We start from the raw sequence: 55843 nt of genomic DNA, 5'->3' as shown, positions 1-55843 counted from the left end.
GAATAGATCGCTCTCCTTATAAAAGAAGTTTCTTATTTAGTCCCTCATATCAATGATAGTATACGTGATATAGGGCTATAGAAACCGAAGTACTCGGTTTCACTTTTACTATTGTATCAGCGCCTTTATGTAATTGACAAGGATTAAGTGATAGCTTATTGATATAACGGGAATTTATAAGACTTTCCAATTTGTATTTTTGTAGCAGATGTACTTTTGTTTAATTGTTTAAAGTCGTCAATGACTTTTTCTATGGAAGGAATTTTTTTCTTGTTAATTTGTTCTGTAATAGAAAGAACTGTCTCACCAGTTTTTACTTCAATTGTTTTATAAGATACATCCGTTTCTTTTTCTGTTTTGTTCGCTTTATTTTGTTGACTGTCTGTGTTTTCTTTTTTAATTGTTTGAGCAGCAGTTGTTTTTTTATATGAACTTAACATCGGTAAAGTACCGATTTTTATATCGTAATAAAATATATAACCGAGAACAAGCACGAATAGGAATATACCTAATCTCTTCATATTCTTCACTCCTTTGCTAGGAATATATGCTTGTCCAAAAAAAAAATGCCTATTTAGGCATTTTTTTTCGTTCTTATTTTTCTTTCGGTTTTGGAACTTCTTTAATTGTTAAGTACAGAACAATTAAAACAACTGCGATATAGATGAATGTTGATCCAGGTACGACAATCTTGCATGCATCCATAATCATAAAGAAGATTGTTGGAATTGTGTAGCTGTATGCAGTTAGTGTCCAAACTTGTTTATAGGATAGTTTACGTTGACCGCTCATAGCAGAACCGATGAACGCAAGTAAAGTCACGCCTACAAAAGTTATGAATAATTGGAATAGGTACACTAAGAATCCAATAACAAATAATAAAATTGGATAAATATTATCGAATAAAGAAATAAATTCTTGTAGATCTTTTTTCTCAAGAGATGCACCTAACAAATCGTTATAAGAATACGTTTGTGTTTGACCATTTCCCATAGAGACTACTTTATCTTTTAAAACAAATAAACCTGTTTTATTTTGATATTTTTCTAGGTCTGTTGAATTTGGATCAAATACGAAAAGTGTATTTCCTTCTTCTTTTTCAATAGGTTGATCAATATCAGCTTTTAGTTCGCCATTTTCGATTTTAAAATCAGGTAAATCTTTATCGATGACTTGATTTACCATGCCAACACCATCCTGGATAAAACTACCGTACAAAAAAGTTCTTGGAATAGTAGTAATTAAGCAAAGTAGCATAATATACAAAATGGTTTTACCGATTTTTTGAAAACGGAATAGCGCCATATCTTTAGGCGAGTATATGCTTTTTACGAATTGGGTAAATATGGACATAGATTCACTTCCTTTATGTATGTATAAAATCATTGTAACGTAGGAATCTAGAGAATCTCAAGATATATTATATTTACATATAGTGGAGATAACTAAATTTCTTCTATTAACTTTCTTCTTTTAAATAAGAAAAATACAATTGACACTTTTCTTTTCTATATGGTAAATTTATCTTACATTTCTTAAAGAGCATATCCGATAGGAATTCCTTTATTTGATATGTTGTTACATACATAATTTTGGACCCTTAGCTCAGCTGGTTAGAGCAGACGGCTCATAACCGTCCGGTCGTAGGTTCGAGTCCTACAGGGTCCATATCCATTTCGCATGTTTATTATGTTAGCAGGAAGCTTCCTTGTAGAAGGAAGCTTTTTTTACGGAATATATGAGCATTTTAATTGAAAAGAAGTGGGAATTTTGCTACTTTAATGATAGCAAGACAATGTGATTTATTTGTTTGCACCCTATGGCAATTAGGGTAGAATGAAGTTGTATGTCACTTAAGTGGCAATACATAAACTGGGAGGAATATAACAATGGCAAAACACGAATTACCAAATTTACCTTATGCGTATGATGCTTTAGAGCCTCACTTTGACAAAGAAACAATGAACATCCATCATACAAAACATCACAACACGTACATTACAAACTTAAACGCTGCTTTAGAAGGTCATGCAGAATTAGCTGACAAAAGCGTAGAAGAATTAGTTGCAAACTTAAACGAAGTACCAGAAGCAATCCGTACAGCAGTACGTAACAATGGTGGCGGACATGCTAACCATACATTCTTCTGGACAATCCTATCTCCAAACGGCGGAGGACAACCTGTAGGTGAACTTGCAACTGCAATTGAAGCAAAATTCGGTAGCTTCGATGCATTCAAAGAAGAATTCGCAAAAGCTGGCGCAACTCGCTTCGGTTCTGGTTGGGCTTGGTTAGTAGTAAACAATGGTGAGTTAGAAGTAACAAGCACTCCAAACCAAGATTCTCCTTTAACTGAAGGTAAAACTCCAGTTATCGGTTTAGATGTTTGGGAGCATGCTTACTACTTAAACTACCAAAACCGTCGTCCAGACTACATCGGCGCATTCTGGAACGTTGTAGATTGGAACGCTGCTGAAAAACGTTACCAAGAAGCAAAATAATCGTAATAATATAGAAAAAGCTAGGGGAGAGCTCCTAGCTTTTTTCTATGCTTTCCTTTTACATAATTGGGCTTGTCTTTGGAAGACTAGAACATGAAGTAAAGGAGAGTTGTGTATGAAATGGAAACATATAATTGGTGACGTTGAAGTGAATCGGGATTTAGTGTTATTGCTCCTTATAGGAGGTTTATACACGCTCGCAATTTCTTTATCGAATACGTTTGTAAATATTTATTTATGGAAACAAACACAAAATTATGTGAATCTTGGCTTGTATAATTTAGCCAGCGTGGTATTACAGCCTCTCACATTTCTTGTAGGGGGAAAATTAGCGAAACGTATCGATCGTTCGATTTTATTACGAATAGGAGTAGGGACGCTCGCAATTTTTTTTATTGTTGTCTTAGTAGCAGGGAAAAGTGCTTCTCAGTATATTTTATTAATGGGGGCTCTTTTAGGAGTAGGATACGGTTTTTACTGGTTGGCTTTTAACTTATTGACATTTGAAATTACAGAACCAGAAACAAGAGATTTCTTTAATGGGTTTCTTGGACTTCTTACATCCTTCTCTGGAATGATTGGACCAATAGCAGCAGGATACACAATTTCACGTATGGAGAAATGGAGTGGCTATACTGTTATATTCTTTCTTTCATTAGTTCTATTTGCAATTGCTGTCGTCTTAAGCTTCTTTTTATCTAAAAGAGAATGTGAAGGGCGTTATGAAATCGTGCAAGTATTGAAAGAACGACGGATTGATAAAAATTGGGGAAAGATTACACGAGCTCATTTTTTTCAAGGATTGAGAGAAGGAACATTTATTTTTGTCATTTCAGTATATGTTTATTTAGCAACTAATAGTGAGTTTGCATTAGGGAAATACAGTTTAGTGAACTCTGCTGTATCCTTTGTATGTTATTACTTAGTTGCTCGTATGTTAAAGAAGGAGTGGCGAAAAAAAGCAATTTTACTTGGAGGCATTATTTTATATGCTGTCGTCTTTTTAGTTATTTTCAATGTTACATACACGAAATTACTTATTTATGCGGCATGTATTGCAATTGCATATCCTATTTTACTTGTTCCGTACGGATCAATGACATATGACGTAATTGGTAGAGCGAAAAATGCGAGAGAATGGCGTGTGGAATATGTCGTTGTTCGGGAGCTGTGGTTAAACGCCGGAAGAATCTGTTCCATTTTAAGTTTTTTATGTGCTGTACTATTCTTTCCACCTGAAAAAAGTTTACCTTACTTATTATGTATTTTAGGTGCTGGACATTTTCTTATTTATTTTGCAGTTAAAAATGTCAAATATGATGAGGGAAATGCGAGTAAAGCAAGTGTTGTAACGCAAGGGAACGCGCAAAACCAAACTGAACCAGAAGGTTAACTTCTCGTTTGTTTTATGCTAGAATAGAAAAAGATGTAAGACAGCAGTGAGGACACCTGTATGAAGGTGTCCCTTTCACATTACATAGCTGTTGGTAGAGGGGGTTTGTATGAGCAAGAAGCAGAAGCAAAATAAGAAAAAGACCCACGTTCCTTTTCGGTTAAACGTGCTGTTTTTCTGCGTGTTTTTAATGTTCTCCGCTGTTATTGTAAGGCTCGGATATGTACAAATTGTTCGCGGTGAAGAATATAAGAATGAAGTGGAGAAGAAAGAAAACTCAACGATAAGTAATCCTGTACCGCGTGGGAAAATATTTGACCGTTATGGGCGACCTGTAGTAGATAATGCAGCCATTCGTACTATTACATTTACAAAAATGAAAGGATCAACTGCAGAAGATCGCTTAGAAACAGCGAAAAAGCTAGCAGATTTGATTGAAGTACCGACAGATAAATTAACGGATCGCGATAAAAAAGATTATTGGCTTGCTATGCATAAAGAGGAAGCTAAAGAAAAAATTACGAATAAAGATCGTCAAGAGTTTAAAGATAAAAAAATTGATGATAAAGAATTAGACGAGCGCCAGCGAAGTCGTGTAACAGAAGAAGAGATTAATCAATTATCCGCAAAAGATCTAGAAATACTAGCGATTAAGAGTAAGATGGATGGCGGATATGCAATGACACCTCAAGTTCTTAAGAAAAATGCAACAGATGAAGAATATGCGATTATTAGTGAAAATTTAGCGCAATTACCGGGAGTAGATACAAGTGTTGATTGGGAACGAAAATATGCATATGATGGTGATTTGTTCCGAAGTGTACTTGGTGGTGTAACAACTTCTGACGAAGGTTTACCGAGAGAAAGACTAGATTACTATCTTGTTCGTGATTATAACCGAAATGACCGAGTAGGGAAAAGTTATCTTGAACAACAGTATGAAGATAGTCTGCACGGTACGAAAGCAGAAGTTAGAAATGTTACAGATAAAAACGGTAATATTTTAGAAACGATTAATGTATCAAAAGGACAAAGCGGTAATGACTTGAACTTAACAATTGATATGGAATTACAAAAGCGCGTGGAAGATATTCTTGCGAAGAATTTAATGAGGTTTAAAGGAAGCGAACCTCTTTTAGATCGCGCATTCGTTGTAATGATGAACCCAAAAAATGGTGAAGTTTTATCTATGGCGGGGAAACAATTAGTTAACGAAGATGGCCAAACGAAAGTAAATGACTTTGCATTAGGTACCATGACAAGTTCTTATCCGATGGGATCAACTGTAAAAGGTGCAACAGTACTTACTGGATATCAAACTGGTGCGATTCAACCAGGGGCAGTACAATTGGATGAACCAATTAAATTAAAAGGTACACCTACGAAGTCGTCTTGGAAAACGATGGGATACATTAATGACCTGACAGCTTTAAAAATGTCTTCTAACGTTTATATGTTTAAAACAGCGATGAATATCGCCGGTGTTCAGTATGTGAGAGGTGGTACGTTAGATATACCTCAAAAAGCATTTGATACGATGCGTTATTATTTCGGACAGTTTGGACTTGGTGTAAAAACAGGAATTGATTTACCGAATGAATCTGCTGGTCAGATGGGTAGAAGTAGTCAACCAGGTTTCTTACTAGATTTATCAATTGGACAGTATGATACGTATACACCACTTCAATTAGCGCAATATATTTCGACGATTGCCAATGGCGGATATCGTATGCAACCACAAGTTGTAAAAGAAATTCGTCAACCGGCAGTGAAACCGGATGAAGTTGGGAAAGTTGTTCAATCTATGGAACCGAAAGTATTAAATCGTGTTGATATGCCAGAATCGCAAATTAAACGTGTTCAAGAAGGATTTAGACAAGTTTATAATGATTCAGGTGGTACAGCTACAAAATACTTTACAGGTGCAAAATATAAAGCGGCAGGGAAGACAGGTACCGCGCAAACTGTGTATGGCGGAGATAAAGAGATTGGTAGAAAGGCAAACGGTGAACGTGTGGAAACATATAACTTAACATTAGTAGGTTATGCGCCACTTGAAGATCCAGAAGTAGCATTCTCTGTTGTCGTTCCGTGGGTACATGATGATAAGACTGGTATTAATGGATATATTGGTCGTGAAATTATGGACGCTTACTTTGATTTGAAAAACAAAGAAGTAAATGGTGAAGCTCCAAAAGATGATAAAGACAATAAAAATAAAGAGCAAGATGATGAATAAAAAAGTTGTAAAAAAGCACACTATCTGAAAAGATAGTGTGCTTTTTTTTATGGTTTATGCATATCGTGTAATAAATGTGGACAAGTATACAACATTGAAAAAAACGCGGCCGTATAAATGATACTTGTATATGGTGGGATAGGGGATAAATATTTTATAGGGAAATCATCAGAGGAAATGAATAGCTACTACTGAATTAAAATTGTACCGTATGTTGATTTATGTGGAACTTTACAAAACTTTTACAAACAATTAAAACCGAATTAATAGTTTAGCAGTATTCTTATATCTGTAATCCTGTTATTTCCGGTTACTTCTAGGAGGAAGAACACGTGAAATGGATGCGTACACCGATTAAAGTTTTCGTATTATCAATATGGTTCCTCTGTTTTGAAATGTCTACTGCATTTGCTTTAAATGATACGGGAGAAGTGAGAGTTGATGGATCCTCAACGGTTTTTCCTATTATAGAAGCAGTAGCGGAGGAATATACAAAGGTGCATCCAGACGTGAAAATTTCCATCAGTATTTCTGGAACTGGGGGAGGATTTAATCGTTTCAGTAAAGGAGAAGTAGATATAAATAATGCTTCGAGAGTAATGAAACAAGTCGAGAAAAATGAAATGAAGAAAAACTCTATTCAGTTCACACCTTTTGAGGTTGCTAACGACGGTCTTACGATTGTTGTGAATCGCCATAATACATGGGTAGACGATATGTCAGTAGACGAGTTACGACTACTTTGGAGTGAAGATGGAAGAGAGAAGCGATGGTCACAAATTCATTCAACATGGCCACGTGAACAAGTGAAGTTTTATGCACCAGGCGTAGACTCTGGTACGTATGATTATTTTCAAAATGTCATCTTACAAAATCATCGCATTGTAAAAAAAGTCTCTTTGTCTGAAGATGATCAAGTTATTATGCAAGGGGTAATGAATGATAAACATGCCATTGCTTTTGTAGGATATGCTTATTATATGGCTAATCGAGATAAGGTGAAAGCAATAAAAGTAAATGGTGTATTTCCGACGAAAGAGACCATTCAATCAGGTAAGTATAAGCCGTTATCTAGGCCACTACTTACTTATGTGAATAATGCATCTATCCGAAATAAAATGAATGTAGCAAACTATGTTGAGTTTATGATTCAGCATGTTGGTAACCTCGCTGAAGAGGTCGGGTATGTAAAATTAAGAAAAGAAAAATACAATGAACAGCTGCGTATGTTAACAGAAATAAAAAGGTAATGTCAGGGTGGAAAGGGGTTTTCATCTTTGGCTCATAATGACAAAAGTCAAATTACATTTTCTGTACAACATTTGATTGAAAGAAATACAAAACAAAGAAAAAAAACGCAGCGAATCAATCGAATAGTGCCTTTATTACTAAAAATAATTGCTAGCGTTTCTATTGTGACGACACTTGGCATTGTTTTTACGCTCTCTAATGAAACAATCATGTTTTTTCAAAAAATATCATTATACTCCTTTTTGACGGAGAAAGAATGGTTACCATTTTTTGAAGACCCTAAATTCGGTATATTACCACTTATATGTGGAACGTTCCTTGTAACAGCAATTGCTATGTTTGTAGCAATTCCTATCGGTTTAGCGTGTGCCGTATTTTTAAGCGAATATGCTTCAAATAGTGCACGGAAAATATTAAAGCCGATGTTAGAGCTATTAGCAGGTATCCCGACAATTGTATATGGTTTTTTTGCATTAACAGTTGTTACACCGCTTTTACAAAGGATTATACCAGATTTACAGTTTTTTAATGCGATTAGTCCAGGAATCGTTATCGGATTTATGATGATGCCTACAATTGCATCTCTATCTGAAGATGCGATGAGAGCTGTGGCGAAAGGGACGAAAGAAGCTTCATTAGCACTCGGAGCGACGCGGTTTGAAATGGTAAAACAAGTGGTGTTTCCGTCCGCTTTTACAGGGATTATGGCAGCAATTATATTAGCAGCTTCTCGTGCGATTGGTGAAACGATGATTGTTGTAATTGCAGCAGGATCCACACCAAATGTATCGCTTGATCCGACACATTCTATTCAAACGTTAACAGCCTATATTGTGCAAGTAAGTTTAGGTGATGCTCCGCATGGAACGATTACGTATTACAGCATGTATGCTGTAGGCGCAACGTTATTTTTGTTTACCTTTATTATGAACATCATTTCGCAGTCAATTATGCGCCGTTTTAGGAGGATGACATAATATGCGAATGTTGAATCATAAAAAAATACAAAAAAATATGGCATCACGCTTTTTAAAAGATCGAATTTACAAATTGTTATTTTATATAGCAATTTTATTTTCAATCGTAATTTTGTTTTTGTTACTGTTTCAAATTGTTGAAAAAGGTATAAGTTATCTTTCAATAGATTTCTTTACAAATTTCGCTTCACGTAATCCGAAAGAAGCTGGTATTGCTGCAGCTTTGTCAGGGACAATATTATTTATGAGTATTGTTATACCTGTTTCTTTTATATTTGGAGTTGGAACAGCACTTTATTTAGAGCAATATGCGAAGGAATCTCTATTTAAAAAAATAATAGAGATTAATAATCAAACGTTAGCAGGAGTACCATCTGTTGTATTTGGATTGCTTGGTTTAACTATTTTTGTATATGCTCTTCATTTAGGAGAGAGTATAGTTGCAGCAGCATTGACGATGAGTCTACTCGTTTTACCAACAGTTGTTGTGGCGAGTCAAGAAGCAATTCGATCAGTACCAAGTGTTTTATTAGAGGGTTCTTACGGATTAGGTGCTACGAAGTGGCAAACGATGTATCAAATTGTATTGCCATATGCTTTCCCAGGGATTATAACGGGCTGTACGTTAGCGATATCAAGAGCAATTGGAGAGGCTGCACCACTATTAGTTATTGGGGCACTTGCGTTTGCAAATTATGTTCCATTTAGTATGTTTGATAGATTTACAGTTCTACCAATTCAAATTTTTAATTGGATGAGTAGGCCACAAGAAGAATTTCAGTATGTAGCAGCAGCTGGGATGATTGTTTTGTTAGGTTTGTTGCTATTTATCAATATATTTGTTTTATGGTTACGAAATCGAAAATAAGTTGGAAGTGGATGAAAGGGGAATTCAAATGGTAGCAACAGTAGTAAATGTACAGGTGAAAAACGAAGAGAAAATCGAGACTGCGCCAAAGAAGGTAGTATTTGATACGAAAAACTTAAATTTATGGTACGGGGAAGACCATGCTTTAAAAGATATTAATTTAAGTATTCATGAGAATGAAGTTACAGCCATTATCGGTCCAAGTGGCTGTGGTAAATCAACTTACTTAAAAACATTAAATCGCATGGTAGAGTTAGTACCGATCGTTCGAACTACAGGTGTAATTGAGTATAGAGAACGCAATATATTTGATAAATCATATCCAGTTGAAGAATTAAGAACGCATGTAGGAATGGTGTTCCAAAAGCCAAATCCATTTCCAAAATCTATTTATGAGAATGTAACATACGGTCCAAAAATCCATGGTATTCGTGACAAAAAGACATTAGATGAAATTGTTGAAAAAAGTTTACGTGGAGCAGCGATTTGGGATGAGTTAAAAGATCGTTTGCACGATAATGCATACGGTTTATCTGGTGGACAGCAACAGCGTCTATGCATCGCACGCTGCTTAGCTATTGAGCCAGACGTTATTTTAATGGATGAGCCAACATCGGCATTAGACCCAATTTCAACATTAAAAGTAGAAGAATTGATTCAAGAGCTAAAGAAAGATTTTAGTATTGTTATCGTAACGCATAATATGCAACAAGCAGCGCGTATTTCAGACAAAACAGCTTTCTTCTTAAGCGGGGAAGTTGTGGAGTATACAGATACAAACAAATTATTTACGACTCCTTCAGATAAGCGTACAGAAGATTATATTACAGGTCGCTTTGGTTGATATCGTTTCAAAGCTAAGAGCAAATGCCCTCTTAACAGAGGGCATTTCTTATTTTATCTTACTGTTAATAAAGAAGTAATACTTCTCCTTATCTTAAGGTTTATTACAAGCGTAAGAGGCTATGTAGGAGATTTACCCCGCTATTTGCGGGCAGTAAGACCCCCACCTTAAAATTTAGCGAATGCAAAGAAGTTAGGGAGGGGATCTTGCTGCCTATCAAATCCCGATTGATGAGGGTTGATTAAAGTTTCACTTTTATATAATGGCACATAATATTGAGGGGGAAGAAAAATGGTAAGAGAACAGTTTCAAGGTGATTTAAAAGCGTTACAGCAAAAGGTGATTGAGCTTGGAGAATTAGCAAATGCGGCTTTATTGATTGCTATGGAAGGTCTGCATACAAGGGATGTAGAGAAAGCGTTAGAGGTCATTGATGGTGATTACCGCATGGATAATTTAGAAGAGGAAATAAACGATCTTGCGCTTATGCTCATTACGAAGCAGCAACCTGTAGCAAGTGACTTAAGAAGGATTTTTATTTCAATTAAAACAGCGACAGATTTAGAGCGCATTGCAGATCATGCTGTTAATATTGCAAAGGCTACAATTCGTCTTGGGGAAAAAGAAGTGGCTGTTAGTTTGCACAACCTAGATGAAATGTTTGCGGTTGCAAATGAGATGTTGCATTTAGCGTTAGAAGCATATGAACAAGAAAATTTAACTTTTGCGAAACAAATTGCTGAAATGGATGATTCCGTTGATGAAATATATGGAAAAGCAATTCGTGAGTTTATATCTTCAGTTCCGGAACAACCAGAAGCAATTACGCAAATTACACAATTATCATTTGTCGCGAGATATATTGAGCGTGTAGCAGATCATATTACAAATATTGCTGAAAATGTCTTTTATTTAGTAAAAGGAAAGCATTATTTATTGAATGAGTAGGAAAAAAAGCAGGTGATGAGAAATCACCTGCTTTTTTTAGTCAAAACATGACAAAAAAAGCTCGTTGTTTCCTTTAGTTTATGATGATAAGATGTATCATAATGTAATGGAAAAATTAGTATATATGTTTGTCGTTAATAAGTATTATTTACCAATTTATAGTAAGCGCTTTCTTGTTGTTTGAAATGTACGTTTTTATAGGTTAGAAATTTAATTATATAGTCTTCTAAATGAGGATGTGTTTAACTAATCAAGTTTATGCTGCTAGTTCATGTGGGATAGGGAATATACATATGGTATATGGAGTTACTGAACATTATATAAGTGGAGGCTGAAGTATATGAAGGGGGTTATTTTAGCTGGAGGAAAAGGAAGGCGCCTTAGACCATTAACATGTAATACTCCAAAGCCGATGTTACCATTATTAGAAAAACCAGTTTTAGAATATAATATTGAGTTATTACGCCAGCATGGTATTCGTGAAATTGCAATTACTGTTCAATATATGAGTACGACCATTAAGCAATATTTTGGTGACGGTAGTAAATGGGGAGTTAACTTGTATTATTTTGAAGACTCTCCTCCGCTTGGTACAGCAGGGAGTATTAAACAAGCAGAACAATTTTTAGATGAAACATTTGTTGTGATAAGCGGGGATGCATTAACTGACTTTCAATTATCAGAAGGAATTAGGTTTCATGAACAAAAGAAAAGAATGGTAACAATGTTTGTGAAAGAAGTAGAAAATCCACTCTCATTTGGATTGGTTGTAATGAATAAAGACCAGGAGGTTACACGATATATAGAAAAGCCGGGCTGGAATGAGGTAGTATCTAATGTTGTGAATACAGGCATATATATTATGGAGCCAGAAATCTTTTCTTACATACCGCCTAGGCAATTTTTTGATTTCAGTCATGATGTGTTTCCGTTATTGGCAAACAAAAATGTGTTATTCGCATATTTGTCAGAAGGTTATTGGTTAGATATCGGCACATTTAATCAATATCGACAAGCACAATTTGATTTGTTAACGAAAAAGTTACAAGTACCTATTCCTTATACAGAAGTATTACCGATGGTATGGATGGGAGAAGGGGTGACGATTGGTAAAGGGACGAAAATTCATGGCCCCTCTTTTATTGGAGAAGGAGCAAAGATTGGTACAGGAGCTGTAATTGAGCCATATTCTATTATTGGGAAAAATAGTATCGTTTCAAATTATTCTCATCTTCAAAAAAGTATTGTTTTTGCAAATGCCCACATTGGGAAGTATTGTGAACTATTAGAAACGACAATAGGAGAGCGTACAATAGTTGAAGATGATGTTACACTGTTTCAAAAAAGTGTTGTAGCGGATCACTGTCATATCGGAAGAAGTACGGTAATTAAGCAAAAAGGAAAACTATGGCCTTATAAGGCGATTGATAGTCATTCGATAGTAGGAGCGGCTGGTATTCAAGAGAGTGAAATGAGTGCAGGGTGGTTACAAAAAAGCCGCATTGTAGGAAGAGGGAATGTTGAAATTACTCCCCAGTTTATCGTGAAGATTGCGATGGCGTATGGTTCTCTTTTTAAAAAAGGAGAAAGTATATTAATTGGAAGTCAAGAAAATATAGAAACAACCTCTTATAAAAATTTATTTTTACATGCTATTCATGGTATAGGGATTCATACGATGGAATGTAAAGAAATGAACGAGTCACTTTTTCAATATAGTGTTCACCAGTTGAAGTGTGCAGGTGGTGTTTTCATTCAAGTGGAGAATGAGAATGAGATTGTTATAAAGTTATACGGTCAAGCTGGCATGCCGTTAACGTATAAGCAGCAAAAAGAGATAGAACAAGTATATATGTCCGAATTGTTTTATTACGTGCATGAGAAAGAAATGGGGCGTAATAAGCTCGTTCATGTTTCTATGAATGAGTATATAGAAGTTATATTGGAGCATATTGATATCGAGAAAATACAGATGCAGAAGTTTCATCTTCTTATTAATAAGAGAAATGATACGTTGCAACATTTACTCATGCTCTTTCTGCAAAGACTTGGTTGTACAGTTACATGGATTTATGCAAGCGAACAAAAAGATCATGTGAAAGCTTTGATGAAATCAAGTAAAGCGAATATGGCTCTTATGTTTTCTGAGCAAGGAAATCATTTCGAGTTATACGATAAACATAGTAATATTTACCAAGGTACAGATTTGGAAGAGGTAGATATTCCAGATTTCTTACTCGAATCGACAGGAAATATTTACCCAATGTCTTTGAAGTTAGGAGAATGTTATCTTCTATTTTATACGCAGGATGAAAGAAAGTCGTTTCAAGTAAGGTGGAAGCGAGATATTTTATATCGGATTGGAAAATTATTCGAGCTAATAGCATTGCAAGGAAAAACGTTTCTTAGCATAGTAGAGCAATCACCTCCGCTCTATTTACTTTATGATGAAGTGGTATGTTCATGGAATGAAAAAGGGGAAATTATGAGGAAATTATTGGATGATATAGAAAGGAAGGGAGAAGGTATATTTGAAGGAGTACAGTTCAAATATACTGAAAAAGAGTGGTCTTATATCGTTTCTGACACAAAACAACCAAAATTTTTGGTGTATTCACATGCTAGAAACCCAGTAATAGCAAGGGAAAATATGAAAAATCTTATAGAAAAAATTAGACAATATCAAAAGGTGTAGAATTTTTATTTTAAAAGTGGTATTATAGTATAGTCTGATTTAAGTTATTAGTACTGGAGGGAAATAAGAATGCGTGTGAATATTACTCTAGCATGTACAGAATGCGGAGATCGTAACTATATCTCAAAGAAAAATAAACGTAACAACGCTGAGCGTATCGAGCTTAAAAAGTATTGCAAGCGTGACAAGAAGTCTACGTTACACCGTGAAACAAAGTAAGCAGTAGGAATATTTTCCTACTGTTTCTTTTTTTTATTCGATTCCTATGTTAAAAGTGATACACTATCAGCATAGAGTAAAGTGTCACTGTAAGGGGGAGAATGTGTGAAAGCAGAGAAAGTACGTTTACGTAAACAAATAATAGAACACATGAATTCTTTATCAGAAGAACAGTATACAACTTTATCAGAACAGATTGCATTTTCGTTGTATGCGCAAAAAGAGTGGGTTGAAGCTAAAACAATTGGAATTACTCTTTCAATGGAAAATGAAGTGAATACATATCCTATTATCGAAAAAGCTTGGGAAGAAGGAAAGAAAGTTGTAGTTCCTAAGTGTAATAAAGGAACTAGAACGATGTCCTTCCGGCAAATTAATAATTTTGATCAATTAGAAACGGTGTATATGAATTTACGTGAACCGATTCCTGGGCTTACGGAAGAAGTGAATATGGATGAAATTGATCTTCAAATTGTGCCGGGCGTAGCTTATACAGAACGAGGAGAGCGAATTGGGTACGGCGGTGGCTATTATGATCGTTATCTCGTGCATTATAAAGGGAAAACGCTGTCATTAGCGTATGATTTTCAAATGGTAAAACACATTCCAGTAGAGCCATTTGATAAAAACATAGAAAAAATTATTACAGAAAAAGGAACACTGCTTATAAATAAGCTTGTATAGACAAATAAAAATTGACGAGACTTTTTCTTCTTGATTATAATAAAATATGTGAACGTTTTCTTATTATAATTTTTTATAGTAAGTGAGCATAGAGGGTGATGAAATGGTATCTATTTATGATATTCAGCAATTGCTAAAGAAATTTGGTACGATTATTTATACGGGAGATCGAATTGCAGATTTACAATTAATGCAAGATGAATTGCGTGAATTAAATCAATCACAGCTAATCGATCCACAAGACTATCAAACAGCTTTATTTTTATTGAAGCAAGAAATTCAAAAAGAGCTAAATAAGAATTAGATAAAGGTAGGTAAGCAACATGGAAGAGAAATGGTTAGTTGGTGTTGACCTTGGTGGTACAACGATTAAATTAGCATTTATTAATGTATACGGTGAAATTTTACATAAGTGGGAAATCCCTACGAATACAGGTGAGCAAGGAAAACATATTACACTTGATGTTGCGAAAGCAATTGATAAAAAGCTAGAAGAATTAGGCGAATTGAAGAGCAAATTAATTGGTATTGGTATGGGAGCTCCTGGTCCTGTACATGTGGCGTCTGGAATGATTTATGAAGCGGTTAATTTAGGATGGAAAAACTATCCGCTAAAAGATTTATTAGAAGTAGAAACAGGATTACCTGTTGTTATTGATAATGATGCAAACTTAGCAGCGCTTGGTGAAATGTGGAAAGGTGCTGGTGAAGGTGCAAAAGATTTAATCTGTATGACACTTGGTACGGGCGTTGGTGGTGGTGTAATCGCCAATGGTGAGATTGTACACGGCGTGAGTGGTGCTGCTGGTGAGATTGGACATATTACAGTCGTTACAGAAAATGCTTTCCCATGTAATTGCGGGAAGTCTGGTTGCTTAGAAACAGTAGCATCTGCGACAGGTATTGTACGTGTTGCTATGCAAAAAATACAAGAGACTAATAAAGAGAGCATGTTGCGTTCTATGTTAGCTGAAGAAGGACGTATTACATCAAAAGATGTCTTTGAAGCACTTGGACAAGGTGATGAATTAGCAGGTGAAGTAGTAGAAAAAGTAGCTTCTTATTTAGGATTAGCTGTAGCGAACCTTTCTAGTACATTGAACCCGGAGAAAATTGTTATTGGTGGAGGCGTGTCTAAAGCTGGAGATGCGTTATTAGAACCAATTCAACGCTATTTCGAGCAATACGCTTTCTCACGTGCTGTAAAGAGCACGAAGTTAGCTATTGCAACACTTGGTAATGATGCAGGTGTTATCGGAGGAGCTTGGCTTGTAAAAAAGCACAAATACGAAGCGAAGATGATATAAGTTGTGAAATATGAAAAGAGGAAGGGGGAACCCTTCCTCTTTTTGTGTAAAATCTCGATGAAGAATAAAGTGTAAACGAATTAAGCTGCTGGTGGATACCCGTTATATAGAACAGTCATGATCGTAAACCATCCGAAAACGAGTACAGTTGCAATTGCAAAGCCGCTCGCGAAAAAGTTTTTTTCACGAAGTGTTCTAAGCGTAGCAAATACAGCTAACAGAGTGACAAGTGTAAAAATAATAACAAGGCCCATACAATATCCTCCTCTGTCTACCCATTTCTTATTATGAGTTTTTGGAATATTTACTCTTTTATATTGTACATGTTTTAAAAATGATTGTCGAGATAGCATCCTTTCTTTTCCTCAGAGAAAGAAATGTTGTATCATTAAAAGTAAGTTTAATAACTGGAGGAGATTTTCATATGAAATGGATACAAATGCCGTTAGGCCCATTACAAACAAATGCTTATATTTTAATGAACGATCAAAAAGAGTGCATTATCTTTGACCCTGGTCATGAAGGTGAAAAGCTCGTTACATATTTACAAGAAAAACAATTAAAACCATTGGCTGTTTTATTAACACATGCTCACTTTGATCATATCGGTGCTGTTGATGCCGTAAGAGACGCTTTTCATATTCCTGTGTACGTACATAAAGAAGAAGCAGATTGGTTAGGAGATGCAACTGTAAACGGCTCTCAAATTTTTATGATGAACCGCAGTATTACAGCAAAACCAGCGGATCATATTATTGATGCAGAAGGTACATTAACAATTGGATCATTTAATTTTGAAATTTTTGAGACACCAGGACATTCTCCAGGAAGTATTTCTTATTATACTAAAGAAGCGAATGCTGTATTTTCAGGAGATGTATTGTTCCAAATGAGCATTGGAAGAACAGATTTGCCTGGTGGAAGTTTTGCTGAATTAATTGGAAGTATTGAAGAGAAATTATTTGTATTACCAGATGAAACAGCGGTGTTATGTGGACATGGTCCAGAAACAAGCATTGGCTTTGAAAAAGAAAATAATCCGTTTTTACAATAAGGAGTCATTATGGGAATGGAGCTCATTTTAAGAGAATGGATGGGGAAAGAAAAGGATTATTCAATTTCATATAGTACGTATATGAACCTTGTATTGTATACGGAGGGGCATGGATATTATATGAAAGAACGTGAAAAGATTGGAAGACAAGGGGATTTTTTTACAAGTAGCAATGTATCCTCTGTTTTTGCAAAAACTTTTGCTAAACTTTTTATTCGTCTTGTTGAAAATGGTGAAGTTGCTTCGAATATTTGTGAGGTTGGTGGGGGAACAGGGAAGTTTGCCTATGATGTTTTACAAGAATGGAAGCAATTATCTCCAAACACCTTTATTAATTTAAACTATTCAATGATTGAAGTGAGCCCTTTTCATAGGAAATTACAGCAGGAGCAACTTGGCTCATTTTCTAATGTATCGTACTATACCTCCTATAGTGAAATGGGAGATTCTTTCGAGGGAATTCTTTTTTCGAATGAGTTGTTTGATGCATTTCCTGTTGAAGTAATTGAGAAAAGAAATGGTATATTGTATGAAGTACGTATTACATATACAGAGGAAGGAAACCTTTCAGAAGTATGTAGGCCGTTAAATAAAAGAATTGGTCGCTATTTATTGAAATATAATATTCATATTGCTGAAGGGCAACGTTTTGAAGTACCAATTGTTATGGAGGAGTATATAAAAGAAATTTCGAAATGGTTTCAAAAAGGTATATGTATTACAGTTGATTACGGATACACAAAAGAAGAATGGATGCATCCAGCACACCGCGAAGGAAGTTTGCGAGGATATTATCAGCATAAGCTAATGCGTAACCCACTAGCGCATCCAGGTGAAATGGATCTTACTACTCATGTTCATTGGGACGAGCTAAAGGAGATGTTTAGTATGCAAGGAATGAGTGCAGTATGGCATAAGAAACAATCTGAGTTCTTGTTAGCTGCAGGGATATTAGAACAGCTTACGAGCCATCAAGATACGAATCCTTTTTCTGAAACGCAAAAACAAAATCGAGCAGTTCGTTCTATGATTTTAAATGGAGGAGTAGGGAGTTCGTTTGATGTTGTTATACATACAAAAGATATGCAACATTTACATTTGGATCAGTATGTAACAATATAAAAAACAAGACACAGTATATACTGTGTCTTGTTTTTTAATACGACTTATGTAGTATTATATATTTCCTCTCATGATATATATTTATATTAAAGATATGAGATAAAAAATATAGAATACGTTCTTTTTCTGCGATTATTAGTCCCTAACCTAATAATACACGAACGAGTTGAATGATTGTTTCATTCTCTACTTTGTAATAAATTTCCAATCCTTTTCTTTCACTAGAAACGATTTTAGCGCTTTTTAATTTTGCTAAATGCTGTGAAATTGTAGATTGTGGCATGTTTAAGCCAGTATACATTGTAGAAACGTTGCTTGGACCGCGCTCGATTAATCCTTTTACGATACATAAACGAACAGGATGAGCTAGCACTTTTAATAATTCTGCATTACTTTCATATAGTTCTAATTCTTTTTGAAAGGTTTCTAACATGTTCTTTTCCACCTCCGTGTGAGCTATTATACCATACTATACATACCAAAAATTTAAAGAAAAGAAAATAGTTGTTGCAGAAAAAAAGTCCTAAAGTAAAGAAATTGTAAGAAAAGAGACCCGGATGTAAATAAAATAGGTAAATTAGCATGTTTTTGTAAAATGACATTTTTGGGTGAAAATTTCGATGCGTTTTAAAAATTGAAAGATATAGATATATTTGTAACACAATTTTATCATGATTTTCTTATTCTTTCAAATGAATATACGAAATTTTTAAAATAATATGACAAAGGAATTATAATGATATATATAGAATATAAAACAGGTTAAAAGAAAAGAAGCTGAATGTCATCCGCTTCTTTATGGTGATAATGAAATATTTGATTACGGCTGATAAATCTTAGGATGATCAAGTCATTAGTCATTTATTCTAAAATTCATCTTTTAGCAACGTTAAAAATCTGTGATTCCATATGTTCTCATAAAAATCAATTGTCTCTTTTGCGGACATAAAAGGATTATTCAACGTAGAGGTTGTTTTCTGCCCCATAAAGTTTTCGTATCCTAGTCCGTGGGCAAACTTAATCGTTGCATCCATACAGTACTCTGTTTGGGCGCCACAAAATTCAATGCGATTTACAGATAATTGATCTAAAATTTCTTTTAAGTTTGTTTTATAAAATGAATTTGCATGTGTTTTTCTTACAAAAAAATCTTGTTCTTGAACATCTAGATCGGTATGAATAGCCCAAAGTTCTTTCTCGGGTACTAAATCATCATCACAATGTTGAACAAAAAGGATTGGTTTATTTAATTTTCTATATGAAGAAATTCTTTTATTTACTTTTGTTAGTAAGTTCTGTAAATCAAATAAATGCTCCTCGCTATAACATACGCCATTTTGTAAATCGATAACGATTAAAATATCTGCACAAGTATCCATTATTTTCACCCCTTTTTATTTCTTAATATATCAATTAATCCATTATTTAGAAATAGATGATATACTTTTATTTTTATGGACTATAAGAAAAGAAGAAATTCAAATGAATATAACTAAACCGCATAAAAAGAAGATATGAAAACCTAATCTCATATCTTCTTTTTCTCTATGCATTTACAGGTTCTTCTACATAAGAAAGGGCATTTTCAAAATCGGATATTAAATCGTTAACATTTTCAAGACCGACTGATAACCGAAGTAATGAATTAGAGATTCCTCTTTTATCACGAGCTTCTTGCGACAGTGCTGCATGTGACATTTTTGCTGGATAAGAAAGAATTGACTCTACAGCTCCTAAACTAACTGCAAAAACAGGTAATTTTACTTTTGATAAAAATTTGCGGAGTGCATCTTCTGACTGCAAAGTAAACGATAAGACCGCTCCAGCTGATGTTGCTTGAGATTGTTGAATATCAAATCCGAGATGAGTTTGTAATCCCGGATAATAGACATTTTTTACTTTAGAGTGCTCTTGTAAATAATGTGCGATTTTATTGGCATTTTTAGCTGAATGTTCGAGGCGTACATGCAATGTTTTTAGACCGCGAAGTACGAGAGAACAATCTTGAGGTCCTAAAATAGCACCGAATGCATTTTGTAAAAATCCAAGCTTTTGAGCGAGTTCTGAATCTTTTACTACTGCTAATCCGGCAGTAACATCACTATGACCAGCAATAAATTTTGTAGCACTATGAAGAACGACATCAGCTCCAAGTTCAAGTGGTTTTTGGAATAGTGGTGTCAAAAATGTATTATCAACAAAAGTAAGAGCGCCAATAGATTTTGCGAGTTTAGAAACCTCGCGAATATCTGTCACTTTTAAAAGTGGGTTAGAAGGTGTTTCTACATAAAAGAGCTTTGTATTTGGTTTAATGTTTTGTTTTATTTCTTCTAAATTGGTCATATCAACAAATGTATGTGAAACACCGTAACGGGAGAGTACCTCAGTTATCACTCGGTAAGTGCCTCCGTACACATCTTCTGAAATGAGTACGTGATCACCTTGTGAAAGAAGGAGGAATGCAGTGGAAATCGCTGCAATGCCTGATGCAAAGGCGAATCCTTTTGTTCCGCCTTCTAATAAAGCAATGATATCTTCAAGAGCTTCACGAGTTGGATTTCCTGACCTGCTATAGTCATATTTTCCGAACGTATCTACATCAAACTGGTGAAAAGTTGATGTATTATAAATAGGAACGTTCACAGCGCCTGTTTGCGAGTCGTGTTTATATTGGTTGTGTAGTAAGAGTGTATCTATAGAATAGCTCATATTCTTACACCTTCTTTTACGAGTTTAATGGCTTGCTTTAAGTCTTGAATTAAATCGTTACTATTTTCAATGCCAACTGAGAATCGAAGAAGACGATTGCATACGCCGTTTGCTGTTCTAATTTCTTCAGGAATATCAGCATGTGTTTGCGTTGCTGGATAAGTCATTAAACTTTCTACACCACCAAGACTTTCGGCAAATGTAATTAAGGATAAAGATTGTAAGAATGGATTAATCCAAGCTTCATCTTTAAGGCGGAATGAGATCATGCCACCTCTTCCTGGATAAAATACATCTGTCACCCCGTCCTCATCATTTAAATACGCAACAACTGCTTTCGCATTTTCTTCATGTTGCCTCATGCGAAGCGCTAACGTTTTCATACCGCGAATTAATAACCATGAGTCAAATGGGCTTAAAACTGCACCTGATGCATTATGATAATGAGCGATTTCCTCGCAAAGTTCCTTTCCTTTTGCAACGACAAGCCCGCTTAGTACATCGTTATGTCCCCCTAAATATTTCGTTGCGCTATGAAGTACAATGTCAGCACCTTCTGTTAATGGTTGCTGTATATAAGGTGTGTAGAAAGTGTTGTCTACAATAAGAAGTAGTCCGTTCCTTTTCGCTACAGTTGCGACAGCAGCAATATCAGTAACTTGCATTAATGGATTAGTTGGAGTTTCTATGAAAATAGCCTTCGTTTCAGTTGTGATAGCTTGCTCAATTTGTTTAATAGACTGTGTATTTACGTATCTACATCGAACATTCCACTTTTTTTCATGCTCAGAAAATAATCGATACGTTCCCCCGTATAAATCTTCAGATACAATAAGTTCGTCTCCAGAGCGGAATAGAGAAAGGACGAGGAGAACAGCCGCCATCCCTGAACTACAGGCATAACCTTGTTCGCCATATTCTAAGTCTGCAATCGCCTGTTCTAAAAGACCGCGAGTTGGATTGCCAGTTCGTGAATAGTCAAAGCCAGTAGATTTACCAATTCCTTCGTGACGATAAGCGGTTGAGAAATAAACTGGTGGATTAACCGTTCCAGTTGTAGTTTCACTGCGATTTCCGATTTGTGCTAGTTTTGTTTCGATTGTTGACATGTGAAAATTCCTCCTTTTTAAATTGAAACATTAAGTGAATATAAAATAAAAAAAGCCTTCTAAGAAGAAGGCTTTCGGTTTGAATAGAGTCTTCTTCTCATCTGTCAAATCTTTCACAATTTGCTGGAATTAGCACCTTATTAACAAAATGTTAATGGTTGCTGAGGCGTCACAGGGCCAGTCCCTCTACCTCTCTAGATAAGAATGTTCGTATGAAATTTTTATTATGTTTTTAACTTTACAATAAAATATAACTGAATTGCAACTTTATTTTAAATAATTTTTATTTTTCCGCAAGTGTCATTGACTTTTACTTTTGTGCATGCTAAATTTATTAAAAAATTAACAAACATTGTTAAAAGGGGAACGCATTTCCTTTTAGCTACATAAATAAAATAATAAAGACAACTCTTATTGAGAGCGGTGGAGGGAAAGGCCCTGTGAAACCCGGCAACCTTCAAACGAAATGTTTGAAACGGTGCTAATACCTGCAAAACGAATGTTTTGCATAATAAGAGGAGGAACGATTATGTCCCCCTCTTCAAAGTGAAGAGGGGGTTTTTATATTGATAGAAATGAGGGAGAGTCGTGAAATTACTAGATTTATTATCAAAAGGAATTGTAATAGGTGATGGTGCGGTTGGGACGTTATTGCATTCACATGGTTTGCAAAGTAGCTTTGAAGAATTGAATGTATCTGATCCAGACTTAATTATATCGATTCATAAACAATATGTAGCTGCTGGAGCAGATGTAATTCAAACGAATACGTATGGAGCAAATGAGGCGAAATTACGTATGTATGGTTTAGAAAATCAAGTTACAGAAATTAATAGAGCGGCAGTAAAACTGGCGAAAGCATCTGTGACAGATAAAAATGCAATTTTAGGAACAATTGGTGGTATGAAACATATCGGAGCTGTTACAACGACTGATATGGAAAGAGAGTTTATGTTACTTGAACAGGCAGGGGCTTTACTAGAAGAACAGGTTGATGGATTACTATTAGAAACTTTTTACGATGAATTTGAATTACTTCATGCCGTTAAAGTATTGCGTAAGCAAACGAATATTCCAATTGTTGCGCAATTAGCGTTACATGAAGCAGGTACGACTCAAAATGGAAATGATGTCAATGAAATATTAAAGCAACTTATAGATTACGGTGCAAATGTTGTTGGGTTGAATTGTCAACTAGGGCCGCTTCATATGACGGAAGCTTTCAAAATGATATCGATTCCTCAAAATGGCTATTTATCAGCATACCCAAATGCAGGCCTCCCGAATTATGTGGATGGACGTTACGTATATGAGGGAAGCCCAGCTTATTTTGAAGCGATGACACCGAGATTTATTGAGCAAGGTATTCGGTTATTGGGTGGTTGTTGTGGTACGACTCCAGAACATATTCAAAGTATGAAGCGCGCTGTTGCGAATATTACCCCTGTAATAGAAAAAGACACGATTCAAAGGCCGAAAGTCGTTCATACGCATGAGAAACGTTCGAAGGCTCACGTCACTCTAGCAGAGAAAGCGAAAAAACAAACGACAGTTGTAGTGGAATTAGATCCACCGAAAACGTTAGATACACAGCGTTTTTTTGAAGGAGCAAGAGCGTTAAAAAGAGCGGGAGCAGATGCTATTACTCTAGCAGATAATTCATTAGCATCGCCTCGTGTTTCTAATATGGCGATGGGTGCGTTATTAACGAAGCATGATATCCCAGTATTGACGCATTTAACGTGTAGAGATCATAACGTCATTGGACTACAATCTCATTTGTTAGGTTTATCGGCGTTAGGGATGGAAGAAGTGTTAGCTTTAACTGGTGATCCAGCGCGCGTTGGTGATTTTCCCGGTGCCACTTCTGTATATGATTTATCCTCTATTGAGCTTATTAAAATGATTAAAGAAATGAACGATGGACGTTCAATTTTAGGGAAATCAATTGGACCGGCGACAAGGTTTTCTGTAGGCGGCGCATTTAATCCTCACGTGAGGCACTTAAAAGCAGCGGTTAAGCGAATGGAACGAAAAATAGATGCTGGAGCGGAGTATTTTTTAACTCAGCCAATTTACGATATCAAGTTAATTGAAGAAGTGTATGAAGCGACAAAGCATTTGGAACAACCTATTTTTATTGGAATTATGCCGTTAGTAAGTAAGCGGAATGCAGATTTTCTTCATTTTGAGGTGCCGGGTATTACTCTTCCTGAAGAAATAAGAGAGAGAATGGATGGACATGAAACGAAAGAGGCAGCAATTGAGGAAGGGATCCGCATTTCACAAGAATTGGTCGACGCAGCGATGCAATATTTTAATGGTATTTATCTTATTACACCATTTTTAAAGTATGAAATTACAGAACATCTTGTTAAATATGTAAGAGAAAAGCAAGAAGTGAAAGAAGGTATTAATTGATGAAGTGTATAGAAGAAAAATTAAAAAATAGCATTTTAATATTAGATGGTGCAATGGGGACAATGATTCAGCAAGAGGATTTAACTGCTGAAGATTTCGGAGGAGAAGAGTACGAGGGCTGTAATGAATATTTAGTGGAAACAAGACCAGACGTTATTTTAAAGATTCATAAAGCTTATATTGAAGCTGGAGCGGATATTATTGAAACAAATACATTTGGGGCAACGAATATTGTACTAAGTGATTATGATCTGTCTCATTTAGATGAAGAACTAAATGAAAAGGCAGCACTTTTGGCGAAGCAAGCTGTTAAAGAAAGCGGGAAGGAAGTATATGTTGCGGGAGCGATGGGACCAACAACGAAAGCAATTAGTGTTACAGGTGGTGTGACTTTTGAAGAATTGATTGAGGCTTATACAAGGCAGGCACGAGGATTATTAAAAGGAGCAGTTGATGTATTACTCGTTGAGACGAGTCAAGATATGCGTAACGTGAAAGCAGCTTATATTGGAATTCAAGCCGCTTTTGAAGAACTGAAAAAAACGGTTCCTATTATGATTTCAGGAACGATTGAGCCAATGGGAACGACTCTGGCTGGGCAAACAATTGAAGCTTTTTATTTATCAGTAGAACATATGAAACCATTATCTGTTGGGTTAAACTGTGCGACTGGTCCGGAGTTTATGAGGGACCATATTCGTTCACTATCTGATTTATCGGAGTGTTACATTTCTTGTTATCCAAATGCAGGTCTTCCTGATGAAGATGGACATTACCATGAATCTCCATCTTCTCTTGCTGAAAAGGTGAAGCGATTTGCTGAAGAAGGATGGGTTAATATTATTGGTGGTTGTTGTGGCACGACACCAGAACATATAAAAGCAATGAAATCCGCGCTAGCATCTCTTAGGCCTCGTGACCATCATGAGAGAGAAGGACATGGAATTAGTGGATTAGAAGCACTGCAATATGATGAGTCTATGAGACCGTTATTTGTAGGTGAAAGAACGAATGTTATTGGGTCACGTAAATTTAAACGCTTAGTAGCAGAAGGGAAATTTGAAGAGGCTGCTGAAGTGGCAAGAGCGCAAGTGAAGAAAAATGCTCATATTATTGACATTTGTATGGCAGATCCTGATCGCGATGAAATAGAAGATATGGAAAACTTCTTAGCAGAAGTTACGAAAGTTTTAAAAGTACCGATTATGATTGATTCAACAGATGAAAATGTGATGGAGCGAGCTCTTACTTATATTCAAGGAAAAGCTGTTATTAATTCAATTAATTTAGAAGATGGAGAAGAACGATTTAAAAAAGTGACACCGCTTCTTCAGAAGTATGGTGCCGCTATAGTTGTAGGAACAATTGATGAAGACGGTATGGCGGTTAGTGCGGAACGAAAGATAGAAATTGCGAAAAGAAGCTATGAATTACTTACAAAGAAGTATGGGATACGCCCGTCAGATATTATTTTTGATGCACTTGTGTTTCCAGTAGGGACAGGTGATGAAGAATATATTGGCTCAGCGGCAGCGACTATAGAAGGAATTCGCCTTATTAAAGAAGCGTTACCAGAGTGTTTAACGATTTTAGGTGTAAGTAACATATCATTTGGTTTACCACCGGCTGGACGTGAAGTATTAAATTCAGTTTTTTTATACCATGCTACGAAAGCAGGATTAGATTACGCGATTGTGAATACGGAAAAATTAGAACGCTATGCGTCGATTCCAGAGGAAGAAAAACGCCTTGCAGATGCCTTACTGTTTGAAACGACGAAAGAGACGTTAGAAGAATTTACAAACTTTTACCGAGTTGCTAAAAAGAAAGATGTCGTTGTGCAAGAAACGTTAACGCTTGATGAAAGACTAGCAAATTATATTGTAGAAGGTACGAAACAAGGATTACACGAGGATTTAAGTCTTGCACTTGAAGAAGGAAGAAAACCTCTTGATATTATTAACGGTCCGCTTATGACAGGGATGGACGAGGTAGGACGACTATTTAATAATAATGAACTTATTGTTGCTGAAGTATTGCAAAGTGCCGAAAGTATGAAAGCCGCTGTAAGCTATTTAGAGCCACATATGGAATCTAGTGATAGTGCGAAAAAAGGGAAAGTATTGTTAGCAACTGTAAAAGGTGACGTGCATGATATTGGGAAAAATCTCGTTGAAATTATTTTAGCGAATAACGGATATGAGATTATTAATTTAGGAATTAATGTACGTTCGGATCGAATTGTTCAAGAAGTACAAGAAAAGAAGCCGGACATTATAGGCCTTTCAGGTTTATTAGTAAAATCAGCGCAACAAATGGTAACGACTGCTGAAGATTTAAAAGCGGCAAATATTGATGTGCCCATTGTTGTAGGTGGTGCAGCGTTAACGAGAAAGTTTACAGATAATCGGATTTCACCATCATATAAAGGACTCGTTTGTTATGCGAGTGATGCGATGACGGGGCTCGATATTATTAATAAGCTTCAAAAAGAAGAAGAGCGTGAGAAGATGAAGCAGGATAAAAAAGAACGTCATCTTCATATCGTAAAAAAAGAGGAGAAGAAAGTAGAAATTCCAGCAGTAATTGAGCCATTACCAAAATCAGAGGTTATGGTGCCTGATTCAACAAAACGAATTGTATTACGAGATGTTCCCGCCCTTCATCTCGCACCATTTCTGAATAGACAAATGCTACTTGGGCATCACCTTGGATTAAAAGGAAATGTGAAGAAGCTTTTGAAAGAGGGAGATAAGAGAGCACATGAATTAAATGATTTAATAGATGAATTATTGCAGGAAGGACAATCTTGGTTAAAGCCGAAAGCAGTGTATCAATTTTTCCCAGCGCAAAGCGACGGACAAAACATTGTAATATATGATCCAGAAGATCATACGCGTGTTATAGAGCGTTTCACATTCCCTAGACAAGGAAAGGCTCCCTATCGTACTTTAGGTGATTATTTGCGCCCAATAGGAGATGAGATGGACTATGTTGCTTTCTTATCTGTTACGGTTGGGGAAGGAGTTCGGGATATTGCTGAAGAGTTGAAGGCGAAAGGTGATTACCTACGTAGTCATGCCATTCAATCGTTAGCGCTTGAATTAGCGGAAGGACTTGCTGAAAAAACACATATGCTCATTCGTGACCGCTGGGGCATTCCGGACTCACCTGAACTGACGATGGAAGAACGTTTCCGTACGAAATATAGAGGAATACGAGTGTCATTTGGTTATCCGGCGTGTCCAGAACTTGCAGATCAAGAAAAGCTATTTCGCTTAATTCATCCAGAGGAAATAGGTATTTCATTAACAGAAGGATTCATGATGGAGCCAGAAGCGTCCGTAACGGCTATGGTATTTTCTCACCCTGAGGCAAGATATTTTAGTGTATTATAGTCTAGAAGGGGGAGACGTATGAAGAAAATAGTCTTTACAGGTGGCGGTTCGGCAGGACATGTAACACCTAATTTAGCCATTATCCCATATTTACAGGAAGACAACTGGGATATCTCTTATATTGGTTCTCACCAAGGTATTGAGAAAACGATTATAGAAAAGGAAGGCATTCCCTACTATAGTATTTCGAGTGGAAAGCTACGTCGTTATTTTGATTTAAAAAATATAAAAGATCCTTTTCTTGTAATGAAGGGGGTTATGGATGCGTATGTAAGAATTCGAAAACTAAAACCAGATGTGATTTTTTCAAAAGGCGGTTTCGTATCTGTACCAGTCGTAATTGGCGGATGGCTAAATAGAGTACCAGTTTTATTACATGAATCTGATATGACGCCAGGACTAGCAAACAAAATTGCGCTTCGTTTTGCTTCGAAAATATTTGTTACATTTGAAGAAGCTGCGAAACATTTACCGAAAGAAAAAGTAATTTATACAGGATCTCCTGTACGTGAAGAAGTACTAAAGGGAAATCGTGAAAAAGGTTTAGCATTTTTAGGCTTTTCACGTAAAAAGCCAGTTATTACAATCATGGGAGGAAGTTTGGGCGCAAAAAAAATTAATGAAACGGTTCGATCCGCGTTACCAGAACTTCTGAAAAAATATCAAATTGTTCACCTTTGCGGAAAAGGTAACCTTGATGAAAGTTTACAAAATAAAGAAGGATATAGACAATTTGAATATGTACATGGAGAACTGCCAGATATATTAGCGGTAACAGATTTTGTTATTTCACGCGCGGGCTCCAACGCAATTTTTGAATTTTTAACATTACAAAAGCCGATGGTTTTAATTCCATTATCGAAATTTGCAAGCCGTGGAGATCAAATATTAAATGCAGAGTCCTTTGAAAGACAAGGATATGCCTCCGTATTATATGAAGAAGATGTAAATGTAAAATCTCTTATAAAGTATGTCGAAGAATTAAGTCAAAATAATGAGAAGTATAAAACAGCACTAAAAAAATATAATGGAAAAGAAGCAATTAAAACAATCATTCAAAATATTTCAGAGGCATGATGAAACAATCATGCCTCTTTTAGTAGGGTGAAAGATTCCAAGAATTGATATTTTTATGTTACAATAAAGTGAAACTTTAATCAGTTGGGTGCATCCCACATCTAACTTCTTTACTGTTACTGAATTTTGAGGAGGGAGTCTTACTGCCCTCAAATAGCGGGATAACAAATGGGTTAATAGGGAAATTCCAATTAATGAGGCGTGAAAATACGAATGGATTAGGAGTGACTGTGTTGGAGCTAAGTCTCTATGAAAATACTGCACTTATTATATGCTTTGTGTTGTACGTTGGTAGTGTTATTGTTTATATTTCAAGGAAATTTTCGCAAGAAAGAGAGCTTGAAAAGTCAGAGATAACAGCTGAACTAGAAATGTTAGCTGATGAAAGTTATAAAAAACAAAAAATAAAAGAAGACCATGAAGCATCCCATCATTTAAACGCAAATAAGTTTTAAAGATGGGGATTTTTTTTGAAGTTGTTCTTTATTGTAGCTATAACAAATAACGCTAAAAAGGAGTTTCCCCATACATAATGAAGGAGTGTATATAAATGAATTTTTATATCGCCTCAGGTTTCCAAAATAAACATCTTGTACGTTCCGTAGCAAATGAACTGAAACATGCAGGATGGCACCATACATATGATTGGACCAAAAATGAAAGAGCAGCGAATGAAGAACAATTAAGAGAAATTGGTCAGGCAGAACAAAATGCTGTAAAAGAAGCGGATGTATTTTTACTTATATTAGATGGCGGAAACGGGAGCCATACAGAGTTTGGAATGGCGATTGCACTAGAGAAAACGATATATGTATATCATGCAGGAAACCCGCTCCAAACAACGTTCTATCACTTGCCAGAAATAAATATTTTTGAAGGAGATGTAGCTGAGTTTGCATCTTATGTTATGAATCATGTGAAATAATAGTAACTACCTAAAAGGTTATAAAAGTGATCTTTTGGGTACAGTGATGATAAGAAACGTATATAAAGGAGTACATAATATGAAATTAGAAAATGGATGGGAAACGAGCTTTTTAGAAGTCGTACAAAATAGTGAATTTAAGAAAGAGGCACTTCTTAGTCAATTGCTTTGTCAGGATAGTGAAGAAGTAGAAGAGCTTGTGGATGATTACGGCTACGAAGAACTTGTTGAACGTGAACATGATGATGAGTTAGCTGAAATCTTAGGAGAAGAACTTTTTAGTGAGATGGAACGCCAAGTATTCTTATCTTCAAACCCAGAAGAAAAATTGATTTCATTCGTCAATGGATTAGGTTTTCATGTGTTAGATTGGATCGTTCTTCTTGAAACAGAATTTGGTATTGATAGTGCAAACTTTACATCAGATGCTGTGAAGGTGTTAGAAAAGCGTTTCAGACAGTTTCCATACATAGAGGACAAGACAATTTTTGATATGACATTTGGAGAATCGATGGATGTATTAGAATCTGTTACAGGATTACAACTAAAGGAAAAGATGAACGTATAATGAAAAAAGAACGTGATTGGATCACGTTCTTTTTTTACATAATAATAATTTTATCATCTAGTTTTGTCTGCCCGGTAAGAAGTGCGTTTAAATATTCCACTTTTCTTATACAAGCTTGTATATGTCTTTCAATCTCTTGTAACTCTGCTTGGTGATGCGTTTCAATTGGATGAATTTGTACGTTGAATTTTTCAAATTGACTACTATATGTTATTTCTGCATAGCCGCTCATAATATCGGTTTCGTTATGAAATAAAAATTGCTTCGTTTTGTCACAGAATGATACATCCTGAAAGCCATATACTTTTAATGCTTCAATTACTTTTTTAATCATTTTTGTATTCATTTTTTAACCCTCTTTACGAAGTTCTACTTATATATTATAACATAAAAAATTACATAGAAAGCGCTTCCAAGTGTATTTTATTATAAACTTTACGTTTCAATCACAAAAATGAAACAAAGAAAAAATAATTGTAAAGAAGGAAGGACTCTTTTATTGTTTCGTCATATATATAGAGAAATAGTGCAATGAAAGGAAATTTTCCGAGGTGGAGATCGTATTTCCAATTTGAGCGCAGTAAAAGAGGTGAGAATTTTGAACTTTGATATTGTAGGACAAAAAGCATATATAAAAGATGGACCGCATCGGAACCGAATTGGAATTGTAAAGAAAAACGAGACAAAATTAGCATCGCAGTTTGCTATTGTAATTGGAGAACAAGTCATTGATGTAGAGCTAAAGGATATCGTGTTAGTTGGAGTAGACGTAGGACAATTTCATAAATGGTGCGAACAAAATGGTTATTTGTGAAAAGGACGGGCTGTGAGATAATGAAATATATTTGAGGAAAGAGGATATGTTATTGTATTCTCTTTTTCTATGTTTAAGGAGGCGAAAATGAAATATAAAGAACAGGAGTTTACGTTGGAGTTAAAAGAGAACATTCAATGTATGGAGAAGGAAATAGAGCGAATATCACTTAAACTGCATAAAGAGTATTCACGTTTATACATAGAAAACCACATGGAATTAGATATGGGATTTGCAAGGGAAAAAGAGAATCCCTTTGAGGTGGGTTATTATTCATCAGTTGCTATAGCTATATTAGATGAAGAAAAAGAGCTGATTGAATTTCATAATATTCCGATTTGGAAATGCGAAAGAATCTTTTTAGGAATGCCAATTCAATCAAACATTTTGGGGAGTAAGAAAGTAGGGGAACTCGCTGATGAATCTTGTTATGAGATTGAGGAAGAGTTAAAAGAGCAACTAGAAGAATACTTAGAGTGATAATTCTCAAGATAAAATCTATAAAGAGGGAACGGAATAAAAAAGACGCTAACAATTGTATGTTAGCGTCTTTTTTTCATTATGAAGCAATTTCACCAGTTTTTGTATCATCTTGATTGTACGTATCTAGATCTAATTCACCAAGCCATTTACTTGAAATAAGACCTGCTGTCATAGAGCCACTTACGTTAAGAGCTGTACGCCCCATATCGATTAATGGCTCAACCGAGATAACTAGAGCAACAATACCGATTGGTAAGTTCATTGTAGATAGTACGATTAAAGCTGCGAATGTTGCGCCGCCACCAACTCCAGCAACACCGAATGAGCTAATAGCAACAACAGCGATTAAAGTTAAAATAAATTGTGGTTGTAATGGATCAATTCCTACAGTTGGAGCGACCATCATTGCAAGCATTGCTGGATAAATACCTGCGCAACCGTTTTGTCCGATAGATACCCCAAATGAAGCTGCGAAGTTTGCAATTCCTTCGGAAATACCAAGCTTTTCTTTTTGCGCTTCAATATTTAATGGCATCGCACCAGCACTAGAGCGAGATGTGAATGCAAAAGTTAGTACAGGGAACACTTTTTTCAAATATTGAATTGGATTTAAACCAGACAATGCAATTAATAATAAGTGAATGATAAACATTACGATAAGTGCTACGTAAGAGGCTAACACGAAGTTACCAAGTTTTAAAATAGCATTTATATCGCTACCAGCAACTGTTTTTGCCATAAGAGCTAATACGCCGTATGGAGTAAGGCGTAAAATTAATGTTACCATACGCATTACGATTGCATATACAGCATCAAGTATTTTCTTAAATAGCTCTGCTTGTTCTGGGTATTTTCGTTTTACACCTATAAAGGCAATGCCGATAAAGGCTGCAAATATTACGACAGAAATTGTTGATGTTGGACGAGCGCCTGTTAAATCAAGAAACGGATTTGTAGGCAATAGCTCTAATAATTTATCTGGAATTGTTGTCTTTTCAATAGAAGTAAATCTTTCTTCAACTAGTTTCAGACGAGCAGATTCTGCATCACCTTGTTGTAGGCCTGTTGCAGATACATCAAATCCTGCACTTGCAGCGATACCGACAGCTGCAGCGATTCCTGTAGTAAGAATTAAAATACCGATAATAAGGCCACTAATTTTACCAAGATTTTTCGTTAACTGTAATTTTGTAAATGCTGAAATAATAGATACTAAAATAAGTGGCATAACGATCATTTGAAGTAATTTTACATAACCGTTACCGATTAAGCCAAACCAAGTATTTGATTCAATAATTACTTTAGAAGTTGGCTCATAAATAAATTGTAATATAAGACCGAATAAAATTCCGACTCCTAAAGCGGTAAATACACGTTTATTAAAAGATACATGCTTACGTTGCATATAATATAATACGCCAACTAAGATGAGCATGACTGCAACGTTAATTCCGACAAGCAGTGTATTCATGTTGATTCCCCCTAATTCCAATCTGTTATATAGAATATAAGGTAATAAAACCTATAAGTCAACTAGGAAATTCCGGAATTAAAAAAAAGATGGCAAAATGCCATCTTTTAATGTCCAGCCCCAGGCACAAGTAAGAATGTCGTGTAGTATGTAAATCCTATGAAGAAAACAGTTAAATATGCCCCAAATACGTATATATACATACGCTCTGTTAATTTTAAATAGCTTAAAAGTACGAAGAAACCTGTTTGTCCTAAAAATAGTAGTGCGGCCGGTTGCATATCCCCTACGTAAAACATGACCGAGAAAATTCCAGTCCAAAAGCCGAGAACGCGAAACATGCGCTCCATGCGATCTCCCTCCTTTTCTAAAAAAAGTAAACCTCACCTCATTATAGTTTATTTTTCTTACTATTGTAAATATTCGTTCATATAAAAAGAAGCCAATTATTATTGGCTTCTTTTTATATGAAAAATTAAATTGTTAGTTTATAATTACAAGATTTACATCCATCTAATAGACTATCATTTCGAGTTAATTCCATGTTAGGGAATAGGATTTCAAAAATTCCTTTCATCATATCTCCGTGCATGTTACAAATTTCAGTTGGATGATGAACAGCAACTTCTTTAAATGGACAATTGTGTACATCATAGAAAATTTTTGTTCCATCTGCACTTAATTCAAATGCAGGTGATAAGCCAGCTGTTGAGAAAGCTTCTTTTGCAATTTGAACTTTTTGTTCCACTGTTAAAGCATCTTCACTCACATTTAAACGTTGCATATGTTGTTGCATTAATTCAGCTCCGAATTGTTTTCCTGTTTCGTATAGCGCTTTTTCACCAGCAGCGCCAAGGCTAAGTAAAGAATTAAATGCGATTCTTGCTAACAATTGATAATCACGGAATGGAAATTGTAATTGGATAACATCTTCAGATAAGACATACAATCTGCTCGGTCGTCCGCCTTTTCCAGTTTTCTTCGTTTCCGATTTTAGCATATGAACATCTTCTAATTTAGATAAATGTAAACGCGCTACGTTTGGATGAATGTCAAACTCATCTGCAATTTCTTGTACCGTTACGTAACTATGTTTTTGCGAAATATATTTATAAATGTAATAACGAGTTGGGTCAGATAATACACCTGTAATTTTTAAAGCTTGTTCCATGAGGATCTCCACCTTTATCACTTTATCCAAGATAATAACATTATAATACAGATAAACATGAGTATAGGTAATTTCAGACAATAATTCGGAAATTGTTCATAATTTCACAAACATATTTTTCCTTTTTCCTCTATTGAAAATACAAAAGTCCAAATTTTTATTGCGTATGTTTTCATGCTATATACATAGTGAGGAGGGAAAAGTGATGAATGGGATTGAAATTTTTGCGAATGCAATTTTAAAAGAAGCGTGTAGGGTACAAGCGTCAGATTTACATATTGTGCCCCGGCAGAAGGATGTAGCGGTGCAACTACGTATAGGAAAAGATTTAATGACGATACAGTGTATTGAAAAGGAGTTTGGAGAAAAACTTGTCTCACATTTCAAATTTTTAGCATCTATGGACATAGGCGAGAAACGGAAGCCACAGAATGGTTCGTTGTATTTGCAAATTGATGGACAAGAAGTGTATTTACGCCTTTCCACACTTCCAACAGTATATCAAGAAAGTCTTGTTATTCGTCTTCATTTACAAGCATCTGTTCAGCCCTTATCACATCTTTCGTTATTTCCAAGTACGGCAGCAAAACTACTCTCGTTTTTACGCTATTCACAGGGGCTACTTGTGTTTACTGGACCGACTGGATCTGGGAAGACGACGACAATGTATGCATTATTAGAGGTAATTAGAAAAAAGAAAACACGTCGCATCATTACACTTGAAGATCCGGTTGAAAAAAGAAGTGACGATGTATTACAAATTCAAATAAATGAAAAAGCGGGTCTCACATATGAAACAGGATTAAAGGCTATTTTACGTCATGATCCAGATATTATTTTAGTCGGTGAAATCCGTGATGAAGAAACAGCAAAAATAGCTATAAGAGCAAGTTTGACAGGACATTTAGTAATGACAACGCTGCATACGAATGATGCGAAAGGAGCAATCATTCGTTTCATAGATTATGGTATAACGAGGCAAGAGATTGAACAGTCTTTATTGGCTGTAGCTGCACAGCGACTTGTCGAATTGAAGTGTCCGTTTTGCAGAGGAAAGTGCTCAACTTTATGTAAATCAATGAGGCAAGTAAGGCAGGCTAGCATTTATGAGCTACTATATGGATATGAGTTAAAACAAGCGCTTAAAGAAGCTGATGGAGAATGTGTTACTTACAAACATGAGACTTTAGAATCATCAATACGAAAAGGATATGCTTTAGGTTTTTTAGAAGAAGATGTTTATGTTTAAGAAAACTTGGAGTTTAAGTGATCAAGTAGTATTGTTGAAACGTTTAGGAGAATTATTAGAAAAAGGCTACTCTCTTTTACAAGCATTAGAATTTTTACAGTTTCAATTACCTGTAGAAAAGAAAGTACAATTGCAGCGCATGATTGAGGAGTTAAAAGATGGGAAAAGTCTACACGATTCTTTTCATCAGTTAAAGTTTCATCAGGACATGTTAAGTTATTTATTTTATGCCGAGCAACATGGTGATATTTCTTTTGCTTTGCAACAAGGAAGTGCACTTCTTTATAAGAAAGATAAGTATAGGAGAGACATGATGAAAATAATGCAGTATCCTATGTTTTTGATGTTTTTTCTACTAATCATGCTCTTTATTTTTAAACTCATTTTATTACCTCAGGTTGAAATAGTTTATAGTTCGTTCGGTTCTAATACACCACTACTTACAGAAAAAATTTTAAGTGCAATAAAACTGCTACCTTACATTATTTTAGTCGCTATTTTAACTGTTATTATTGGAGGTATTTTATACATGTTGTATTTTAGGAAACTTCCACATATTAGACAGGTAAAAATTATGCTTCGTATTCCCCTCATCAAAACATTTCTTATTTTAAAGCATTCACATTATTTTGCTACTCAGTTGAGTGGTTTATTAAATGGTGGACTATCAGTATGTGAAGCTTTAACAATAATGATGGAGCAAAGATATCATCCGTTCTTTAAATATGAAGCGAGCCGGATTGAAAGACAATTAATTGGAGGAGAACAGTTACAATCTATCATTGCTAAAAGTGGGTATTACGAGAAAGAACTTTCTTATGTTATTACGCATGGACAAGCAAACGGCAATTTAGGGATTGAATTAGGTGACTATAGCGATCTTATTATGGAAAAGATGGAACGGAAAATTAAACATATGTTAGTTATCATTCAGCCTATTTTATTTACATGTATTGGAGGAATCGTTGTCCTTATGTATTTAGCGATGATTATGCCGATGTTTCAAATGATGAATTCTATTTAGGGGGCATTTGTATGCAGAATGAGGAAGGATTTACTCTGTTAGAGATGCTATTAGTGATGGTTGTCATAACTATATTATTACTATTAATTATTCCGAATGTAGTTACACAGCGCTCATCGGTCCAAGGAAAAGGGTGTGCAGCTTACGTGAAAGCTATAGAAGCGCAAATACAAGTATATCAATTACAACATAATAAAATTCCATCGTTAAAAGAACTGACAGATGAAAAGTATATTACAACTGATAAGTGCCCGAATGGCGAATCTATTCATATTTCAGATGATGGCGCAGTATCAATTAGGGCATTGTGAAACAACAGGGGTTTACTTTTTTAGAAATGTTACTCGTTTTATTTGCTATTTCTGTATTAAGTATAGTTACGTATTTTAGCGTGCATTCCTTATACGAGCGACAAAAAGTTGAACAATTTTTGAGGCAGTTTTCAAATGATATTTTGTATATGCAGCAATTAGCGATAAACCGTCAAAAGCACTATACATTACGTTGGCATAAAGATAGAAATATGTATGCTATAAAAGAGTCAGGTACAAAGTATTATATCGTCAAGCGAGAGTATGAAGAAGATATACAAATTGATTTGCATACGTTTCCAAATCCGATGACATATAATCCAAGTGGAAATATTAATAGAGGTGGTACGATTATAATTTCGTATAGAAATTATAAATATGAAATTGTATTTCAGCTTGGAAGAGGGAGATTTACGTATCGTGAAATGTCAAAAAGGATCCATAATGGCTGAAATGATTGTATCGTTAAGTGTTTTAATGATGGCTGTATCTTTACTACTACCGCAAACAGTATTAGTTATGCAAGAAAGAAAAAATATACAAATTCGTTATAAGGCATCTGGATTATTAAAAAAAGAAGCAGCTATATATATGTATGGAAATGAAGAAAAGCGAATAATAGAAAAGAATATAAATGGAATTGTGTATTACACATATTGGGGAGGCAATGAAGTTTGTACCATGTGGAGAGATGTGAAAGACAGAATGATGGAACAATGCTTTTATGTAGGAGAAAAAATAAATTAGAATTTGGTTTTTCATTAATAGAAATGATTGTATGTCTGTTTCTATTATCAATATTTTTTTTGCTCCTTCCCCGCCTACATTTCATTGAAATGGGAAATAAACAGTCGAAAGGGTTAAATGATTGGGAGTGGGATGTGTATTTAGGGCAAATGCAGTTGGAGTTTCGTGAAGTATCATCTGGAGAACAGCTATCATTTGAAAATGGAGAAAGTATTTTACGATTCCGATCGCGTAATGGGAGTGAAGTATCGTATGAAAAAGAGAATAGTCGTCTTATAAGAAAGGTAAATAGGCGCGGGAGGGAAGTTGTTTTACAAAATATTGGAACAGTTTCTTACAAACTAACACCTCATGTACTCATTATAAATGTAAAAGATACTAGTGGGAAAATATATGAAGGTGTAGTTATGCGATATAGCGAAATAGGAATAAACGTATGAGAAAGCAAAATGGATTTACAATGCCTGGAACGATTATCTTTCTTATTTTATTAACTTCTTTTTTTATATACGAAACAAATATGTTGTTTACAGATAAAAATTTTTATATAGAAATAGAACAAAAGTTTTTATTGGATGAATTACTTAACCGATCTATTACAGATATAAAAAAAGATTTACAGCAAAAAGAAAAAGAAGGTACATTTTTCTTTCAGTATGAAAAGGGAGAAGCGAGTGGAAATTATGTCTTTGAAAATGATTTAATTCTCGTTACGTTGCAGTGCACACTCAAACAGGAAGCTTTCTATACGGTGAGTTTTCGGTATAGAAAAAAGGATGGAAAAATAGTGGATTGGATAGAAGGATAATATGTGAAATATATGGAGATAAACCAGGATTTTCTATTGTAAATTGAATTGATTTTTTAGAAGAAATGGATAAATATAATGATTAAAAGTTTAAATTTTCTCAAAAAAGAGAAAGGTAGAAAGAATATGATATATTCATGCTATCCAATCATTATTTTTAGGGAGAATAGGGAAATGACAAACAACAATCAAATAGGTGAAAATAAGGAACAAACTATTTTTGATCATAAAGGAAATACGATTATGACAGAAGATAGAGAAATACACATTATTTCAAAATTCGAAGAACCTCTTATTGTCGTATTAGCAAATGTACTAAGTGATGAAGAGTGTGGTGAATTGATTGAAATGTCTAAAAATAAAATGGAGCGTTCTAAAATTGGTTCATCACGTGATGTAAATGATATTCGAACAAGTAGCGGTGCATTTTTGGAAGACAATGAACTTACTTCAAAGATTGAAAAACGAATTTCATCTATCATGAATGTTCCTGCGTCGCATGGTGAAGGATTACACATTTTAAATTATGAAGTGGATCAACAATATAAAGCCCACTATGATTATTTTGCGGAACATAGTAGATCAGCTGCTAATAATCGTATTAGTACGCTTGTAATGTATTTAAATGATGTAGAAGAAGGCGGAGAAACGTACTTCCCGAAATTAAATCTTTCTGTACACCCTAGAAAGGGAATGGCAGTATACTTTGAGTATTTTTATCAAGATCAATCAATAAATGAGCTTACGTTACACGGAGGGGCACCTGTAACGAAAGGTGAGAAATGGATTGCAACGCAGTGGGTGAGAAGAGGTACTTATAAGTAAAAGCGAGTGTTACGTTTTGTTCTTCATAGTATAAGAACAAAACGTTTTTTTATTAAACAAAGTAGCATCTTTCGTTATAATAACAATTAATAAATGACGATTGAGAGGACAGAAAATGAAATCTATATACATAACCGGCTACATGGGAGCAGGGAAAACAACAATTGGAAAAGCGTTAAGTAAAGAACTTCATATGGATGTTATCGATACAGACCAAAAAATTGAAGAGAAGCAGGAGAAGGCAATTCGTGATATTTTTGCTGAAGAAGGCGAAATGGCTTTTCGGGAATATGAAAGTGAAATGTTACGTGCGCTACCAGTCCATAATGTCATTATTACAACTGGTGGGGGAATTATTGAACGAGCGGAAAATCGCAAGTGGATGAAAGAGAACGGAACTGTCGTGTATTTATATTGCGATCCGCATGTAATTGCAGAAAGGCTTCGTGAAGATACGACACGTCCACTATTTCAAAAGAAAGATATAGATGCATTTGTAAAGAAATTTGAATCACGCCGAGCTTATTATGAAGAGGCTCACATTCATATCGATACGACAAATAAGTCTGTAAAGCAAATTATGAATGAATTAAAGGAAAAGATTAATGTGTAAAAAAGTGGACATACTAATCAAGTAGAGGTGATGATAATATGTCTACTAATGATTATGTTCGCTTTGTGACGCAGCAGTTTGTGTCGTATATGGATGCTCCAAAAGAAGATCGAAAACAAAAGAAAGAACAACGCCGTGCTGAAAAAGAGCCATTTATGAATAAGTGGTTTGGTGTTATGCCGCTGAGTGCTGCTTTGTTTTACCGAAATGTAAAAAGTAAAAGAAAAAAATCAAGTTGAATTTTAGTCATATGTTTAGCAAACCAAAAATCCCCTAGTGTCGTATTACACTAGGGGATTTTTATTTACTGCACGGATTCTTGTTCTTCCGTAACGGCATGTATTTTATTGTTCACCCATACAAATCCTATTCCGATACAAATAGAAATGCCCCAGCCTACAGCGGTCATAATCGCTCTCATTTCACCATAGCCATCTACACCAAAAACAGAGATGAAATAAATTTTTAAGAAGCTTTTTAATATGAATTGTAGACCAAAAAAGAGCGTTAAATATTGCAATGCTGGATAGATACGACTATCACGATACAGTTCACGACTTTTATCGCGGTCATGGCCTTGCAGCGCTGCAATATCCGCAGCGAAATATAACATGAGTGGTTTTTTTATGAAAATTGTACAGATGACGATAATACCGAGTACGATGTGATAATATGCATCATTCCACAACATTCGTTCAGCTGACCCAGATAATAAATCTACCGTTGTATTAGAAATGAGTGTAATTAAAATAAAGAACCCTGTCACGTTAAACTGTTTTTCTTTTTTAAAGGTATACAGTGTATAAATAATCCCCGGAACAGAGGAAAGTAACATCGCGTAATAAGGATCGATATAAGGTTTTGCAAATTTCCAAATGAGGAATGGGATTACGAGATAAAAGACAAGATCTAATATAGCTTTTTTATTTTGATTCATACAAAGCCTCCTTAAGTCATACATATATTTTATAATATAATTTCTGAAAATTGTATAAGGGTTTAATGGGAAAAGAAAAAATATATCAATTTTCGAGGGGTTAGTAGATTGAAAAAAATTGCCCCTAGCGTAGTAAGTTTTTTTAGTATATAATAAAGGAAACGCTTTCATTTTTAATTTGTTCACAAAATGGACGGAAAATCACATATTTACTATCGATATGTTGCTTTATAATGAAACTAATTAAATATACATGCATACAATATTGTGAAATAAATAACATAAATAATCTATATAAATGTAAACGTTATCAAAAGAGAGAGGTGGAGACAATGAGTAAATTTTTCTTCAATCATAATCCAGCAACAGTAGAGGATGGAAGGCTTGTTAAATATGCTGAAATTATTTATGGAGAAGGTGGCCGTTCTGTATTAGAAAATTTAATGGTGAAGGCATCTATCAGATTGCGTGATCGTTATCCGAATAAATCTGACGAGCAGATCTCGAACCTAGTAAATAAAGGCATCCATGATATGTTTCAAAAATATGTGAGCGAGTAAGAGTGGCCAATGGCTGCTCTTATTTTTTTGTATAAGGATTGTCACTCTAGCTGAAAATAAACATGTATTCTGAAAAACGTAAAAAGGAGTGGGAAAGATGAGCAATGGAATTGGACGTTCGAAAGAAAATCTTCCAACTGATGCAAATCATGTGAGCGCGAAGGATCGTGCGTATCAAAAACGCATGGCAAAGCAAAAACAACAAGAGCGTAATGAGGATAGAGAGTAACTCGAAATAAAGCTCCTTCTAAAGCAGAAGGAGCTTTATTTTGATAGAAAATGATTCGCGGTAACATAAAAGAGTCCACCGTTAATAATTTGCACTGTAATACGTGGTTCATACTGTTCTTGCAGAGCTTGTTTTTCAATTTCATAGCTCTCAGGAAGTTCGTCACTTTCTTCATAAAAACGGTTTAAAAGGTCTAAATCATGATTCCAACGCACTCTTGCTTCTTTTGCCCACGTATGGTCATCTTCTGCAATTATATTTTTTAAAGCGTCTTCTATGCGTTGTAAACCACTTTGAGGTTTAATGATGGGCGAGAGCGTAAAACAAAAATCAGGTATTTTTGGTGTAAGTTTAATGTTTGTTAATGTTTCATGAAAGTTTGCCATCATTGTTCCAGAAATGAGATGAATACCAATCGAGTGAAGGATGTCTTTTTTTCGATCACATTGATAGGAAACTTTTATATTAATACCGAGCCAAGGGTGGAGCGGTGTATGTGTTGCTCCATTATGTCTTACATCCTCATATAAACGTATGTATGAGCCTAATTCTTTTGTCGTTTGGAAAATTTGATGTAGACGTGGTGAACCGTAGTGAATAAGCTCACCATCATTTTCTTCATTTTCTGGATTTGTAATAAGAGTAAGGCGCATCGGATTCGGTACGCCTCCTGTTTTCTCAAGATAGTGCCAATAAAAAGGGCGATTCATTAATAATTTATCCATCTCAATTGTTAACTGTACATCTAATAAATGAGGAGAACGTTCTAAAATTTCACAGTTATTCGCCTCAAAGAAATTGTATAAGTAATTATGAATTTCATGTTGCTGCATAGCCCTGCACCTCAGCTTCATTTCGTTTCGCAAAGTCGATAATAGATGTTAAGTTTTCCATCTTAATTCTAATTTCACCTTCGCTTTTTGATTGCGCGAAAATTTCTTGAATGTGCGCGTCGATGTTTTTCATATTAATTCTCGTTAAAATTTCATCGAGTTCACCGATAACACGCTCGAATAAGTTGATTTTTTCATATAACAGTTTCAGAATATGTTCTTCAACAGTATGCTTTGTAGCTAAGTTATAAATATGAACATCATTCTTTTGACCGAGACGGTGAATACGCCCGATTCTTTGTTCAAGACGCATTGGATTCCATGGCAAATCATAATTGATCATATGGCTACAAAACTGTAAGTTAATCCCTTCACCACCAGCTTCAGTTGCAATTAATACTTGTGCGTGGTTTTGGAAAAGCTCCTTCATCCAATCTTTCTTCCCGCGTTTAAACCCGCCGCGGAATGGAACGGAAGAAATACCGTGTTGTTGTAAAAACCATTGTAAGTACATTTGTGACGCTCGATATTCTGTGAAGATAACGACTTTATCGTCAATTTCTTTTATAAGCTCAAGAGCTTTATTTGCTTTTGAGTTGAAAGGAATATGATTAATTTTGTCCATTAGCACATCGATATGTGGATCTTTTATATAATGTTCGTTTTCTTTCTGTCTTTTTTCTACATGCTTTTTCAATGAATAGTAAACAGCCTCACGACTACTACATGCTTCCCGTTTTAAAGTTAACGATGAGAAAGCAGATGTGAAGGCGTCTTGTCCTCGCCAATTTTCGATATCATTATATAGAGCTTGTTCTTGTTCATTAAACTCAACAAAAATTGTACGTACATGTCTCTTCGGCCAATCGATACCGGTATTATGTCGTCTATTTCGCACCATTACTTTATTAATGAGAGCTTTTAAGTCTTCATCTGATTCGGCTGAGCGATTTTTGGAAGCGTAATATTCTTCAAAGTTGGATTGATTGCCTAAATGTCCTGGTTTTAATAAAGAAACAAGGTTAAAAATTTCATCAATCTTATTTTGAACAGGAGTAGCGGTTAGTAATAAACAAAATTTCTTTTTTAATCGCTGTGCAAATTCATAGTTTTTTGTTTTATTATTTTTAAGTTTATGTGCTTCATCGATAATAATAAGGTCATATTCTAAGTTCAAAACGATATCACGATGCGGTGAACGTTTTGCAGTATCAATTGAGGAGACAATCACATCGGCTTGTTCCCATGAATAGCTTTTCTTTTGGGCTACAGCTGGAATGAAAAACTTTGTATTCAGTTCGTATGCCCATTGTGATACGAGAGAAGCTGGGACAAGTATAAGTACCTTTTTCACGAGCCCGCGGACCATGTATTCTTTCAAAATAAGTCCAGCTTCGATTGTTTTTCCAAGGCCTACTTCATCTGCTAGAATCGCTTTACCGTTCATTTGTTCAATCACATTTTGAGCGACTTCTAATTGATGCGGAAGCGGTGTGAAATGGGATAAATGTTTCGGTGCTTGTAGTCCATCAAAAGTAGGAACAAGTAACGATTTTTCTGTTTCATAAGCTAAGTGATATAAATCCCAGTTTGTCCAAGGACCATCTTCGTCAATTCTATTTAAAAAATTGTTTTGCCATGTCCGATCTACGGAAATATCGACATTCATTACAACTCTCCCACCTTTTATAAACTAAAGTAATTATTTTTTAATGTATGATGATTTGCCTTAAAAGAAGGCATAATTATCGTTATTAAAGGCTATATGATAGACAATAATAAAGTATTAAATCTCAAAAGCTGTATTTATTGTGTTTTAACATAAAAAATTCTAAATTATTTTTTATGCTAGAATATTGATGAAATATAGCGAATGATGTTAGGATAATGGTGTGAAATGTGTGGAATCTTTCGTATTTTATCCAAGAAAGTGATTTTTTATTTACGCTTTCATAAAAAAATATAATGAGATTCCGTATATCCTATCTTTTCAGAATGAAAATGTTTAGAAAAGGGAAGCAACTTTTATTGATTTGTCAAAGCATAAGGGGGAGAGAGCATGATTACATTACAACGTACACCGTTATTTGATGTATACGCGAAGTATGGTGGGAAAACAATCGACTTCGGTGGTTGGGAATTACCAGTTCAATTTTCAAGCATTAAAGAAGAACACGAAGCTGTACGTACAGCTGCAGGTTTGTTCGATGTGTCTCATATGGGAGAAGTTGAAGTAAAAGGTGTAGATAGTTTAGCATTTTTACAACGTGTTGTTACAAATGACGTATCTACCTTAAAGGTAGGGGGCGCACAATATACAGCTATGTGCTACGAAAATGGTGGTACAGTAGATGATTTATTAATCTACAAACGTGGTGAAGAAGACTATTTATTAGTAATCAATGCATCAAATATCGAGAAAGATTACGAATGGTTAGCAAGTCATGTAATTGGCGATACGACAGTAGTCAATGTTTCTAGTGAAGTTGCACAGCTTGCAATTCAAGGACCAAAAGCAGAAGGCATTTTACAAAAAGTTGTGTCAGAAGATTTGAAAGAAATTAAGTTCTTTAAATTTAAAAACGATATTCTTGTAGACGGAATTCCAGCACTTGTATCTCGTACAGGTTACACAGGTGAAGATGGATTCGAAATTTACTGTAAGAGTGAAGATGCTGCAAAACTTTGGGAGAAACTTCTTGAAGTTGGAGCAGAAGAGGGCTTAAAAGCATGTGGTTTAGGTGCTCGTGATACACTTCGATTCGAAGCAACATTACCACTTTATGGACAAGAATTATCAAAAGATATTACACCGATTGAGGCTGGAATTGGCTTTGCGGTAAAAACAAATAAAGAAGCAGACTTCTTTGGAAAAGCAACGTTAAAAGAGCAAAAAGAAAACGGTGCGCCTCGTAAATTAGTCGGCATCGAAGTAATCGAACGTGGAATTCCTCGTACGCATTACCCTGTATTTATTGGTGAAGAAAAAATTGGGGAAGTAACGAGTGGTACACAATCTCCAACGTTAAAGAAAAGCATTGGTTTAGCACTAATTGATGTAAAATACGCAGCAGTTGATACAGAAGTAGAAATTGAAATTCGTAATAAACGCGTCAAAGCAGTAGTTGTTCCAACACCATTTTACAAACGTTCAAAGTAACGGGGAGAGGGGTAGATTTCATGTTGCATCGTTATCTTCCAATGACAGAAGAAGACAAAAAAGAAATGTTACAAACAATCGGCGTTCAAACGATCGATGAATTATTCTCTGATATTCCAGAGAGTGTTCGTTTTAAAGGGGATTTAAAAATTAAAGAAGCAAAATCAGAGCCAGAGCTTTTAAAAGAGCTATCTCAAATGGCTAGTAAAAATGCTAACTTAAAAGAATACGCTTCTTTCTTAGGAGCAGGTGTATACGATCATTATGCTCCAGTAATTGTAGATCATGTTATTTCTCGCTCAGAATTTTATACAGCTTACACACCATACCAACCGGAAATTTCACAAGGGGAATTACAAGCAATATTTGAATTCCAAACAATGATTTGTGAATTAACAGGAATGGATGTAGCAAACTCTTCTATGTATGACGGGGGTACAGCTTTAGCTGAAGCGGCAATGTTAGCAGCTGGCCATACTCGCAAAAAGAAAATTCTTGTATCTAGCGCGGTTCATCCAGAGTCAAGAGCAGTACTTGAAACGTATGCAAAAGGTCAAAATCTTGAAGTTGTTGAAATTAATCATAAAGATGGTGTAACAGATTTAGACGTATTACAAAGTGAAGTAGATGATACAGTTGCTTGTGTAATCGTTCAATATCCAAACTTCTTCGGACAAGTTGAAAAATTAGCTGATATTGAAAAAATCGTTCATCAACAAAAATCATTATTTATCGTCTCTTCAAATCCATTATCATTAGGCGCATTAACACCACCAGGGAAATTTGGTGCTGATATTGTAATCGGTGATGCACAACCATTCGGTATTCCAACGCAGTTTGGTGGACCGCACTGTGGTTACTTTGCAACAACGAAAGCATTTATGCGTAAAATTCCAGGACGTCTTGTTGGACAAACTGTAGATTCAGATGGTAAACGTGGATTTGTATTAACGTTACAAGCACGTGAACAGCATATTCGTCGTGATAAAGCGACATCTAACATTTGTTCAAACCAAGCGTTAAATGCATTAGCAGCTTCTGTTGCAATGACGGCACTTGGCAAACAAGGTGTGAAAGAAATGGCACGTCAAAACATTTCTAAAGCACAGTATGCAAAACGTCAATTTGAAGCGAAAGGCTTCACAGTAACATTTGCTGGACCATTCTTCAATGAGTTTGTTGTAGATTGCAAACGTCCAGTGAAAGAAGTAAACGATGCATTATTACAAAAGAATATTATCGGTGGTTATGATCTAGGCCGTGATTATAAAGAGCATGAAAACCATATGCTTGTAGCAGTAACTGAGCTTCGTACAAAAGAGGAAATTGACACACTTGTAAACGAAATGGGGGCTATCCAATGAAGAACCAAGACCAAGCACTTATCTTTGAAGTGAGTAAAGAAGGACGCATAGGATATAGCTTACCCAAATTAGATGTAGAAGAAGTGAAACTAGAAGATGTGTTTGAGAGCGATTATATTCGAGTAGAAGATGCAGAGCTACCAGAAGTATCTGAACTTGATATTATGCGCCACTATACAGCACTTTCAAACCGTAACCACGGTGTTGATTCTGGATTCTATCCACTTGGATCTTGTACGATGAAATATAATCCGAAAATTAATGAGAGTGTAGCTCGTTTCGCAGGATTTGCAAATATTCATCCACTGCAAGATGAAAAGACAGTACAAGGTGCAATGGAATTAATGTACGACTTACAAGAGCATTTAATTGAAATTACAGGTATGGATACTGTTACTTTACAACCAGCAGCTGGTGCACATGGAGAATGGACAGGTTTAATGTTAATTCGTGCATACCATGAAGCGAATGGTGACTTTAACCGTACGAAAGTAATTGTGCCTGACTCTGCTCACGGAACGAACCCAGCATCTGCAACTGTAGCTGGTTTTGAAACAATTACAGTAAAATCAAATGAAAATGGCCTTGTTGACTTAGAAGACTTAAAACGTGTTGTAAACGAAGAAACAGCAGCACTTATGTTAACAAATCCTAATACATTAGGGCTATTCGAAGAAAATATTTTAGAAATGGCAGAAATCGTCCATAATGCAGGCGGTAAATTATACTATGATGGTGCAAACTTAAATGCGGTATTAAGCCAAGCACGCCCAGGAGATATGGGATTTGACGTTGTGCATTTAAACCTTCATAAAACATTTACAGGTCCTCACGGCGGTGGTGGCCCAGGTTCTGGTCCAGTAGGTGTGAAAGCTGATTTAATTCCGTACTTACCAAAACCGATTTTAGAGAAAACGGAAAATGGTTATCACTTCAACTACGACCGTCCAGAAGCAATTGGTCGTGTGAAACCATTCTATGGTAACTTCGGAATTAACGTTCGTGCATACACGTATATTCGCTCTATGGGTCCAGATGGCTTGCGTGCAGTAACGGAGTATGCTGTATTAAATGCGAACTATATGATGAGAAGATTAGCGCCATTCTACGATCTTCCATTCGATAGACATTGTAAGCATGAATTTGTATTATCAGGTCGTCGTCAAAAGAAACTTGGTGTACGTACATTAGATATCGCAAAACGCCTGCTTGATTTCGGTTACCATCCACCAACAATTTACTTCCCATTAAATGTGGAAGAATGTATTATGATTGAGCCGACAGAAACAGAATCAAAAGAAACATTAGATGGTTTCATTGATAAGATGATTCAAATCGCTAAAGAAGTAGAAGAAAATCCAGAAGTTGTACAAGAAGCACCGCATACGACAGTCATTAAACGTTTAGACGAAACGATGGCTGCACGTAAACCAGTTTTACGTTATGCGAAGCCAGCTCCTGTACAAGTTTGATTAAAATAACAAAGGAAGAACTCGCTGAGGCGGGTTCTTTTTTTGTATGGATAATTTGTCCCGCATTAACGGACAGTAAACTCCCAACTCAAAACTTAGCTGGTGCAAAGAAGCCAGGTGGGAGATAAACTGTCCGTAAATGCCCGATTGGTTCAACTAATAATCAGTGGGGATGAACAAAAATCCCCACTGCATAAAGTTTCACTTTATGCAGAAATAGTGAAGAAAATGTTAAAAAAATATGTTTTTTGTTTCCTAATGGTGTAAAGGTGTAGTTTTATAGGTAGTTTTGTTGAAAAAGTCGGTTTGATAAAAGTATTTATTTTTGTTAGAATTTTATTGAAATTAAGAAGATGTGATGAGGCAAAGATTACTCATTTTTATGTATATGTGAAAAAACGAACAAGACGGGGGTGAAAGTGTGGGATATCGATGTTATAGAATGGTATACCATTTAGAAAATGGAGAAACAATTAAAGATGTAAAAGAATTTTGCTATCGAGACCAAGGGAAAGTATTAGAAAGAGTAGCAAATCGTGTAATGGATAATAGAGAAGTGACGGCGATTGATAAACAAGGAACAATCATTTCAATAGCATGTGAGGACATTGTAAAGGTGGAACTTGATTACATAACAGAAAGTTAACCTTGAGTCATATCGAATTATTCGATAAAATAAACTGTTGAATGGTGAAGTGAGAAGAGAGGAGTTTATCATGGGTAGTACAAGACACTTTTATATGTTTATCTTAGCGTTTGTTCTTGTTGTCGCATTAACGATTTACTTAATCGTTGACAGCAGCTGGTACAACACGGTTCATCCGGCATTCCTTCTGTTTATGTATATAGGAATTGCAGTAGTAAGTTTCGGAATGAGAGACGAGATGTTAGATCGCTTTGAAAAGTGATACATATACGAAAGACCAACAGGAAAATGTTGGTCTTTTTTTCTTGCCAAAAATAGGATGATGTGTATATACTGTATATATAAGGTATATACAGTATATACACACACTGGAGGAAAACATGAATATTATTATTTCGAATTCTTCCCAAGACCCTATTTATGTGCAAATAAGAAAACAATTAAGCCAGCTTATTTTAAATGGCGGTTTAAAGGGTGGAGATCAATTACCGTCTATTCGTAGCTTAGCGAAGGAATTACAAATTAGTGTCATTACAACGAAGCGTGCATACGAGGAGCTTGAAAAAGAAGGATATATAGAAACTGTTGCTGGGAAGGGGACTTATGTTTCACGTAAAAATAATGAACTATTAAAAGAACAAAGGCTTCGCCTATTGGAAAGTAAAGCGGAAGAGATTGTGAATGAAAGTAAAGCGTTGCAGCTTTCACTTGAAGAATTACAGCAGATGATTGCGTTTTTATATAAGGGGGAATGAGAGAGATGTTAGAGTTAAAAAATGTTTGTAAAAGTTATGAAGGTTTCGCAGTGAAAAATATAAGTTTTACGTTACCACGCGGATATATTATGGGGTTTGTCGGACCGAATGGGGCCGGGAAAAGTACGACAATCAAAATGATTATGAATTTAATTAAAAAAGATAACGGAGATATAAAAATTTTTGGCAAGGACAATAAGAAAGCTGAAAAGGAAATAAAACAAAATATCGGCTTTGTATATGATGAAAATCATTATTACGAAGATTTAACGTGTGAACAAATGAAGCGTATTATTGCACCGTTATATAAAAAGTGGGACGAAGAGCAGTATCAATCGTATATGCATAGATTGCAAGTTCCGAAGTATAAAAAAATTAAAGAATTATCAAAAGGAATGAAAATGAAATTTGCGATTGCCATCGCACTTTCGCACCACGCAGAGTTTATTATTATGGACGAACCGACAGCAGGGTTAGATCCAGTTGTTCGAAGTGAATTACTTGATATGTTGCAAGAAATTGTAATGGAAGATGAAGTATCCGTATTATTCTCAACGCACATTACAACAGATTTAGAGCGCATTGCAGATTATGTTACGTTCATCAATGATGGAGAAATTATATTTACTGGTGAAAAAGAAGACTTAATGGAGAACTACGTAATCGTAAAAGGAAGTAATGATTTATTAGACCGAGAAGGAAAAGAACTATTTGTTGGATTACGAAAAAATAAGTTTGGTTTTGAAGGTTTAGCGAATGATAAACAAGCAATCATAGATTGGTTTGGAAATGAGGTTGTACTAGAAAAGCCTACATTAGATGATATTATCGTTTACACCGCGAAAGGAAGAGGTGCTTATGCGTCAGCTTGTATATAAAGATTTGTTCTTTTTTCGGGTAATGTGGTTAGTGAATTTTGTTATGCCTCTTTTGTTTTTTATGTTAGAGCCAAGTGGTGAATTTTTATTTCCGATGAGTTGTCTATTTATAACCCTCTCCTCCGTTATGACGTTAACCTTTATGGATGAAAGAAATAAAAGTGACATTATTATAAATAGTTTACCAGTAAGTCGGAAGGATATCATTATTGCTAGATATATTTCCTGTGCAATATTTATTGTCGGTGCCATGGTTTCAACTATGATAATTGTATTCCTTTTAAGAGGTATTGCTGTTATTGATGATATTGGTGTATACCATCCTAATTTTTATATTGAAATTTCATGGTATGTAGTGGTAAGTGGAGTGATTTATTCTGTAGTATTTGTGGCGACATTTTTTCCTAGTTATTATGGTACAAAATCAAAGGGCATGAGAAGTATAGTATCAGCGGCAGCAATGGGGATTGGTGTACTTCTTTGGATATTTATTAGTGATGGGCTGAATGAAACAACATCTTCATTCAGTGAGTGGATTATGAATCCAGTACATATTGGTGTATTTACGGTTGGAGGAATGATATTAGCTAGTGCCTATATCGCTTCTATGTTTCTTACAATTAAAATTTATGAAACGCGTGATTTATAGAGAGGAGAATTCATATGCAACAGTTGATTTTGAAGGAGTTTTTTTTACAGAAGAAGATGTTTCCTTTCTATTTTTTAATCCCTATTTTATCTATTTTTAAGAATTCCGTCGAACCAATGGGGATTGCAATAGGAATATTTATAACATGTAGTACGATTATATATATTTCTTTTTATTATGACGAGAAAAGTAAAGCGGAAAAAGTATTAGTGAGTTTACCTATAACGAGAAAAGAGATAATTATAGCTAAATATATTTCAAGCACATTATTTATTATGGCTGGTTTAAGTGTAACTTTTATAGTCGTAATATTAGGAAATATTTTATTGGACAGGGATATAGTCATGCCTGGATATGCAGTGTTTTCAGCGATAGTAGCAACTTTGATTTATTGTGCAGTAACGATACCGACTAATTACATTGGGGGATATAAAGTTATTACTGTCTTGAATTTGATTATGCTTTTTCCTTTAATGGGTATGATTGGTCTTATGTGCAATATTTTTGGTGATAAAACAATTATGTTAAAAGTACTTCACTCTCAAGAGGCTACACTAGCAATGGGTGTTCTTAGTATTGGAGTGTTAGTAAGTATAGTCATATCAATGTTTCTCTCAATGAAAATGTTTCAGGAGGCAGAGTTATAGAAGGAGCATTTTCATATTAGGAGGGGTAATACATGATCAAGCAACTAATTTTAAAAGATTTCATTATTCAATGGAAATTTTTAATTTGGTACATACTGTATCCTGTTTTCTTTTATATGGCCTTAACAGATACGGAAAATCTGTTCATAATTATGTCAGTAATTATTACAATTGGGGCAACAGTAAAAACATTTGAAGCAGATAGTAAAAATGAGAGTGAAGTTATAGTAAATAGTTTACCAATATTGAGAAAACAAATTGTGTATGCGAAATATATAGTAGCAATAATTATTCTTTTTATAAGTGTAACGGTCGGTTGTTTCACGATAGGAATGAAGAGCGGGGTTAACTTATTTGAATTTATTGAAACGACAATGGTTGCTAGTATTAGCTTTATTTTATTGTATTTAAGCTTTGTTTTACCAATAGCCTTTTGGCTAGGGTATAAGAAATCCATTTTCATTACGATAGTAATATTCATGGCACCGATAGTTGTTTTAGAAGCTTTGTTTCAAATCAACTTAGAACAAATTCAACTATATAACAGCTTGTTATTCATTAGTTCAATATGCATGTTCATAATATCTATCTTTGTTTCAGTAAAAATATATGAAAAAAGAGAATTTTAAAAGGTGCCTTAAAAAAGGCACCTTCTTCAATAACGACAATACGAGAGCAGTAGTTTATAAAAAGAAACGCTATTTGGTACATCTTTTGGAGTATGTAATATAAAGCTGAAAACGATAACGAGAATAAGAAATAGGAAAAATAAAAATAGAATTTGCTTATGTATAGAATTTTGCATATTATCCACTCCTTTTTTAGGTAGTATGTCCAAAAGAAAGGAGTATATGAAAAATGTTAGGAGGGGAGAATGATGAACAAAAGAAATGGTTATATAGAATAGGAATATTTTTATTTTCAATCGGCCTCATATTAGCAAATGTTTACTCGGATATACCACTGTTATTTCCAAGTTTACATAAAGGGGTTGGTATAAGTATTGCCATAATTGGTCTGTTTTGTCTTATCACATGTAACTTCTACAGAAAGTCTGAATGAATATAAAAAAGGACAGTTATTCTTTTTCAGAAATACTGTCCTTTTTAAATAACTTATTCCATAGTTTGGCGATACTCCATATAATGACGATTGCAATGGAGGTGATAATGGACCAAACAATCGATATAATTTCAAGTGTCATGTTAGGAAGGAATGTGAGAATGGATAATACTTTATGAAACAATGATTCTATTATATGAAAACTTATTTGTAATAGAATGAGGATACCAAGTGTGATCCATGCTAATATTTTCTTTCCTTTTTCTTTCCACATGACATTCACCTCACGTTAGCTTAATAGTTTTAAGCCAACAGCGCCGCATAGAATACAGCTTAAGAAAGCAAGACGACGCCAATCCGCTGATTCTCGGAAAATGAGAATGCCTAGAAGTGCACTTCCAGCAGTTCCGATTCCAGTCCAAATTGCGTAAGCAGTTCCCATCGGTAATGTGTTCATCGCAAGAGATAAGAAGAAGAAGCTTACGCCGAAGTTAGCGATTAAAATAACTTTTGGTGCCCAGCCTTTCTTTTCAGTGGCTACTTTCATAAAGAGTACACCAATAATTTCACAAATACCAGCTAGAATTAAAAATACCCAAGCCATTTTATGCGGCCTCCTTCGCTTCTTTTTCTTCTGTTACTCGTTTTAAACCAATTACTCCGAAGAAGATTAAACCGATTAATAAAACTTTTACGATAGAGAAAGGTTCTCCGAAGATGAAAATCTCTGTAAGAACGATTCCGCCAGCTCCGATTCCTGTAAAGACTGCGTATACAGTGCCGACAGGTAAATCTTTATAAGCTCTAAATAATAAGACGAAACTAATTGTAATTAATAGAGCAACACCAGCCCATTCAAGTGGTGCCTCTGCTTTTTTTAGTCCAATCACCCAAAATATTTCAATAATACCAGCGATGATTACATAAATCCATGCCATATGTCATTTCTCCTTCCTACCAGTCGTTAGGTAAAGGGCTTAAAAACGACGCATTGCAAAGGAGCAATCCGTCAGTTTGAAAGTCCGCGCCAAAATACTTTCCAAGAAGCGTCTAAACGTGTCTCAAAACGATTTAAACCTGCGTATAATAGTTCAACCATAAGACCGTCGAGTAAGCATAGAAAAGCCTCTAAGGCGTCTTTTACTTCAATGTTATGCAGCTCATCTTGTTCGCTTGCTCTTTTAAATACAGGGAATAAAAGTTTTCCGACGTTTTCAATGTGTACATTTGCTTTATTAATAATTTGTTCGCGAAATGCATCAGGCGGAAAATAAGAAGTTCGTAACCAAAACATTGATTCTTCACTTTCACCAAATCGTTTTGCATACCCTTTTAATAATTTTAAAAGCAATTCTTCAGTGGACGAATTGGAAAAGCTTTCGATATCGCCTGTGAAGCTCTGCAAATCTTTTTGAAGAGCAGATTCTAAGCATATGAAATATAGCTCTTCTTTTCCTTTAAAGTGTGCGTAAATCGATGGTTTTTTAATCCCAACTTCTTGAGCAATATTTGCCAATGAAGTTCCTTCATAGCCGTAGCGTGCGAAATGAGAAAGTGCTACAGCTTTAATGCGGTTTGCTGTCATTTTCATCCCCTACCTACCGTTCGTTAGGTTCATTATATGAGATGGGAAATATAAAGTCAATAGGTGAAGAGCTGAGAAAGAGCGTTATAAGTAACGCTCTTTTTAGACAGTCTCTCGCTCAATTAAATGGAATGAAAGTTCTTTTGCACTGCCGACAATTTGCTCGCTTTGGATCTGCTTATGGAATAAAGAAAAAGCATGTGAGCCCATTGCGAGACCGGGATGTTCAATTGTGGAAATTTCTAATGCCTTTGAAATTTCATGATTATCAAATCCAAGGATAGCAAGGTCTTCAGGTACTCGAATACCATGTTTTCGAGCCTCTGTTAATAAACCAGCTGCAACTTGATCGTTCGCTGTGAAAATAGCAGTTGGACGATTTTTCATATTTAAAATACGATGGAGTATTTGTGCTCCGTCCTGCATTGTATAGCATTGGTGGAAAATCCATTCAGGATGCAACGTTTTGCCTTCGTTACGAAGTGTATCGGCGAACGCTTTTTCGCGCTCCATGGAATTTACACTTGTTTTTCTTGCTAAACAAATTCCGATTTTTTCATGGCCTCTACTTAGTAAATAGGCAGTACCAAGACGGAAACCTTCATAATGATCTACGTAGATGGATGAAATGAGGGGATGCTTCATTTTTTCACATGAAATAATAGGGGCAAATTTTGCAAAAGGTTCGATTTGTTCCCAAGAGCTCGTTCGGGAGCAAATAATCATCCCATCAAATTGTTTCATTTTCATCATTTCAAGAACACGAATTTCTTCAATGCTATCGTAATTCGTTTGACATAAATTAATATGATACCCAGCTAATAACGCTTCGTTTCCGATTCCTTCAATAATCGTACTAAAGTAGGGGAGGTTAATGAAAGGAAGCATAACGCCAATTGTATATGTTTTCCCTCTTATTAAATGGACAGCATTTATATTTTTTGCGTAGTTTAATTCTTCAACAGCATCTAGAACACGCTTACGCTTTTCTTCTTTTACGTAAGGGTGATTATTCAGGACACGAGAAACAGTTGATATCGATACACCAGCAGTTTTAGCAATTTGTTTTATATTGGCCATATGTATCACCTCTTTCACTTATTATAAAGGGAAAATAATAAGAAAGAAAAAATCTTGACCTGAAAAGCTTTTCACAAACTATGGTATTAATAAGACTTCTTTTTATTCGCGTAACCTTTTCACTTGGGCGTAAGAATGATAGGGGTCTTTTTTGTTTGCAA

Annotated in this window: 66 protein-coding genes, 1 tRNA gene and 2 riboswitches; of the genes, 47 read left to right on the top strand and 20 right to left on the bottom strand. The window is 35.2% G+C overall.

Features of this window, described 5'->3' with window-relative positions:
- Positions 1 to 155: 155 nt before the first annotated feature.
- Together yqfZ and yqgB are read right to left on the bottom strand one after the other, a co-directional pair.
- Positions 156 to 521 carry a protein YqfZ gene (gene yqfZ, locus NST90_RS20215; protein WP_000825414.1) on the bottom strand — a complete coding sequence of 122 codons (366 nt, stop codon included), beginning with the start codon at positions 519 to 521 and terminating at the stop codon, positions 156 to 158.
- Between the two features lie 73 nt (positions 522 to 594).
- Complete coding sequence (yqgB, locus tag NST90_RS20210) at positions 595 to 1353, bottom strand: protein YqgB (protein WP_000021897.1); 759 nt, start codon at positions 1351 to 1353, stop codon at positions 595 to 597.
- Positions 1354 to 1594: 241 nt separating this feature from the next.
- Between yqgB and NST90_RS20205 the strand changes: the two genes are divergently transcribed.
- The 14 genes from NST90_RS20205 to glcK all read left to right on the top strand — a co-directional run bounded on the left by NST90_RS20205 (position 1595) and on the right by glcK (position 15926).
- Positions 1595 to 1668: transfer RNA gene (locus NST90_RS20205), tRNA-Ile, on the top strand.
- A gap of 221 nt (positions 1669 to 1889) precedes the next feature.
- The gene (gene sodA / locus NST90_RS20200) at positions 1890 to 2501 is read left to right on the top strand and encodes a superoxide dismutase [Mn] (RefSeq protein ID WP_001052031.1); all 612 of its coding nucleotides are present in this window, start codon (positions 1890 to 1892) and stop codon (positions 2499 to 2501) included.
- A 115-nt stretch (positions 2502 to 2616) separates the two neighbouring features.
- The gene (locus tag NST90_RS20195) at positions 2617 to 3894 is read left to right on the top strand and encodes an MFS transporter (protein ID WP_000871384.1); all 1278 of its coding nucleotides are present in this window, start codon (positions 2617 to 2619) and stop codon (positions 3892 to 3894) included.
- A gap of 109 nt (positions 3895 to 4003) precedes the next feature.
- Positions 4004 to 6133: a penicillin-binding protein 2 gene (locus NST90_RS20190; protein ID WP_000038987.1), complete on the top strand. Its 2130-nt coding sequence runs from the start codon at positions 4004 to 4006 to the stop codon at positions 6131 to 6133.
- A 332-nt stretch (positions 6134 to 6465) separates the two neighbouring features.
- On the top strand, positions 6466 to 7383 hold the full coding sequence (locus tag NST90_RS20185; RefSeq protein ID WP_000871830.1) for a PstS family phosphate ABC transporter substrate-binding protein: 918 nt from the start codon (positions 6466 to 6468) through the stop codon (positions 7381 to 7383).
- A gap of 27 nt (positions 7384 to 7410) precedes the next feature.
- Positions 7411 to 8361 (top strand): phosphate ABC transporter permease subunit PstC, encoded by a 951-nt coding sequence (gene pstC / locus NST90_RS20180; RefSeq protein WP_000940918.1) that lies wholly within the window; start codon positions 7411 to 7413, stop codon positions 8359 to 8361.
- A 1-nt stretch (position 8362) separates the two neighbouring features.
- Positions 8363 to 9229, top strand: coding sequence for a phosphate ABC transporter permease PstA (gene pstA / locus NST90_RS20175; RefSeq protein WP_001242557.1), 867 nt, complete (start codon positions 8363 to 8365; stop codon positions 9227 to 9229).
- Between the two features lie 28 nt (positions 9230 to 9257).
- The gene (gene pstB / locus NST90_RS20170) at positions 9258 to 10073 is read left to right on the top strand and encodes a phosphate ABC transporter ATP-binding protein (RefSeq protein ID WP_000226686.1); all 816 of its coding nucleotides are present in this window, start codon (positions 9258 to 9260) and stop codon (positions 10071 to 10073) included.
- 291 nt (positions 10074 to 10364) lie between these two features.
- A complete protein-coding gene (phoU, locus tag NST90_RS20165; RefSeq protein WP_000251240.1) occupies positions 10365 to 11021 on the top strand; it encodes a phosphate signaling complex protein PhoU in 657 nt (218 codons plus the stop codon).
- 340 nt (positions 11022 to 11361) lie between these two features.
- Positions 11362 to 13716 carry a sugar phosphate nucleotidyltransferase gene (locus NST90_RS20160; RefSeq protein ID WP_000679335.1) on the top strand — a complete coding sequence of 785 codons (2355 nt, stop codon included), beginning with the start codon at positions 11362 to 11364 and terminating at the stop codon, positions 13714 to 13716.
- Positions 13717 to 13785: 69 nt separating this feature from the next.
- Positions 13786 to 13935, top strand: a complete 150-nt coding sequence (gene rpmG / locus NST90_RS20155) for a 50S ribosomal protein L33 (RefSeq protein WP_001265616.1) — start codon at positions 13786 to 13788, stop codon at positions 13933 to 13935.
- A gap of 105 nt (positions 13936 to 14040) precedes the next feature.
- On the top strand, positions 14041 to 14619 hold the full coding sequence (locus tag NST90_RS20150; protein WP_000642750.1) for a 5-formyltetrahydrofolate cyclo-ligase: 579 nt from the start codon (positions 14041 to 14043) through the stop codon (positions 14617 to 14619).
- A 103-nt stretch (positions 14620 to 14722) separates the two neighbouring features.
- Positions 14723 to 14923, top strand: coding sequence for a YqgQ family protein (locus NST90_RS20145; protein ID WP_000253699.1), 201 nt, complete (start codon positions 14723 to 14725; stop codon positions 14921 to 14923).
- Positions 14924 to 14942: 19 nt separating this feature from the next.
- The gene (gene glcK, locus NST90_RS20140) at positions 14943 to 15926 is read left to right on the top strand and encodes a glucokinase (RefSeq protein WP_000391701.1); all 984 of its coding nucleotides are present in this window, start codon (positions 14943 to 14945) and stop codon (positions 15924 to 15926) included.
- Positions 15927 to 16006: 80 nt separating this feature from the next.
- On the opposite strand, the gene NST90_RS20135 is transcribed toward glcK, so the two are convergent.
- Entirely contained in the window at positions 16007 to 16180 is a 174-nt protein-coding gene (locus NST90_RS20135) for a DUF2759 domain-containing protein (RefSeq protein ID WP_000524852.1), read from the bottom strand.
- A 170-nt stretch (positions 16181 to 16350) separates the two neighbouring features.
- Here NST90_RS20135 and NST90_RS20130 point away from each other — a divergent pair, with 170 nt between their 5' ends.
- Both NST90_RS20130 and NST90_RS20125 read left to right on the top strand, forming a co-directional pair.
- Entirely contained in the window at positions 16351 to 16980 is a 630-nt protein-coding gene (locus tag NST90_RS20130; protein WP_000871236.1) for an MBL fold metallo-hydrolase, read from the top strand.
- Positions 16981 to 16989: 9 nt separating this feature from the next.
- Entirely contained in the window at positions 16990 to 18102 is a 1113-nt protein-coding gene (locus NST90_RS20125) for an SAM-dependent methyltransferase (RefSeq protein ID WP_000525152.1), read from the top strand.
- Positions 18103 to 18244: 142 nt separating this feature from the next.
- On the opposite strand, the gene NST90_RS20120 is transcribed toward NST90_RS20125, so the two are convergent.
- The 4 genes from NST90_RS20120 to metI form a co-directional block, all read right to left on the bottom strand.
- Positions 18245 to 18535, bottom strand: a complete 291-nt coding sequence (locus tag NST90_RS20120) for a metalloregulator ArsR/SmtB family transcription factor (RefSeq protein ID WP_000894377.1) — start codon at positions 18533 to 18535, stop codon at positions 18245 to 18247.
- 433 nt (positions 18536 to 18968) lie between these two features.
- Positions 18969 to 19481: a cysteine hydrolase family protein gene (locus NST90_RS20115; RefSeq protein ID WP_000379157.1), complete on the bottom strand. Its 513-nt coding sequence runs from the start codon at positions 19479 to 19481 to the stop codon at positions 18969 to 18971.
- Between the two features lie 166 nt (positions 19482 to 19647).
- Positions 19648 to 20811: a cystathionine beta-lyase gene (gene metC / locus NST90_RS20110; protein WP_000122299.1), complete on the bottom strand. Its 1164-nt coding sequence runs from the start codon at positions 20809 to 20811 to the stop codon at positions 19648 to 19650.
- The gene (metI, locus tag NST90_RS20105) at positions 20808 to 21920 is read right to left on the bottom strand and encodes a cystathionine gamma-synthase/O-acetylhomoserine thiolyase (protein WP_000103897.1); all 1113 of its coding nucleotides are present in this window, start codon (positions 21918 to 21920) and stop codon (positions 20808 to 20810) included. Before metI ends, metC begins: the two co-directional genes overlap by 4 nt.
- A 94-nt stretch (positions 21921 to 22014) precedes the next feature.
- Positions 22015 to 22125: riboswitch (SAM riboswitch) on the bottom strand.
- A gap of 203 nt (positions 22126 to 22328) precedes the next feature.
- Positions 22329 to 22438, top strand: a riboswitch (SAM riboswitch).
- A gap of 70 nt (positions 22439 to 22508) precedes the next feature.
- Between metI and NST90_RS20100 the strand changes: the two genes are divergently transcribed.
- The 6 genes from NST90_RS20100 to NST90_RS20075 all read left to right on the top strand — a co-directional run bounded on the left by NST90_RS20100 (position 22509) and on the right by NST90_RS20075 (position 30309).
- The gene (locus tag NST90_RS20100) at positions 22509 to 24341 is read left to right on the top strand and encodes a bifunctional homocysteine S-methyltransferase/methylenetetrahydrofolate reductase (protein ID WP_025709779.1); all 1833 of its coding nucleotides are present in this window, start codon (positions 22509 to 22511) and stop codon (positions 24339 to 24341) included.
- A complete protein-coding gene (metH, locus tag NST90_RS20095) occupies positions 24341 to 27739 on the top strand; it encodes a methionine synthase (RefSeq protein WP_025709780.1) in 3399 nt (1132 codons plus the stop codon). The genes NST90_RS20100 and metH overlap by 1 nt, the downstream gene beginning before the upstream one ends.
- Positions 27740 to 27757: 18 nt before the next feature.
- The gene (gene murG / locus NST90_RS20090; protein ID WP_000724779.1) at positions 27758 to 28816 is read left to right on the top strand and encodes an undecaprenyldiphospho-muramoylpentapeptide beta-N-acetylglucosaminyltransferase; all 1059 of its coding nucleotides are present in this window, start codon (positions 27758 to 27760) and stop codon (positions 28814 to 28816) included.
- A gap of 194 nt (positions 28817 to 29010) precedes the next feature.
- Positions 29011 to 29271 carry a DUF3966 domain-containing protein gene (locus NST90_RS20085; protein WP_001250699.1) on the top strand — a complete coding sequence of 87 codons (261 nt, stop codon included), beginning with the start codon at positions 29011 to 29013 and terminating at the stop codon, positions 29269 to 29271.
- A 95-nt stretch (positions 29272 to 29366) separates the two neighbouring features.
- On the top strand, positions 29367 to 29741 hold the full coding sequence (locus NST90_RS20080) for a nucleoside 2-deoxyribosyltransferase (RefSeq protein WP_001012345.1): 375 nt from the start codon (positions 29367 to 29369) through the stop codon (positions 29739 to 29741).
- Positions 29742 to 29820: 79 nt separating this feature from the next.
- Positions 29821 to 30309: a hypothetical protein gene (locus NST90_RS20075; protein WP_000764267.1), complete on the top strand. Its 489-nt coding sequence runs from the start codon at positions 29821 to 29823 to the stop codon at positions 30307 to 30309.
- A gap of 34 nt (positions 30310 to 30343) precedes the next feature.
- Here NST90_RS20075 and NST90_RS20070 read toward each other — a convergent pair whose 3' ends face one another.
- Positions 30344 to 30655 (bottom strand): hypothetical protein, encoded by a 312-nt coding sequence (locus NST90_RS20070; RefSeq protein ID WP_001093237.1) that lies wholly within the window; start codon positions 30653 to 30655, stop codon positions 30344 to 30346.
- A gap of 252 nt (positions 30656 to 30907) precedes the next feature.
- On the opposite strand from NST90_RS20070, the gene NST90_RS20065 reads away from it, so the two are divergent.
- On the top strand, positions 30908 to 31123 hold the full coding sequence (locus tag NST90_RS20065) for a DUF3912 family protein (RefSeq protein WP_001008327.1): 216 nt from the start codon (positions 30908 to 30910) through the stop codon (positions 31121 to 31123).
- An 87-nt stretch (positions 31124 to 31210) separates the two neighbouring features.
- Positions 31211 to 31603 carry a hypothetical protein gene (locus NST90_RS20060; protein WP_074618771.1) on the top strand — a complete coding sequence of 131 codons (393 nt, stop codon included), beginning with the start codon at positions 31211 to 31213 and terminating at the stop codon, positions 31601 to 31603.
- Positions 31604 to 31682: 79 nt separating this feature from the next.
- Here NST90_RS20060 and NST90_RS20055 read toward each other — a convergent pair whose 3' ends face one another.
- The 3 genes from NST90_RS20055 to NST90_RS20045 form a co-directional block, all read right to left on the bottom strand.
- Positions 31683 to 33077 carry an L-cystine transporter gene (locus NST90_RS20055; protein ID WP_074618770.1) on the bottom strand — a complete coding sequence of 465 codons (1395 nt, stop codon included), beginning with the start codon at positions 33075 to 33077 and terminating at the stop codon, positions 31683 to 31685.
- A gap of 107 nt (positions 33078 to 33184) precedes the next feature.
- The gene (locus NST90_RS20050) at positions 33185 to 33427 is read right to left on the bottom strand and encodes a DUF2626 domain-containing protein (RefSeq protein WP_000440716.1); all 243 of its coding nucleotides are present in this window, start codon (positions 33425 to 33427) and stop codon (positions 33185 to 33187) included.
- A gap of 125 nt (positions 33428 to 33552) precedes the next feature.
- On the bottom strand, positions 33553 to 34248 hold the full coding sequence (locus NST90_RS20045) for a helix-turn-helix domain-containing protein (protein ID WP_000434125.1): 696 nt from the start codon (positions 34246 to 34248) through the stop codon (positions 33553 to 33555).
- Between the two features lie 205 nt (positions 34249 to 34453).
- On the opposite strand from NST90_RS20045, the gene comGA reads away from it, so the two are divergent.
- From comGA to NST90_RS19995, 10 genes are all read left to right on the top strand, one after another.
- Entirely contained in the window at positions 34454 to 35497 is a 1044-nt protein-coding gene (gene comGA / locus NST90_RS20040; RefSeq protein ID WP_001013167.1) for a competence type IV pilus ATPase ComGA, read from the top strand.
- Complete coding sequence (comGB, locus tag NST90_RS20035) at positions 35484 to 36521, top strand: competence type IV pilus assembly protein ComGB (protein ID WP_016123380.1); 1038 nt, start codon at positions 35484 to 35486, stop codon at positions 36519 to 36521. Before comGA ends, comGB begins: the two co-directional genes overlap by 14 nt.
- An 11-nt stretch (positions 36522 to 36532) precedes the next feature.
- Positions 36533 to 36832 (top strand): competence type IV pilus major pilin ComGC, encoded by a 300-nt coding sequence (comGC, locus tag NST90_RS20030; RefSeq protein ID WP_001178684.1) that lies wholly within the window; start codon positions 36533 to 36535, stop codon positions 36830 to 36832.
- On the top strand, positions 36829 to 37284 hold the full coding sequence (comGD, locus tag NST90_RS20025; RefSeq protein ID WP_000813141.1) for a competence type IV pilus minor pilin ComGD: 456 nt from the start codon (positions 36829 to 36831) through the stop codon (positions 37282 to 37284). The genes comGC and comGD overlap by 4 nt, the downstream gene beginning before the upstream one ends.
- A complete protein-coding gene (locus NST90_RS20020; RefSeq protein WP_000829464.1) occupies positions 37277 to 37579 on the top strand; it encodes a hypothetical protein in 303 nt (100 codons plus the stop codon). Before comGD ends, NST90_RS20020 begins: the two co-directional genes overlap by 8 nt.
- Positions 37549 to 38019 carry a competence type IV pilus minor pilin ComGF gene (comGF, locus tag NST90_RS20015; protein ID WP_000923106.1) on the top strand — a complete coding sequence of 157 codons (471 nt, stop codon included), beginning with the start codon at positions 37549 to 37551 and terminating at the stop codon, positions 38017 to 38019. The genes NST90_RS20020 and comGF overlap by 31 nt, the downstream gene beginning before the upstream one ends.
- Positions 38016 to 38387: a competence type IV pilus minor pilin ComGG gene (gene comGG, locus NST90_RS20010; RefSeq protein ID WP_001231318.1), complete on the top strand. Its 372-nt coding sequence runs from the start codon at positions 38016 to 38018 to the stop codon at positions 38385 to 38387. The genes comGF and comGG overlap by 4 nt, the downstream gene beginning before the upstream one ends.
- Before the next feature lie 174 nt (positions 38388 to 38561).
- On the top strand, positions 38562 to 39212 hold the full coding sequence (locus NST90_RS20005) for a 2OG-Fe(II) oxygenase (protein ID WP_000183867.1): 651 nt from the start codon (positions 38562 to 38564) through the stop codon (positions 39210 to 39212).
- Positions 39213 to 39327: 115 nt separating this feature from the next.
- The gene (gene aroK, locus NST90_RS20000; protein WP_000836624.1) at positions 39328 to 39825 is read left to right on the top strand and encodes a shikimate kinase AroK; all 498 of its coding nucleotides are present in this window, start codon (positions 39328 to 39330) and stop codon (positions 39823 to 39825) included.
- A gap of 38 nt (positions 39826 to 39863) precedes the next feature.
- Positions 39864 to 40064 (top strand): YqzE family protein, encoded by a 201-nt coding sequence (locus NST90_RS19995; RefSeq protein ID WP_000106083.1) that lies wholly within the window; start codon positions 39864 to 39866, stop codon positions 40062 to 40064.
- A gap of 65 nt (positions 40065 to 40129) precedes the next feature.
- Here NST90_RS19995 and NST90_RS19990 read toward each other — a convergent pair whose 3' ends face one another.
- Positions 40130 to 40762 (bottom strand): VC0807 family protein, encoded by a 633-nt coding sequence (locus NST90_RS19990; RefSeq protein ID WP_001073111.1) that lies wholly within the window; start codon positions 40760 to 40762, stop codon positions 40130 to 40132.
- Positions 40763 to 40904: 142 nt separating this feature from the next.
- Complete coding sequence (locus NST90_RS19985) at positions 40905 to 41021, bottom strand: hypothetical protein (RefSeq protein WP_001987222.1); 117 nt, start codon at positions 41019 to 41021, stop codon at positions 40905 to 40907.
- Positions 41022 to 41094: 73 nt separating this feature from the next.
- Here NST90_RS19985 and NST90_RS19980 point away from each other — a divergent pair, with 73 nt between their 5' ends.
- Complete coding sequence (locus NST90_RS19980) at positions 41095 to 41322, top strand: hypothetical protein (RefSeq protein WP_000032702.1); 228 nt, start codon at positions 41095 to 41097, stop codon at positions 41320 to 41322.
- 97 nt (positions 41323 to 41419) lie between these two features.
- A complete protein-coding gene (locus NST90_RS19975) occupies positions 41420 to 41551 on the top strand; it encodes a hypothetical protein (protein WP_000064668.1) in 132 nt (43 codons plus the stop codon).
- 35 nt (positions 41552 to 41586) lie between these two features.
- On the opposite strand, the gene NST90_RS19970 is transcribed toward NST90_RS19975, so the two are convergent.
- Together NST90_RS19970 and NST90_RS19965 are read right to left on the bottom strand one after the other, a co-directional pair.
- Positions 41587 to 42384 (bottom strand): YqhG family protein, encoded by a 798-nt coding sequence (locus NST90_RS19970; RefSeq protein WP_001183964.1) that lies wholly within the window; start codon positions 42382 to 42384, stop codon positions 41587 to 41589.
- Positions 42371 to 44053, bottom strand: a complete 1683-nt coding sequence (locus tag NST90_RS19965) for an SNF2-related protein (RefSeq protein WP_001100037.1) — start codon at positions 44051 to 44053, stop codon at positions 42371 to 42373. Before NST90_RS19965 ends, NST90_RS19970 begins: the two co-directional genes overlap by 14 nt.
- A gap of 390 nt (positions 44054 to 44443) precedes the next feature.
- Here NST90_RS19965 and gcvT point away from each other — a divergent pair, with 390 nt between their 5' ends.
- The 11 genes from gcvT to NST90_RS19910 all read left to right on the top strand — a co-directional run bounded on the left by gcvT (position 44444) and on the right by NST90_RS19910 (position 53017).
- Positions 44444 to 45544 carry a glycine cleavage system aminomethyltransferase GcvT gene (gene gcvT, locus NST90_RS19960; protein WP_000631777.1) on the top strand — a complete coding sequence of 367 codons (1101 nt, stop codon included), beginning with the start codon at positions 44444 to 44446 and terminating at the stop codon, positions 45542 to 45544.
- A gap of 20 nt (positions 45545 to 45564) precedes the next feature.
- Positions 45565 to 46908: an aminomethyl-transferring glycine dehydrogenase subunit 1 gene (gcvPA, locus tag NST90_RS19955; RefSeq protein WP_000903240.1), complete on the top strand. Its 1344-nt coding sequence runs from the start codon at positions 45565 to 45567 to the stop codon at positions 46906 to 46908.
- Entirely contained in the window at positions 46905 to 48380 is a 1476-nt protein-coding gene (gene gcvPB / locus NST90_RS19950; RefSeq protein ID WP_000795702.1) for an aminomethyl-transferring glycine dehydrogenase subunit 2, read from the top strand. Before gcvPA ends, gcvPB begins: the two co-directional genes overlap by 4 nt.
- Positions 48381 to 48822: 442 nt before the next feature.
- A complete protein-coding gene (locus NST90_RS19945) occupies positions 48823 to 49026 on the top strand; it encodes a DUF3929 family protein (protein WP_000262496.1) in 204 nt (67 codons plus the stop codon).
- A gap of 70 nt (positions 49027 to 49096) precedes the next feature.
- Positions 49097 to 49288: a hypothetical protein gene (locus tag NST90_RS19940; protein WP_000535933.1), complete on the top strand. Its 192-nt coding sequence runs from the start codon at positions 49097 to 49099 to the stop codon at positions 49286 to 49288.
- 118 nt (positions 49289 to 49406) lie between these two features.
- Entirely contained in the window at positions 49407 to 49781 is a 375-nt protein-coding gene (locus tag NST90_RS19935) for a GntR family transcriptional regulator (protein ID WP_001021353.1), read from the top strand.
- Between the two features lie 5 nt (positions 49782 to 49786).
- On the top strand, positions 49787 to 50659 hold the full coding sequence (locus NST90_RS19930) for an ABC transporter ATP-binding protein (RefSeq protein ID WP_000891306.1): 873 nt from the start codon (positions 49787 to 49789) through the stop codon (positions 50657 to 50659).
- Positions 50640 to 51308, top strand: coding sequence for an ABC-2 transporter permease (locus tag NST90_RS19925; protein WP_006921549.1), 669 nt, complete (start codon positions 50640 to 50642; stop codon positions 51306 to 51308). The genes NST90_RS19930 and NST90_RS19925 overlap by 20 nt, the downstream gene beginning before the upstream one ends.
- Before the next feature lie 14 nt (positions 51309 to 51322).
- Positions 51323 to 51955 (top strand): ABC-2 transporter permease, encoded by a 633-nt coding sequence (locus tag NST90_RS19920; protein WP_006921548.1) that lies wholly within the window; start codon positions 51323 to 51325, stop codon positions 51953 to 51955.
- A gap of 32 nt (positions 51956 to 51987) precedes the next feature.
- Positions 51988 to 52584: an ABC-2 transporter permease gene (locus NST90_RS19915; RefSeq protein WP_046392992.1), complete on the top strand. Its 597-nt coding sequence runs from the start codon at positions 51988 to 51990 to the stop codon at positions 52582 to 52584.
- Between the two features lie 229 nt (positions 52585 to 52813).
- Entirely contained in the window at positions 52814 to 53017 is a 204-nt protein-coding gene (locus tag NST90_RS19910) for a hypothetical protein (protein ID WP_046392991.1), read from the top strand.
- Between the two features lie 16 nt (positions 53018 to 53033).
- Here NST90_RS19910 and NST90_RS19905 read toward each other — a convergent pair whose 3' ends face one another.
- The 5 genes from NST90_RS19905 to NST90_RS19885 form a co-directional block, all read right to left on the bottom strand.
- On the bottom strand, positions 53034 to 53291 hold the full coding sequence (locus NST90_RS19905; protein ID WP_033695608.1) for a DUF3975 family protein: 258 nt from the start codon (positions 53289 to 53291) through the stop codon (positions 53034 to 53036).
- Positions 53292 to 53306: 15 nt separating this feature from the next.
- The gene (locus NST90_RS19900) at positions 53307 to 53621 is read right to left on the bottom strand and encodes a multidrug efflux SMR transporter (protein ID WP_000312623.1); all 315 of its coding nucleotides are present in this window, start codon (positions 53619 to 53621) and stop codon (positions 53307 to 53309) included.
- 1 nt (position 53622) lies between these two features.
- Positions 53623 to 53955 (bottom strand): multidrug efflux SMR transporter, encoded by a 333-nt coding sequence (locus NST90_RS19895; protein WP_000312339.1) that lies wholly within the window; start codon positions 53953 to 53955, stop codon positions 53623 to 53625.
- Between the two features lie 71 nt (positions 53956 to 54026).
- Positions 54027 to 54608, bottom strand: a complete 582-nt coding sequence (locus NST90_RS19890; RefSeq protein WP_002005730.1) for a TetR/AcrR family transcriptional regulator — start codon at positions 54606 to 54608, stop codon at positions 54027 to 54029.
- Positions 54609 to 54704: 96 nt separating this feature from the next.
- Entirely contained in the window at positions 54705 to 55682 is a 978-nt protein-coding gene (locus NST90_RS19885) for a LacI family DNA-binding transcriptional regulator (RefSeq protein WP_001273985.1), read from the bottom strand.
- Positions 55683 to 55843 lie beyond the last annotated feature (161 nt).

Origin of the sequence: Bacillus sp. FSL E2-8900 (assembly GCF_037966225.1) — a bacterium.
Lineage (GTDB): Bacteria > Bacillota > Bacilli > Bacillales > Bacillaceae_G > Bacillus_A > Bacillus_A cereus.
This window is presented reverse-complemented; position numbering and strand designations above follow the sequence as displayed.

Bases quoted from the DNA above. Each gene is read 5' to 3' on its own strand.
- pstA (WP_001242557.1), top strand. From the start codon at position 8,363: ATGCGAATGTTGAATCATAAAAAAATACAAAAAAATATGGCATCACGC.
- NST90_RS19905 (WP_033695608.1), bottom strand. From the start codon at position 53,291: ATGTGGAAAGAAAAAGGAAAGAAAATATTAGCATGGATCACACTTGGT.
- NST90_RS20120 (WP_000894377.1), bottom strand. From the start codon at position 18,535: ATGTTAGAAACCTTTCAAAAAGAATTAGAACTATATGAAAGTAATGCA.
- sodA (WP_001052031.1), top strand. From the start codon at position 1,890: ATGGCAAAACACGAATTACCAAATTTACCTTATGCGTATGATGCTTTA.
- yqfZ (WP_000825414.1), bottom strand. From the start codon at position 521: ATGAAGAGATTAGGTATATTCCTATTCGTGCTTGTTCTCGGTTATATA.
- NST90_RS20020 (WP_000829464.1), top strand. From the start codon at position 37,277: ATGGCTGAAATGATTGTATCGTTAAGTGTTTTAATGATGGCTGTATCT.
- comGC (WP_001178684.1), top strand. From the start codon at position 36,533: ATGCAGAATGAGGAAGGATTTACTCTGTTAGAGATGCTATTAGTGATG.
- NST90_RS20055 (WP_074618770.1), bottom strand. From the start codon at position 33,077: ATGAATACACTGCTTGTCGGAATTAACGTTGCAGTCATGCTCATCTTA.
- NST90_RS19935 (WP_001021353.1), top strand. From the start codon at position 49,407: ATGAATATTATTATTTCGAATTCTTCCCAAGACCCTATTTATGTGCAA.
- metH (WP_025709780.1), top strand. From the start codon at position 24,341: ATGAAGTGTATAGAAGAAAAATTAAAAAATAGCATTTTAATATTAGAT.
- NST90_RS19990 (WP_001073111.1), bottom strand. From the start codon at position 40,762: ATGAATCAAAATAAAAAAGCTATATTAGATCTTGTCTTTTATCTCGTA.
- NST90_RS20060 (WP_074618771.1), top strand. From the start codon at position 31,211: ATGAAATATAAAGAACAGGAGTTTACGTTGGAGTTAAAAGAGAACATT.
- NST90_RS20190 (WP_000038987.1), top strand. From the start codon at position 4,004: ATGAGCAAGAAGCAGAAGCAAAATAAGAAAAAGACCCACGTTCCTTTT.
- NST90_RS20005 (WP_000183867.1), top strand. From the start codon at position 38,562: ATGACAAACAACAATCAAATAGGTGAAAATAAGGAACAAACTATTTTT.
- NST90_RS20085 (WP_001250699.1), top strand. From the start codon at position 29,011: ATGAGGCGTGAAAATACGAATGGATTAGGAGTGACTGTGTTGGAGCTA.
- NST90_RS20130 (WP_000871236.1), top strand. From the start codon at position 16,351: ATGAAATGGATACAAATGCCGTTAGGCCCATTACAAACAAATGCTTAT.
- metC (WP_000122299.1), bottom strand. From the start codon at position 20,811: ATGAGCTATTCTATAGATACACTCTTACTACACAACCAATATAAACAC.
- NST90_RS19920 (WP_006921548.1), top strand. From the start codon at position 51,323: ATGCAACAGTTGATTTTGAAGGAGTTTTTTTTACAGAAGAAGATGTTT.
- metI (WP_000103897.1), bottom strand. From the start codon at position 21,920: ATGTCAACAATCGAAACAAAACTAGCACAAATCGGAAATCGCAGTGAA.
- rpmG (WP_001265616.1), top strand. From the start codon at position 13,786: ATGCGTGTGAATATTACTCTAGCATGTACAGAATGCGGAGATCGTAAC.
- NST90_RS19940 (WP_000535933.1), top strand. From the start codon at position 49,097: ATGGGTAGTACAAGACACTTTTATATGTTTATCTTAGCGTTTGTTCTT.
- NST90_RS20080 (WP_001012345.1), top strand. From the start codon at position 29,367: ATGAATTTTTATATCGCCTCAGGTTTCCAAAATAAACATCTTGTACGT.
- NST90_RS20115 (WP_000379157.1), bottom strand. From the start codon at position 19,481: ATGGATACTTGTGCAGATATTTTAATCGTTATCGATTTACAAAATGGC.
- NST90_RS20145 (WP_000253699.1), top strand. From the start codon at position 14,723: ATGGTATCTATTTATGATATTCAGCAATTGCTAAAGAAATTTGGTACG.
- NST90_RS19900 (WP_000312623.1), bottom strand. From the start codon at position 53,621: ATGGCTTGGGTATTTTTAATTCTAGCTGGTATTTGTGAAATTATTGGT.
- NST90_RS19885 (WP_001273985.1), bottom strand. From the start codon at position 55,682: ATGGCCAATATAAAACAAATTGCTAAAACTGCTGGTGTATCGATATCA.
- NST90_RS19925 (WP_006921549.1), top strand. From the start codon at position 50,640: ATGCGTCAGCTTGTATATAAAGATTTGTTCTTTTTTCGGGTAATGTGG.
- comGG (WP_001231318.1), top strand. From the start codon at position 38,016: ATGAGAAAGCAAAATGGATTTACAATGCCTGGAACGATTATCTTTCTT.
- murG (WP_000724779.1), top strand. From the start codon at position 27,758: ATGAAGAAAATAGTCTTTACAGGTGGCGGTTCGGCAGGACATGTAACA.
- phoU (WP_000251240.1), top strand. From the start codon at position 10,365: ATGGTAAGAGAACAGTTTCAAGGTGATTTAAAAGCGTTACAGCAAAAG.
- comGA (WP_001013167.1), top strand. From the start codon at position 34,454: ATGAATGGGATTGAAATTTTTGCGAATGCAATTTTAAAAGAAGCGTGT.
- gcvPA (WP_000903240.1), top strand. From the start codon at position 45,565: ATGTTGCATCGTTATCTTCCAATGACAGAAGAAGACAAAAAAGAAATG.
- NST90_RS19895 (WP_000312339.1), bottom strand. From the start codon at position 53,955: ATGGCATGGATTTATGTAATCATCGCTGGTATTATTGAAATATTTTGG.
- NST90_RS19975 (WP_000064668.1), top strand. From the start codon at position 41,420: ATGAGCAATGGAATTGGACGTTCGAAAGAAAATCTTCCAACTGATGCA.
- comGB (WP_016123380.1), top strand. From the start codon at position 35,484: ATGTTTATGTTTAAGAAAACTTGGAGTTTAAGTGATCAAGTAGTATTG.
- NST90_RS19970 (WP_001183964.1), bottom strand. From the start codon at position 42,384: ATGCAGCAACATGAAATTCATAATTACTTATACAATTTCTTTGAGGCG.
- NST90_RS20075 (WP_000764267.1), top strand. From the start codon at position 29,821: ATGAAATTAGAAAATGGATGGGAAACGAGCTTTTTAGAAGTCGTACAA.
- NST90_RS20050 (WP_000440716.1), bottom strand. From the start codon at position 33,427: ATGGAGCGCATGTTTCGCGTTCTCGGCTTTTGGACTGGAATTTTCTCG.
- NST90_RS20195 (WP_000871384.1), top strand. From the start codon at position 2,617: ATGAAATGGAAACATATAATTGGTGACGTTGAAGTGAATCGGGATTTA.
- NST90_RS19890 (WP_002005730.1), bottom strand. From the start codon at position 54,608: ATGAAAATGACAGCAAACCGCATTAAAGCTGTAGCACTTTCTCATTTC.
- NST90_RS20070 (WP_001093237.1), bottom strand. From the start codon at position 30,655: ATGAATACAAAAATGATTAAAAAAGTAATTGAAGCATTAAAAGTATAT.
- NST90_RS20045 (WP_000434125.1), bottom strand. From the start codon at position 34,248: ATGGAACAAGCTTTAAAAATTACAGGTGTATTATCTGACCCAACTCGT.
- comGF (WP_000923106.1), top strand. From the start codon at position 37,549: ATGCTTTTATGTAGGAGAAAAAATAAATTAGAATTTGGTTTTTCATTA.
- gcvT (WP_000631777.1), top strand. From the start codon at position 44,444: ATGATTACATTACAACGTACACCGTTATTTGATGTATACGCGAAGTAT.
- NST90_RS20135 (WP_000524852.1), bottom strand. From the start codon at position 16,180: ATGGGCCTTGTTATTATTTTTACACTTGTCACTCTGTTAGCTGTATTT.
- NST90_RS19915 (WP_046392992.1), top strand. From the start codon at position 51,988: ATGATCAAGCAACTAATTTTAAAAGATTTCATTATTCAATGGAAATTT.
- NST90_RS20160 (WP_000679335.1), top strand. From the start codon at position 11,362: ATGAAGGGGGTTATTTTAGCTGGAGGAAAAGGAAGGCGCCTTAGACCA.
- glcK (WP_000391701.1), top strand. From the start codon at position 14,943: ATGGAAGAGAAATGGTTAGTTGGTGTTGACCTTGGTGGTACAACGATT.
- NST90_RS19910 (WP_046392991.1), top strand. From the start codon at position 52,814: ATGTTAGGAGGGGAGAATGATGAACAAAAGAAATGGTTATATAGAATA.
- NST90_RS19980 (WP_000032702.1), top strand. From the start codon at position 41,095: ATGAGTAAATTTTTCTTCAATCATAATCCAGCAACAGTAGAGGATGGA.
- NST90_RS19965 (WP_001100037.1), bottom strand. From the start codon at position 44,053: ATGAATGTCGATATTTCCGTAGATCGGACATGGCAAAACAATTTTTTA.
- gcvPB (WP_000795702.1), top strand. From the start codon at position 46,905: ATGAAGAACCAAGACCAAGCACTTATCTTTGAAGTGAGTAAAGAAGGA.
- NST90_RS19945 (WP_000262496.1), top strand. From the start codon at position 48,823: ATGGTATACCATTTAGAAAATGGAGAAACAATTAAAGATGTAAAAGAA.
- yqgB (WP_000021897.1), bottom strand. From the start codon at position 1,353: ATGTCCATATTTACCCAATTCGTAAAAAGCATATACTCGCCTAAAGAT.
- pstB (WP_000226686.1), top strand. From the start codon at position 9,258: ATGGTAGCAACAGTAGTAAATGTACAGGTGAAAAACGAAGAGAAAATC.
- NST90_RS19995 (WP_000106083.1), top strand. From the start codon at position 39,864: ATGTCTACTAATGATTATGTTCGCTTTGTGACGCAGCAGTTTGTGTCG.
- NST90_RS20125 (WP_000525152.1), top strand. From the start codon at position 16,990: ATGGGAATGGAGCTCATTTTAAGAGAATGGATGGGGAAAGAAAAGGAT.
- NST90_RS19985 (WP_001987222.1), bottom strand. From the start codon at position 41,021: ATGCATGTATATTTAATTAGTTTCATTATAAAGCAACATATCGATAGT.
- aroK (WP_000836624.1), top strand. From the start codon at position 39,328: ATGAAATCTATATACATAACCGGCTACATGGGAGCAGGGAAAACAACA.
- NST90_RS19930 (WP_000891306.1), top strand. From the start codon at position 49,787: ATGTTAGAGTTAAAAAATGTTTGTAAAAGTTATGAAGGTTTCGCAGTG.